Origin of the sequence: Allosphingosinicella sp. (assembly GCF_036387615.1) — a bacterium.
In the GTDB taxonomy this organism is placed as follows: Bacteria; Pseudomonadota; Alphaproteobacteria; order Sphingomonadales; family Sphingomonadaceae; genus Allosphingosinicella.
In genome coordinates this window covers 1-55,353 of the sequence record NZ_DASVTH010000009.1, presented here as the reverse complement: position 1 = coordinate 55,353, position 55,353 = coordinate 1, and the positions used below count along the sequence as shown (strand labels likewise).

Annotated in this window: 61 protein-coding genes and 2 tRNA genes (1 of these 63 only partly in view); 31 read left to right on the top strand and 32 right to left on the bottom strand. The window is 66.1% G+C overall.

Features of this window, described 5'->3' with window-relative positions; translation table 11 throughout:
• From VF631_RS01630 to VF631_RS01620, 3 genes are all read right to left on the bottom strand, one after another.
• Positions 1-3,009, bottom strand: partial view of a beta strand repeat-containing protein gene (locus tag VF631_RS01630; RefSeq protein WP_431848516.1) — the start only. Its footprint begins 7,692 nt before the window's first position; only the first 3,009 of its 10,701 coding nucleotides appear in the window; it begins with the start codon at positions 3,007-3,009; its stop codon lies off the left edge, out of view.
• Positions 3,010-3,011: 2 nt separating this feature from the next.
• Positions 3,012-4,772, bottom strand: a complete 1,761-nt coding sequence (locus VF631_RS01625) for a ShlB/FhaC/HecB family hemolysin secretion/activation protein (RefSeq protein ID WP_431848515.1) — start codon at positions 4,770-4,772, stop codon at positions 3,012-3,014.
• 234 nt (positions 4,773-5,006) lie between these two features.
• Entirely contained in the window at positions 5,007-5,867 is an 861-nt protein-coding gene (locus VF631_RS01620; protein ID WP_431848514.1) for a YciC family protein, read from the bottom strand.
• 49 nt (positions 5,868-5,916) lie between these two features.
• Here VF631_RS01620 and VF631_RS01615 point away from each other — a divergent pair, with 49 nt between their 5' ends.
• The 7 genes from VF631_RS01615 to VF631_RS01585 are packed head-to-tail and all read left to right on the top strand — an operon-like array spanning position 5,917 to position 11,995.
• Positions 5,917-6,555 (top strand): DUF4129 domain-containing protein, encoded by a 639-nt coding sequence (locus VF631_RS01615; RefSeq protein ID WP_431848513.1) that lies wholly within the window; start codon positions 5,917-5,919, stop codon positions 6,553-6,555.
• Complete coding sequence (locus tag VF631_RS01610) at positions 6,552-7,763, top strand: hypothetical protein (RefSeq protein WP_431848512.1); 1,212 nt, start codon at positions 6,552-6,554, stop codon at positions 7,761-7,763. Before VF631_RS01615 ends, VF631_RS01610 begins: the two co-directional genes overlap by 4 nt.
• On the top strand, positions 7,760-8,716 hold the full coding sequence (locus VF631_RS01605; RefSeq protein ID WP_431848511.1) for an AAA family ATPase: 957 nt from the start codon (positions 7,760-7,762) through the stop codon (positions 8,714-8,716). Before VF631_RS01610 ends, VF631_RS01605 begins: the two co-directional genes overlap by 4 nt.
• A complete protein-coding gene (locus VF631_RS01600; RefSeq protein ID WP_431848510.1) occupies positions 8,713-10,026 on the top strand; it encodes a DUF58 domain-containing protein in 1,314 nt (437 codons plus the stop codon). The genes VF631_RS01605 and VF631_RS01600 overlap by 4 nt, the downstream gene beginning before the upstream one ends.
• Positions 10,023-11,018 (top strand): stage II sporulation protein M, encoded by a 996-nt coding sequence (locus tag VF631_RS01595; RefSeq protein ID WP_431848509.1) that lies wholly within the window; start codon positions 10,023-10,025, stop codon positions 11,016-11,018. The genes VF631_RS01600 and VF631_RS01595 overlap by 4 nt, the downstream gene beginning before the upstream one ends.
• A complete protein-coding gene (locus tag VF631_RS01590) occupies positions 11,011-11,877 on the top strand; it encodes an RDD family protein (protein WP_431848508.1) in 867 nt (288 codons plus the stop codon). Before VF631_RS01595 ends, VF631_RS01590 begins: the two co-directional genes overlap by 8 nt.
• Entirely contained in the window at positions 11,867-11,995 is a 129-nt protein-coding gene (locus tag VF631_RS01585) for a hypothetical protein (protein WP_431848507.1), read from the top strand. The genes VF631_RS01590 and VF631_RS01585 overlap by 11 nt, the downstream gene beginning before the upstream one ends.
• A 76-nt stretch (positions 11,996-12,071) precedes the next feature.
• On the opposite strand, the gene VF631_RS01580 is transcribed toward VF631_RS01585, so the two are convergent.
• From VF631_RS01580 to VF631_RS01570, 3 genes are read right to left on the bottom strand one after another with little or no spacing between them, the layout of a single operon-like run.
• Entirely contained in the window at positions 12,072-13,394 is a 1,323-nt protein-coding gene (locus VF631_RS01580) for a tetratricopeptide repeat protein (RefSeq protein WP_431848506.1), read from the bottom strand.
• Positions 13,395-13,420: 26 nt separating this feature from the next.
• Positions 13,421-14,161, bottom strand: coding sequence for a DUF4331 family protein (locus tag VF631_RS01575; RefSeq protein ID WP_431848505.1), 741 nt, complete (start codon positions 14,159-14,161; stop codon positions 13,421-13,423).
• The gene (locus tag VF631_RS01570) at positions 14,161-14,811 is read right to left on the bottom strand and encodes a hypothetical protein (protein ID WP_431848504.1); all 651 of its coding nucleotides are present in this window, start codon (positions 14,809-14,811) and stop codon (positions 14,161-14,163) included. The genes VF631_RS01575 and VF631_RS01570 overlap by 1 nt, the downstream gene beginning before the upstream one ends.
• Positions 14,812-15,258: 447 nt before the next feature.
• Here VF631_RS01570 and VF631_RS01565 point away from each other — a divergent pair, with 447 nt between their 5' ends.
• From VF631_RS01565 to VF631_RS01555, 3 genes are all read left to right on the top strand, one after another.
• Positions 15,259-15,390, top strand: a complete 132-nt coding sequence (locus VF631_RS01565; RefSeq protein ID WP_431848503.1) for a hypothetical protein — start codon at positions 15,259-15,261, stop codon at positions 15,388-15,390.
• 380 nt (positions 15,391-15,770) lie between these two features.
• Positions 15,771-16,004: a hypothetical protein gene (locus VF631_RS01560; RefSeq protein ID WP_431848502.1), complete on the top strand. Its 234-nt coding sequence runs from the start codon at positions 15,771-15,773 to the stop codon at positions 16,002-16,004.
• Positions 16,005-16,440: 436 nt separating this feature from the next.
• Entirely contained in the window at positions 16,441-16,683 is a 243-nt protein-coding gene (locus tag VF631_RS01555; RefSeq protein WP_431848501.1) for a hypothetical protein, read from the top strand.
• A 31-nt stretch (positions 16,684-16,714) separates the two neighbouring features.
• Here the strand turns inward: VF631_RS01555 and VF631_RS01550 are convergent, their stop codons facing one another.
• On the bottom strand, positions 16,715-16,861 hold the full coding sequence (locus tag VF631_RS01550; protein ID WP_431848500.1) for a hypothetical protein: 147 nt from the start codon (positions 16,859-16,861) through the stop codon (positions 16,715-16,717).
• A 907-nt stretch (positions 16,862-17,768) separates the two neighbouring features.
• Between VF631_RS01550 and VF631_RS01545 the strand changes: the two genes are divergently transcribed.
• A complete protein-coding gene (locus VF631_RS01545) occupies positions 17,769-18,206 on the top strand; it encodes an FKBP-type peptidyl-prolyl cis-trans isomerase (RefSeq protein WP_431848499.1) in 438 nt (145 codons plus the stop codon).
• Between the two features lie 268 nt (positions 18,207-18,474).
• Here the strand turns inward: VF631_RS01545 and VF631_RS01540 are convergent, their stop codons facing one another.
• From VF631_RS01540 to VF631_RS01520, 5 genes are all read right to left on the bottom strand, one after another.
• Positions 18,475-19,203 (bottom strand): autoinducer binding domain-containing protein, encoded by a 729-nt coding sequence (locus VF631_RS01540; protein ID WP_431848522.1) that lies wholly within the window; start codon positions 19,201-19,203, stop codon positions 18,475-18,477.
• Positions 19,204-19,291: 88 nt separating this feature from the next.
• A complete protein-coding gene (locus tag VF631_RS01535; RefSeq protein WP_431848498.1) occupies positions 19,292-19,546 on the bottom strand; it encodes a hypothetical protein in 255 nt (84 codons plus the stop codon).
• Between the two features lie 52 nt (positions 19,547-19,598).
• Positions 19,599-20,486, bottom strand: a complete 888-nt coding sequence (locus VF631_RS01530) for a tyrosine-type recombinase/integrase (protein WP_431848521.1) — start codon at positions 20,484-20,486, stop codon at positions 19,599-19,601.
• A complete protein-coding gene (locus VF631_RS01525; RefSeq protein ID WP_431848520.1) occupies positions 20,420-20,692 on the bottom strand; it encodes a hypothetical protein in 273 nt (90 codons plus the stop codon). Before VF631_RS01525 ends, VF631_RS01530 begins: the two co-directional genes overlap by 67 nt.
• A gap of 237 nt (positions 20,693-20,929) precedes the next feature.
• Positions 20,930-21,016 (bottom strand) — tRNA-Leu (locus tag VF631_RS01520).
• 108 nt (positions 21,017-21,124) lie between these two features.
• Between VF631_RS01520 and VF631_RS01515 the strand changes: the two genes are divergently transcribed.
• The 3 genes from VF631_RS01515 to VF631_RS01505 all read left to right on the top strand — a co-directional run bounded on the left by VF631_RS01515 (position 21,125) and on the right by VF631_RS01505 (position 23,574).
• Positions 21,125-22,072, top strand: coding sequence for a complex I NDUFA9 subunit family protein (locus tag VF631_RS01515; RefSeq protein WP_431848497.1), 948 nt, complete (start codon positions 21,125-21,127; stop codon positions 22,070-22,072).
• Between the two features lie 143 nt (positions 22,073-22,215).
• Complete coding sequence (locus VF631_RS01510) at positions 22,216-23,022, top strand: undecaprenyl-diphosphate phosphatase (protein ID WP_431848496.1); 807 nt, start codon at positions 22,216-22,218, stop codon at positions 23,020-23,022.
• A 99-nt stretch (positions 23,023-23,121) separates the two neighbouring features.
• Positions 23,122-23,574 carry a hypothetical protein gene (locus tag VF631_RS01505; protein WP_431848495.1) on the top strand — a complete coding sequence of 151 codons (453 nt, stop codon included), beginning with the start codon at positions 23,122-23,124 and terminating at the stop codon, positions 23,572-23,574.
• 57 nt (positions 23,575-23,631) lie between these two features.
• Here the strand turns inward: VF631_RS01505 and VF631_RS01500 are convergent, their stop codons facing one another.
• On the bottom strand, positions 23,632-23,796 hold the full coding sequence (locus VF631_RS01500) for a hypothetical protein (RefSeq protein ID WP_431848494.1): 165 nt from the start codon (positions 23,794-23,796) through the stop codon (positions 23,632-23,634).
• Positions 23,797-23,884: 88 nt separating this feature from the next.
• On the opposite strand from VF631_RS01500, the gene VF631_RS01495 reads away from it, so the two are divergent.
• Positions 23,885-24,760 (top strand): alpha/beta hydrolase, encoded by an 876-nt coding sequence (locus VF631_RS01495; RefSeq protein WP_431848493.1) that lies wholly within the window; start codon positions 23,885-23,887, stop codon positions 24,758-24,760.
• 237 nt (positions 24,761-24,997) lie between these two features.
• Positions 24,998-25,312: a UrcA family protein gene (locus VF631_RS01490; protein ID WP_431848492.1), complete on the top strand. Its 315-nt coding sequence runs from the start codon at positions 24,998-25,000 to the stop codon at positions 25,310-25,312.
• Positions 25,313-25,391: 79 nt separating this feature from the next.
• On the opposite strand, the gene rplQ is transcribed toward VF631_RS01490, so the two are convergent.
• Positions 25,392-25,814 (bottom strand): 50S ribosomal protein L17, encoded by a 423-nt coding sequence (rplQ, locus tag VF631_RS01485; protein WP_431848491.1) that lies wholly within the window; start codon positions 25,812-25,814, stop codon positions 25,392-25,394.
• Positions 25,815-26,012: 198 nt separating this feature from the next.
• Complete coding sequence (locus tag VF631_RS01480) at positions 26,013-26,273, bottom strand: hypothetical protein (RefSeq protein WP_431848490.1); 261 nt, start codon at positions 26,271-26,273, stop codon at positions 26,013-26,015.
• Positions 26,274-26,520: 247 nt separating this feature from the next.
• Between VF631_RS01480 and VF631_RS01475 the strand changes: the two genes are divergently transcribed.
• Positions 26,521-27,315, top strand: coding sequence for a DUF1206 domain-containing protein (locus VF631_RS01475; RefSeq protein ID WP_431848489.1), 795 nt, complete (start codon positions 26,521-26,523; stop codon positions 27,313-27,315).
• A gap of 214 nt (positions 27,316-27,529) precedes the next feature.
• Here the strand turns inward: VF631_RS01475 and VF631_RS01470 are convergent, their stop codons facing one another.
• The 3 genes from VF631_RS01470 to VF631_RS01460 all read right to left on the bottom strand — a co-directional run bounded on the left by VF631_RS01470 (position 27,530) and on the right by VF631_RS01460 (position 30,035).
• On the bottom strand, positions 27,530-29,131 hold the full coding sequence (locus VF631_RS01470) for a M10 family metallopeptidase C-terminal domain-containing protein (protein WP_431848488.1): 1,602 nt from the start codon (positions 29,129-29,131) through the stop codon (positions 27,530-27,532).
• A 136-nt stretch (positions 29,132-29,267) separates the two neighbouring features.
• A complete protein-coding gene (locus VF631_RS01465) occupies positions 29,268-29,738 on the bottom strand; it encodes a helix-turn-helix domain-containing protein (protein WP_431848487.1) in 471 nt (156 codons plus the stop codon).
• Between the two features lie 12 nt (positions 29,739-29,750).
• Positions 29,751-30,035, bottom strand: a complete 285-nt coding sequence (locus VF631_RS01460; RefSeq protein ID WP_431848486.1) for a helix-turn-helix domain-containing protein — start codon at positions 30,033-30,035, stop codon at positions 29,751-29,753.
• A gap of 220 nt (positions 30,036-30,255) precedes the next feature.
• Between VF631_RS01460 and VF631_RS01455 the strand changes: the two genes are divergently transcribed.
• The gene (locus tag VF631_RS01455; protein WP_431848485.1) at positions 30,256-30,525 is read left to right on the top strand and encodes a hypothetical protein; all 270 of its coding nucleotides are present in this window, start codon (positions 30,256-30,258) and stop codon (positions 30,523-30,525) included.
• A gap of 12 nt (positions 30,526-30,537) precedes the next feature.
• Here the strand turns inward: VF631_RS01455 and VF631_RS01450 are convergent, their stop codons facing one another.
• From VF631_RS01450 to tpiA, 3 genes are all read right to left on the bottom strand, one after another.
• On the bottom strand, positions 30,538-32,190 hold the full coding sequence (locus tag VF631_RS01450) for a CTP synthase (protein ID WP_431848484.1): 1,653 nt from the start codon (positions 32,188-32,190) through the stop codon (positions 30,538-30,540).
• Between the two features lie 177 nt (positions 32,191-32,367).
• Positions 32,368-32,820, bottom strand: coding sequence for a preprotein translocase subunit SecG (secG, locus tag VF631_RS01445; RefSeq protein ID WP_431848483.1), 453 nt, complete (start codon positions 32,818-32,820; stop codon positions 32,368-32,370).
• 89 nt (positions 32,821-32,909) lie between these two features.
• On the bottom strand, positions 32,910-33,662 hold the full coding sequence (gene tpiA / locus VF631_RS01440) for a triose-phosphate isomerase (RefSeq protein ID WP_431848482.1): 753 nt from the start codon (positions 33,660-33,662) through the stop codon (positions 32,910-32,912).
• A gap of 26 nt (positions 33,663-33,688) precedes the next feature.
• On the opposite strand from tpiA, the gene VF631_RS01435 reads away from it, so the two are divergent.
• From VF631_RS01435 to VF631_RS01425, 3 genes are read left to right on the top strand one after another with little or no spacing between them, the layout of a single operon-like run.
• Positions 33,689-35,746: a SurA N-terminal domain-containing protein gene (locus VF631_RS01435; RefSeq protein WP_431848481.1), complete on the top strand. Its 2,058-nt coding sequence runs from the start codon at positions 33,689-33,691 to the stop codon at positions 35,744-35,746.
• Positions 35,747-35,804: 58 nt separating this feature from the next.
• On the top strand, positions 35,805-36,473 hold the full coding sequence (locus VF631_RS01430) for an anthranilate synthase component II (protein WP_431848480.1): 669 nt from the start codon (positions 35,805-35,807) through the stop codon (positions 36,471-36,473).
• 3 nt (positions 36,474-36,476) lie between these two features.
• Positions 36,477-37,778: a cation:proton antiporter gene (locus tag VF631_RS01425; protein ID WP_431848479.1), complete on the top strand. Its 1,302-nt coding sequence runs from the start codon at positions 36,477-36,479 to the stop codon at positions 37,776-37,778.
• Between the two features lie 6 nt (positions 37,779-37,784).
• Here VF631_RS01425 and VF631_RS01420 read toward each other — a convergent pair whose 3' ends face one another.
• The 3 genes from VF631_RS01420 to VF631_RS01410 form a co-directional block, all read right to left on the bottom strand.
• Complete coding sequence (locus VF631_RS01420; RefSeq protein WP_431848478.1) at positions 37,785-38,567, bottom strand: ion transporter; 783 nt, start codon at positions 38,565-38,567, stop codon at positions 37,785-37,787.
• Between the two features lie 74 nt (positions 38,568-38,641).
• Entirely contained in the window at positions 38,642-38,860 is a 219-nt protein-coding gene (locus tag VF631_RS01415) for a hypothetical protein (RefSeq protein WP_431848477.1), read from the bottom strand.
• A gap of 62 nt (positions 38,861-38,922) precedes the next feature.
• Entirely contained in the window at positions 38,923-39,864 is a 942-nt protein-coding gene (locus VF631_RS01410; protein ID WP_431848476.1) for an aldo/keto reductase, read from the bottom strand.
• A gap of 75 nt (positions 39,865-39,939) precedes the next feature.
• Between VF631_RS01410 and VF631_RS01405 the strand changes: the two genes are divergently transcribed.
• The 3 genes from VF631_RS01405 (at position 39,940) to VF631_RS01395 (ending at position 42,764) form a co-directional block, all read left to right on the top strand.
• A complete protein-coding gene (locus tag VF631_RS01405) occupies positions 39,940-40,359 on the top strand; it encodes a secondary thiamine-phosphate synthase enzyme YjbQ (RefSeq protein ID WP_431848475.1) in 420 nt (139 codons plus the stop codon).
• A gap of 100 nt (positions 40,360-40,459) precedes the next feature.
• Positions 40,460-41,089: a YqiJ family protein gene (locus VF631_RS01400; RefSeq protein WP_431848474.1), complete on the top strand. Its 630-nt coding sequence runs from the start codon at positions 40,460-40,462 to the stop codon at positions 41,087-41,089.
• Between the two features lie 4 nt (positions 41,090-41,093).
• Complete coding sequence (locus VF631_RS01395; RefSeq protein WP_431848473.1) at positions 41,094-42,764, top strand: flotillin family protein; 1,671 nt, start codon at positions 41,094-41,096, stop codon at positions 42,762-42,764.
• 123 nt (positions 42,765-42,887) lie between these two features.
• Here the strand turns inward: VF631_RS01395 and VF631_RS01390 are convergent, their stop codons facing one another.
• Positions 42,888-43,796, bottom strand: coding sequence for an arginase family protein (locus VF631_RS01390; RefSeq protein ID WP_431848472.1), 909 nt, complete (start codon positions 43,794-43,796; stop codon positions 42,888-42,890).
• Positions 43,797-43,837: 41 nt separating this feature from the next.
• Between VF631_RS01390 and hutI the strand changes: the two genes are divergently transcribed.
• The 3 genes from hutI (at position 43,838) to hutH (ending at position 48,499) form a co-directional block, all read left to right on the top strand.
• On the top strand, positions 43,838-45,043 hold the full coding sequence (gene hutI, locus VF631_RS01385; RefSeq protein WP_431848471.1) for an imidazolonepropionase: 1,206 nt from the start codon (positions 43,838-43,840) through the stop codon (positions 45,041-45,043).
• 101 nt (positions 45,044-45,144) lie between these two features.
• Entirely contained in the window at positions 45,145-46,803 is a 1,659-nt protein-coding gene (gene hutU / locus VF631_RS01380; RefSeq protein ID WP_431848519.1) for a urocanate hydratase, read from the top strand.
• A gap of 181 nt (positions 46,804-46,984) precedes the next feature.
• Complete coding sequence (hutH, locus tag VF631_RS01375) at positions 46,985-48,499, top strand: histidine ammonia-lyase (protein WP_431848470.1); 1,515 nt, start codon at positions 46,985-46,987, stop codon at positions 48,497-48,499.
• A gap of 7 nt (positions 48,500-48,506) precedes the next feature.
• On the opposite strand, the gene VF631_RS01370 is transcribed toward hutH, so the two are convergent.
• The 4 genes from VF631_RS01370 to VF631_RS01355 all read right to left on the bottom strand — a co-directional run bounded on the left by VF631_RS01370 (position 48,507) and on the right by VF631_RS01355 (position 51,135).
• Positions 48,507-48,662: a hypothetical protein gene (locus VF631_RS01370; RefSeq protein WP_431848469.1), complete on the bottom strand. Its 156-nt coding sequence runs from the start codon at positions 48,660-48,662 to the stop codon at positions 48,507-48,509.
• Between the two features lie 95 nt (positions 48,663-48,757).
• The gene (locus tag VF631_RS01365; protein WP_431848468.1) at positions 48,758-49,942 is read right to left on the bottom strand and encodes a glutathionylspermidine synthase family protein; all 1,185 of its coding nucleotides are present in this window, start codon (positions 49,940-49,942) and stop codon (positions 48,758-48,760) included.
• 1 nt (position 49,943) lies between these two features.
• Entirely contained in the window at positions 49,944-50,675 is a 732-nt protein-coding gene (locus VF631_RS01360) for a PspA/IM30 family protein (RefSeq protein WP_431848467.1), read from the bottom strand.
• Between the two features lie 19 nt (positions 50,676-50,694).
• A complete protein-coding gene (locus tag VF631_RS01355) occupies positions 50,695-51,135 on the bottom strand; it encodes a YjfI family protein (RefSeq protein ID WP_431848466.1) in 441 nt (146 codons plus the stop codon).
• Between the two features lie 140 nt (positions 51,136-51,275).
• Between VF631_RS01355 and VF631_RS01350 the strand changes: the two genes are divergently transcribed.
• Genes VF631_RS01350 through VF631_RS01335 form a run of 4 tightly spaced genes read left to right on the top strand, consistent with a single transcriptional unit; the run spans position 51,276 to position 53,232 of the window.
• Entirely contained in the window at positions 51,276-51,914 is a 639-nt protein-coding gene (locus VF631_RS01350; protein WP_431848465.1) for a DUF2491 family protein, read from the top strand.
• A 21-nt stretch (positions 51,915-51,935) separates the two neighbouring features.
• Positions 51,936-52,349: a DUF350 domain-containing protein gene (locus VF631_RS01345; RefSeq protein WP_431848464.1), complete on the top strand. Its 414-nt coding sequence runs from the start codon at positions 51,936-51,938 to the stop codon at positions 52,347-52,349.
• 13 nt (positions 52,350-52,362) lie between these two features.
• Positions 52,363-53,016, top strand: a complete 654-nt coding sequence (locus tag VF631_RS01340) for a DUF1190 domain-containing protein (RefSeq protein ID WP_431848463.1) — start codon at positions 52,363-52,365, stop codon at positions 53,014-53,016.
• Between the two features lie 60 nt (positions 53,017-53,076).
• A complete protein-coding gene (locus VF631_RS01335) occupies positions 53,077-53,232 on the top strand; it encodes a hypothetical protein (RefSeq protein WP_431848462.1) in 156 nt (51 codons plus the stop codon).
• 47 nt (positions 53,233-53,279) lie between these two features.
• On the opposite strand, the gene VF631_RS01330 is transcribed toward VF631_RS01335, so the two are convergent.
• The 3 genes from VF631_RS01330 to VF631_RS01320 form a co-directional block, all read right to left on the bottom strand.
• Positions 53,280-53,846, bottom strand: a complete 567-nt coding sequence (locus tag VF631_RS01330) for an outer membrane protein (protein ID WP_431848461.1) — start codon at positions 53,844-53,846, stop codon at positions 53,280-53,282.
• Between the two features lie 411 nt (positions 53,847-54,257).
• The gene (locus VF631_RS01325; protein ID WP_431848460.1) at positions 54,258-54,998 is read right to left on the bottom strand and encodes a hypothetical protein; all 741 of its coding nucleotides are present in this window, start codon (positions 54,996-54,998) and stop codon (positions 54,258-54,260) included.
• A gap of 216 nt (positions 54,999-55,214) precedes the next feature.
• Positions 55,215-55,291: transfer RNA gene (locus tag VF631_RS01320), tRNA-Met, on the bottom strand.
• Positions 55,292-55,353: the final 62 nt, after the last annotated feature.

Below are 55,353 nucleotides of genomic sequence, written 5' to 3'. Positions count from 1 at the left end.
CGTAACCGTTGCGCCAGCAGTGGTCACGGCATTCGCGACCGTATCGAAGAAGGGAGTGAAGTAGGCGCCGACGGAGCCGCCCGCGCCGCGCCCACCGGCTGCGCGAACGTCGCCGCCAAGCCCTCCTGTGCCACCGTTGCCAAACGCAATCAGACTGGCTCCATTGCTGACCGTGAGCGTGGCGCCGCGCGCAAGCAAGGCGACCGCGCCGCCAATGGCGTTGCCGCCGAGTCCGCCCGCTCCCGCAGTGGTGCCGTTGCCGCCATCGCCGCCGGCGCCCCCTGATGCGTTGGCGGAGGCGCTTATACCTCCGAACCGCGCAGCGCCGGCCTTGGCCGCATTGGGCGTGTCCGTGGCGCCGCTGACCTGACCGACAGTGACGAAGCCGCCGACCGCAGCTCCCCCGGCACCGCCAGCCCCGCCCGGACCGCTCGTGCTGCTTGTTCCTGCCCCGCCCCGACCACCGAGTGCCCCGGCCGTGATGACGGCGCTTACTACATCAACGGTGCCGTTGATCGCTTGCGCGGTGATTCCCGCCTCGCCGCCGAACGCCGCGCCGCCGGCCTCACCGGGCGCGCCGTTGCCGCCATTGCCTTGCGCTCTGACCGTGACATTGTCGATGTCGACCAGGCTCGGCCCGTCCTGGGCGACATTGTCGCCCGGTACCGAACCGTTGAAAGCGGTCACGAACGCATCGCCGCCGCGGCCGATGCCGCCCGGCCCAGCTCCACCGGCGCCGCCGGTGCCGACCGCGGAGATGGTGAGGCCCGTCCCAACCACTTGACCCCGCCGCGCAGAAACGAACGCGCCCGTGGTCGAATTCGGAGTCGAGGGGGTGTCGAACCCGCCGCCGCGACCCTCACCGGCGATCACGCCGAAGCCGCCCGTGCCACTCGCAGTGATGGTGGCGTTCCCGAAGTTGACCCTGCCGTCGACCGCGAACATCTGCGCGAGCCCGCCCGTGCCGGCCCCACCAAAGCCGCCGTTGTCGAAAACGCCGCTGCCGCCGATGCCCGCCGCGGTGATGGACAGGTTCCCGGTCGATGTCACCGTCCCGTTCGACACCGCGAAGACCTGCGCCACGCCGCCCTGGCCGTCGCCGCCCGAAGTGCCTCCGCCCTGCGACATGGTGCCGCCGCTGCCGCTGGCGCCGACCGAGGAGCCTGTGCCGACATTCACCGCGCCGCTGCTGGAAGCAGCGATCGTCGCGGTGCCGCCGACGCCGCGCCCGCCATTGCCGGGCGTGAAGGAAGGGCCGCCGCGGCCTTCGGCCTCGACATTGGCCGCGCCGGCGATCGTGACCGCGCTGCCGCTGTTGAATGCCTCGACCACGGCAGTGCCGCCTGTCCCCGTACCGCTGGCGTTGTCGGATCCGCCCTGGCGCACTCCGCCGAGCCCGTTCGAACTGACGTTGGCGGTGCTGCCGAGCGCGATGGTACCGCCTCCGCTCGCCTGCACAGCGGCGCGGCCGCCGGTTCCGTCCGGCCCGTCCTGTCCCTGGAACGTCGCCCCGGCGAACCCGCCCGCGTTGATGCTGACGGCGCCATCGACCTCGACCCGGCCTGTTACGGCGAAGATCTCCGCCCGCCCGCCGGTCGCATTGGCGGAGTTGGTGCCTCGTGTGCTGGCGTCGATGGTTGCACTGCCGCGAATATCGACGAGAGAGTTGGCGCCGGTCGCCTGGATCGTCGATTCGTGGCCGAAATTGGCAACGCTGCCGCTACCCTGAGTCGAACCGGGCGCATCGCCGCGCAGGTTGGACACAAGCGCATTGCCGAACACGTTGATCGTGCGTCCGCTTTCCGCCGCGATGAAGGCACGCTGGCTGCCGAACAGCGAAACGTCCTGGACGAACGTGGTGTCGTTGCCGAGGGTGGTGCGGACCGCGGCATCACCGGTGGCGCGGGCGCGCAGGTCCGACGAGTAGGTGCCGCCATTGACGACGGCGTTGGCGAGTATCCGCTGGCCGGTGGTCGGATCGGTGACGTTGACGGGATTGGTCGCGATCGTGCGGCCGCTGACATTGTGGCCGGCGGACAGGATGATCTCGCCATTCTCGACGGTGACGCTGGTCGCCGGGTCGAATCCGGCCGAGCCCTGCAGCGTCAGGGTGATCGCCTGGTTCTTCGGAACCGCGACCATGTAGATGATCTGGTTGTCGCCCGCGCCCGTGGAGGCCGGCCCGCCGGTGCTGCCGATATGCTGGACGGCATTGGCGACTGGCGTGCCGGTCAGGACGTTAATGTCGAACAGGCCGTTGTTGACGACGACGTCCACCGACTCCGCGGCGATGTACGCGGCCGATCCGTTCACCCGCACCGCGCCTTGGTGAATTACCTGCGCGGCAACCATCGCGACCGTGCTGCCCTCGGCAACCGCGTTGATCTGGGATCCCGGCGCCGTGATCACCGCGGCCGTGCTCCCCGCCGCGCCCCGTAGCGAGAGGTTGCCGGTCTGCGGGTTGACGAAGTTGCCGCTGCCATCCGTGAGCGGATCGAGCGTGGTCAAGAGCAGGCTGCCCACGTCGAACGTCGCCGTCGGTCCAACGAAGATGCCGCCCGGACTGTAGAAGGCGACACTGCCGCCGGAGCGGAAACTGCCGGTCGAGTCCTGAAGACGGCTGACGACGGCGCCGTTGAACTGGATCGGGCTGTTTGCGTTGGTCGGAACAATCCTGTTCAGGACCACGAAGTTCGGCAGGTTCGGATCGTTCTGGAAGAACGCCCTTGCGCCCTGCGGCAGGAAGTTCAGATCGTCGACCGTCCAGTTGATCGTGGTGCTCGGCACCTTTACCGTGATCGAGTCCGTGTTCGTACTGCGCACGATATCGACCTTGGTCGGATCGAAGCTCGGCGTTCCCCGGAACGCGCCAGCGCCATTCTGCGCGTGCGCCTCATCGGTCGCCGGCATCAGGGCCAGCGCCATCCCGACCGCGGCCGAGACCAGCAGCGTCTCACGGCGATTGCGGAACCCCGTGCGACGGACGGCGATGTGTGCGAGCTCGGTCATGGTCAGAAGCTCCAGGGGAAGAGACGAGTGGAGATGGAGATGAGCAGGCGCGGATCGGGCTTTTCCTCCATGAGGACGCCCGCGCGCTTGAGCGGAACGGCAAGGGCGACGTCGATCGTCGCGCCGCGGTAAATGCCGCGCAGCCCAGCGCCGGCCGAATAGAGCTTGTTGTTCTCGTCAGAGGTCAGGCGGTCCTTGTTGGTGACCCGCGCCGCATCGAAGAACAGGTAGGGCTGGACCGACGGACGATCGAGCGCGGTCGGCAGGATGCTGCCGAAGCGCACTTCCGTTTGCACGCCGACGCCGCTGTCGCCGAGCAGGCTGCCCGGATCGTAGCCGCGTCCCACCGTATAATTGCCGGCCGAGAATTCCTCGAAGCTCAGGAGCGGATCGGCGCCATATTGACCGCGTACGCCGAGTGCGAACGTGACGCGCGGCGCGGGCCGATACTCGCTGAACACCTCGCCCCGGAACACCGTGGCGGTGGGATCGCCTTCCAGCCGGCTGAGCGGAACCGCGCCGACCGCGCTGCACCGCGCGAAGTTGACGCCGCAATCCTCGCTAGCGCCGAAGATGTCGACTCCGCGCCGCGCCTGGAACGAGCCTGCCGCCCGCCAGCGCGGCTCGGCGGCCGAATAGCCGCCAAAGCCGTTGAGGCTGCCCTGGTCCACCGTCTCCATGTCGACTCGGGCGAAGGCGACGCGCAGGCGATCGCGCGTGATCGGCAGGCCGTTCAGGCTGACGCGCTGATTGACGAGGTCCAGCCCCAGCGCGCCCCGGATCGTCTCCTTCTGGCTGCGCAGGAACGGATAGCTCGCCTCGGCCGTCGCGAGCAGCGTCCGGGCGCGGACGCGCAGATTGGGATCGTCCAGGTCGGGCTCGGCCCAGGCGTAGGTGAACTGGCCGGACAGCGTCAGCCCCTCGCCGCCGACCCGGAAATCGTGGCCGAGTTGAACCGTCTGCTGCTCCTGGAAGTCCGCGGTCGAGAAGAGCGCGATGCTGGTGCGGTCGCCGAGCCCGGTCAGTCCGTAGAACTGCCCGCGGACGAGCCCGCCGAAGCGGCCCAGGTCCCTGGAACCGAAATTCTGGATGTTGGCATCGACCTCGGCGGGGATGCGCAGCACCGCCACTTCGCCGATCACCTCGCCGCGACCCGCCTGCGCGGAACGCAGCGACAGGCGAACGTCATAGCCCGGAATGTCGCCGGCGAGCAGCAGGTAGCGCTCGGCCTCGAAGCGGTTGAAAACGGGCTGCTCCGTCAGCCGTTGCAGGTAGCCGGCGATGGTCTGCTCGGCCCGGCCGGCATCGCCGCGCACACGCAGGCCGACCAGCTTGGCCATTAGCACCTGGAAGCGGACGTTGCCCTCGGCGATGCGCTGCTCGGGCACTTCGACCGCCGCAAGGTAGCCGGCGTTGCGCAATATGGTCGCCGCGCGATCGCGGATCTCGCAGATCACCGAAACCGGCTGCTCCGTGCCGACGAACTGCGCATAGGCCGGACTGAGGTCGGCCGCGGCAAGCCCCCGCAGATCGTCGAAAGCGACGGAGCGGACAGTGAAGCGGATATTCTGATATTGCGGGTCGGCGAGAGCGCACGGCGCCCGCTCGATGCCGCCTTCGACGGTCAGCCGCGGCGCTCGTGGCGTGGTTTCCCGCACCGGAGCGCGCTGGATTTCTTCACGGGTCGGAGGCTGTGGGATGTTGGGTTGAGTCTGCGCCTGGATGGCGCCTGCCGGAAACACGCCGGCGGCCGCAAAAGCCAAAACAGTCCAAGAGCTCTTCTCGAGCATTCACTTACCCCCCGGTTCTTTTCTTCTTTCAGACCAGAGCATTAGCCCGGTCTGCCCCAATCAGCCGCCTAACCGCGGCTTCAAAGTCCCCTTTGTCCAAGTCGAGCCCCGACTCGAAATGAACGTAACCCTACCGAAAATTTTGTTCGCGTAGAAGGATATACGTCAAAGTTGAGAAGACTACCCCCATTTTGGCTTTTTCACCGATCAGGCGAAGACATCGGCAAGACCTTGAACTGTCGCACCTTCCTTGACCGACCTGAGCTCGAAGTACAGTGAGGCGGCCATGGCTGAGCCCAACACAGTCATCAATGCCGCCGAGGCGCCCTGAAGCAGCGATTGGGCCGCTGCGCTGTCGTCCACCCCAAAGGCCGTGCTGATCGCCGAAGTCACGGTCCAGGCGATGAGATAAGCGACGAGGAACAGAAGAAGCATCAGGAATATGCGGCGGCGCGACCCACGGGTGAGCTCCCGGCTGCGCCGCATGCTATGGAACACGCCCCCTTCCTCGACCAGCACGGGCACGCTCACGATAAATGCTATGTAGATGATGATGCCGGGGACGATCAGCAGCATCATCCCGATCCCGACCAGAAACCAGCTGCAGATGGCAAGGCCGATCATCGGCAGAAGGAGGCGGAAAGCGTTGATGAGGCTGCCCGCGATGTCGACTGGAGCGCCGCCGAGCTGCAGGATCGAGGAGCGGACGATGACGGCCTGCAGCAGATAGCCGCCGACGATCGCGAAGAGCCAGGCCGACCAGAATACGGGCGATGAGTAGGCGAACGAAGCCTCGCCGCCCTCCACCGCTTGCAGCGTCGACCAGTTCATGTAGCCGTTCGGGATTCCGCTCAGCAGCAGGCTGAGCAACAGATAAGGGCCGATTTGCCGGGTGAGCACCTCGAACCCGTTTTGCACCACGCGGCCGACTTCGATCTTCGGAACATCTCCCGCCAACGTCGCCACCATGATCTCCCAATCGGTCCGGCCCCAATCCTTTCCAACGCAGAGCGCCCTGTCCAGCCGCCTTTTGTGCCCGATTACCGGAGGTTGTGCTTGCCTGCGCATCGCAGGCCCGCTTACACAAGCGCGGCGCCAGCGGCGCCAAGGGGGATGAGTGGCGTCGGTGCCCGTGGCAGGATCGGCTGAGGAGGGAGCGCCCCGCTCGTTCGACGAGGCGCATCGCCAGCTGCTGGCCGACAAGGATATCCAGTTCACCATGGAGCCTTTCCGGCCGGAGCCGCCGCCCGCCTGGCTTAAGTCGCTGATCGAGACGATCGTCGAAATCTGGCCGGTGCTGCGCGTCCTGTTCTGGATCGGCCTCGTCGCCCTGGTTCTGTATCTCCTTTATCAGTTGGCGAAGCGCCTGGCGGGCGAGCGCTGGCCTTGGCGAAGAAGTGGCACCCTGGCGGGCACGAGTGAATGGCGGCCGCAGGAAGGCCCCGCCCGCGCCCTGCTCGCCGAGGCCGACAGGCTCGCGGCGGACGGGCGCTTCGACGAGGCCGCGCATCTGCTGCTGTTCCGCAGCATCGAGGATATCGACGCGCGCCGCCCGCAACTGGTGCAGCCGGCGCTGACCAGCCGCGATATCGCCTCCGCGCCCGATCTTCCGGACGAGCCCCGGCGGGCTTTCCAGTCGATCGTTCTGCTGGTGGAGCGCAGCCTGTTCGGCGGGAGGCGCCTCGCCCGGCCGGACTGGGAACAATGCCGCGCGAATTATGAAGCGTTCGCCTTTGCCGGAGCCTGGGCCCGGTGAAAGGGAGCACGTCCAACCAGCCGTTCAACCCGCGCCTGATTGCGGGGCTGGTCTGCGGCGGCCTGCTCGCCTTTATCGGCTTTCTCGTGCTCACGGCTTACGCCGGCAATTTCCGCTCGGGCCGGGACGGTCTGGCCCACGCGCTCTCGGTCTCCGCGGTCGGCTACAAGGGCCTGGCCGATCTGATCGAACTGAGCGGAGGCGACACGTTCCTCGCTCGCGATCAGGAGGCAGGCGAAAGCGAGGATCTGCTGATCGTCACCATCAATGAGCGCACGGAACAATCGGGGCTCACCGAACTGCTCGAACGTCGCAGCGCCAAGGCCACTTTGCTGGTGCTCCCGAAATGGCAGGTCCAGGCGCAGCCGCTGCGGCGATCCTGGGTGACGAAGCTGGGGCCAGCTCCCGCTTCCTCGGTCGGCAACGCTCTTCCTGACTGGCTGGAGCTCAGGATCGAGCAATCCCCAGCCTCGCGCAGCCCGCTGGCCGGACAGAGCTTCATGGAAGGGTTCCAGGTGGCGGCACCCAGCGAGATCGTGCAGACCGTCGCCGGCGAAGGCTTGGAACCGCTGCTCGCCGGCCCCCGCGGTGCGGCAGTGCTGGCCCGCCTCTCGGACCGAAATCAGCTCTACATCCTCGCCGATCCCGACCTCCTCAACAACCAGGGGCTTCGCGAGCGCGAGCGGGCCGCTGCGGCGCTCGCCCTGATCGATCAGCTCAACGTCAACTACGCCGAATCCGTGATCTTCGACCTCACCCTGAGCGGGTTCGGGGAGCAACAAAGCATGCTGAGGCTCGCCTTCGAGCCGCCCTTCCTGGCGCTCACGGCAGCCTTGCTGATCGCCGGCTTGCTGGCGGCCCTGCATGGCGTCGCCTCGTTCGGACCGAGGGCCCACGAGAAGCGTGCAATCGCCCTTGGCAAAGCGGCGCTCGTGGACAACAGCGCCGGCCTTGTCCGCCTCGCTCGGCGCGAGCACCGCGTCGGGAGCCATTATGCCGATGTGGTCCGCGACGCGGCGGTGCGCGATGCAGGCGCTCCAGCCAATCTGAATGGCGCGGAGCTGGAAACCTATCTGGACCGGATCGGGCCGCCCGCCGCGCCTCGCTTCAGCGAATTGGCCTCAGCCGTCCGCGCCGCCGGCGATCCGGAGACTCTGCTCGGGGCCGCGCGCGCCCTGTTCCAATGGAAAAAGGATATGGCCCGTTGACGATCGATGACGTGAAAGCACTGGCCGAACGCATTCGCACGGAGGTCGGACGAGCGATCGTCGGGCAGGACGAGGCGATCGAGCTGATGCTCGTGGCTTTGTTCGCCTCCGGCCACGTTCTCCTGGAAGGTCCGCCGGGAACGGCCAAGACCTTCCTGGTCCAGTGCTTCTCCCGCGTGCTCGGCCTCGGCTTCGGGCGCATCCAGTTCACGCCCGATCTGATGCCGGGCGACATTGTCGGGTCCAACCTGTTCAACTTCCAGACGAGCGCGTTCACGCTGACCCGCGGCCCGATCTTCTGCGAGATCCTCCTGGCCGACGAGATCAATCGTACGCCGCCCAAGACACAGGCGGCCTTGCTGGAAGCCATGCAGGAGCGCGCCGTCACCATCGACGGCCAGACCCTGCCCTTGTCCGATCGCTTCATGGTGATCGCGACCCAGAACCCGATCGAGCAGCAGGGCGTCTACCCGCTCCCCGAAGCGCAGCTCGATCGCTTCCTGTTCAAGCACAAGATGGCCTATCCGAGCGAGGCGGAGGAGCGCCGCATCGTCCAGGAGCATGGCGCACGTTTCGGGGCGCCGCGTCCGGAAGCATGGCACCTGGAGACGCTGGTCGACCGCGACACCCTGGTTCGAGCCGGCCAGGTCGTGGCGGCCGTGCCGATGGTGGAGGATGTGGTAAACTATGTCGTCCGGCTGGTCCGGCAGACCCGCGACGCGGCGGACCTTCAAGGCGGCGCTTCTCCCCGCGCCGCCGCCATGCTGGCCGGAGCAGCCCGGGCGCGGGCAGCGCTCGATGGGCGCAATTATGTGATCCCGGACGATGTGAAGGCGCTCGCCGCGCCGGTCCTGCGCCACCGGGTCATCCTGTCTCCTGCCGCGGAGATCGAGGGCAGACCGGTGGAAGGCGTGATCGCGCGGCTGATCGAGCAGGTCGAGGCGCCGCGTTGATCTACCCGGCTCGGCGCTCGATCCTGATCGCGGCGGCGCTCGCGCCGATCTCGCTCGCGATCGGTGTCGCCGTTCCGCAATACTGGTTCGCCGGGCTGGCCTTGCTCCTGCTCCTGTTGCTGCTCTGCGGTGTCGACGCGCTTGCCGCGGCTACGGCGGATGCGGTGGGCGCCCAATGGTCGGGTCCCCGTGCAATCGGTGTCGGCGAGCCATTCGCCATCGCCGTCGAGGTGCGGGCGCCGGTTACCGGGCCCCCCTCGATCGAGGTCGCGATCGACAACAGCCCCCTGCTCGCCGGCACGGACGGCCACCGCCGCTCCGTCACCATGATCGAAGGAATCGGCGACGCGTCGTTCGAGTTCGTCCCTGAACGTCGCGGCCAGGCCGAACTGAGCCAGCTCTGGATGCGCTGGCGCGGTCCCCTCGGGCTCGTCTGGCGACAGAAAGAGGCCCTGCTCGCGGCTCACATCCTGATCACACCTGACATTCGTCCGGTGCGCCAGAAGAGCGCCCAGCTCCTTCACCGCGATGCGATGCACGGCATGGCGGCGCAGTTGCAGGTCGGCGAAGGCTCGGAATTCGAGGCGCTGACGGAATACAAGCCCGGCATGGACCGGCGCTCGATCGACTGGAAGCAGTCCGCCCGCCACACCAATCTGATGGCGAAGGAATATCGCACGGAGCGCAACAACAACATCGTTCTGGCGATCGATGCCGGCCGCGCGATGGGGGATCCGATCGCAGGTGTGCCGCGCGTCGACCGGGCGATCTCGGCAGGGCTCCTGACCGCCTTTGTGGCGCTCAAGGAAGGCGACCGCGTTTCCTTTTTCGGCTTCGATTCCCGCCCGCGCGTCGCGACCAACCCGGTCGCCGGCGGCCGCTCCTTCGCCCTGCTGCAGCAGGTCGCGGCGCGGATCGACTATTCGTCCAACGAGACCAACTATACGCTCGCTCTGTCGACCCTCGCCGCCCGGCTGCAGCGCCGGTCCTTGATCATCATCTTCACCGATTTCCCGGATACGATCAGCGCCGAGTTGATGCTGGCCGCACTGAAGCCGTTGCTCAGCCGCCACCTCGTCCTTTTCGTCTCGATGCACGATGAGGAGTTGGAGGCGCTGGCCTCCGCCGAGCCGACGCAACCGCAGGACGTGGTCCGGTCCGTCACCGCCGCCGGCCTGCTTCGCCAGCGCATGCTGGTCCTGACGAGGCTTCGCCGGCTGGGCGCCCATGTGATCGAGACGCAGCACGACACTGCAGGGTCCGCAGTGATGGAAAACTACCTTCGCTTGAAAAGGCGGGGCTCGCTATGACGGCCTCCGCCGCAGCCCGGCGGTTCCGGGCGGACCGCGAGGAGGAATGGCGGCGGCTCGAGGCCCTGCTCACCACCGTCGAGAAGAAGTCGGCGCGCGCGCTCAGCGATCACGATCTGCTGGAACTGCCGCTGCTTTACCGCTCGGCCCTGTCCTCCCTATCGGTCGCGCGCGAGACTTCGCTGGACCTCGAACTCGTCACCTATCTCGAGGGCCTTTGCGCCCGCGCCTACTTCTTCGTCTACGGGGTCAGAAGTTCGGCCTGGACCCGGCTCAAGCGTTTCTTTCGGGACGACTGGCCGCTCGCGGTCCGCAGCATCTGGCGTGAGACGCTGGTCGCATGCCTGCTGCTCCTGTTCGGCGCGGTGGTCGGCTTCCTGCTGGTCCAGAACGATCCGGCCTGGTTCGGTTCGTTCGTGCCCGCAGAGCTGGCCGGGGGCCGCGATTTCACCTCCTCCGCCGCTTCGCTTCGTTCGACACTCTATGATGGCGGCGGCAAGAACCAGATGCTGGAGGCGTTCGCCGCCTTTCTGTTCAGCCATAACAGCCGCGTGGCGATCTTCTGTTTCGCGCTGGGCTTCGCCTTCGGGCTGCCGACCGCGATGCTGCTCGTCTACAACGGCCTGACCCTCGGCGCATTTGTGGCCCTGTTCAGCTCCCGCGGCCTCGGGCTCGAGCTTGGCGGCTGGCTCTTCATTCACGGCACGACCGAGCTTTTCGCCATCATCCTGGCCGGCGCCGCGGGGCTCAGAATCGGATGGGCGGTGGTGTTCCCGGGCGAGCGGGCCCGGCTTCAGGCAGCCAGCCATGCCGGTCGGACTTCCGCCGTCGCGATGTCGGGCGTTGTGCTGATGCTCCTTGCCGCAGGATTGCTGGAAGGCGTCGGCCGGCAGGAGATCACGAGCGACCTTGCCCGCTATGGGATCGGCTCGGCCGCCCTGATCATCTGGCTCCTCTATTACTACGCGCCCCGGTCACCGCTTCATGGCTGAGGCGGCCCTCGGCTCCGTGCCGACCAAGACCGCCAGGACCCTGGTCACACCGGAAGGCGTCGCGCTGAACCTTCAACTGGCCCGTGCCGGCGAGCGCGTATCGGCCTTTTTGCTGGACCTGTTGTTCATGGTCGGATCGCTGCTGATCCTGACGGTGAGCATCCTGCTCGGCGCCTTCAGCATAGGCATCCAGACAGCCGGCAACATCGCCCTCGCGCTCTGGCTGCTCGGCTTCTTCTTCATCCGCAACGGCTATTTCATCCTGGCGGAGATGAGCCCCCGTGCAGCAACCTTCGGCAAGCGCATCGTCGGCCTGCGGGTCGTCGCCCGCAATGGCGGCCAGCTCACCGCCGACGCTGTGATCGCCCGGAATCTGATGCGTGAACTCGAATTCTTCCTGCCGATCTCGTTCCTCGCCTCCGAGGCGGCGGAAAGCGGGGTGGAAAGCGCCGCCTGGCTGCTTGGCCTTATCTGGACCGGCATTTTCCTGTTCTTCCCCTTCTTCAATCGCGATCGGCTCCGCATCGGTGACTTGCTGGCCGGCACCTGGGTGATCCACGCGCCCAAGCGCAAGCTGGGCCTTGACCTTCTGTCCGAGCCCGAGCAGCCGCCCGCGCGCTTCTCCGAAGCCCAACTCGCGGCCTACGGTATTTACGAGCTGCAAACGCTGGAAGGCGTCCTTCGCGCGCGCAACCCGCAAGGCATGGCCACCGTAGCGGCCGCCATCCGGGCGAAGACAGGAATCAGCGCCGACCAGGAGGACGAAGCCTTTCTCCGCGATTATTACGCAGCCCTCCGGCTGCGGCTCGAACGCGGCCTCCTGCTTGGCCGTCGAAAGGCCAACAAGCATGAGACATGACGACGACGAACGGCCTACTCTGGGCGAAAGGCTCGGCAGCTACCTGTGGCTCGCCGGCATCATCGTGCTGATCGCCTGGTTCGCGCTGCTCTGGTCCATGTTCGGCGACGTGCTCTGATCCGGGCAGCTGCCCGTTGATCAGCGACCACTAGACGAAAGATGCGTAGCAGGCAGCGGTCACATCGGGGCTGAATTCAAATTGCGAGCGCGCGGGCCAGCCGGTTTTGTTCGGCAGCAGGGCCCGCGAGGCCGAGCGCGGAATAGATTTCCGAAGCGGTAAGGTGAAGGTCGACGGTGCGCCACGTCGTGGCCAAGACCGCGTCGATCACGGCGCGTGCCTCGGCAGTCCGCTTGCTGCCGAGAAGTGCCTTGGCCAGGGCGATCTTCGCGGCGCCATAGGGACGGGCCTGGTGATTGCGCCGGGCGAGCGAGAGGGCGCACGGCCAGTCGCCCTTGGCGATACAATGGTCGATGGCATGGCCGTAGGAAGCCTCTGGGAAGGCTTGCAAGCGTTGGGTCCACGCAGCTTCGGCCCTGCTGAACCAGTGTTCGGCGGCCTTGCGGTCGCCCTGCGCCGCTGCGACCTCGGCCAGCGCGTCCATGAACTCCGGGTGGCCGGTCCGGCGCACAATGTCCCGATACATCGTCTGCGCCGCGCCCGGGTCTCCCTTGAGCGCGGTCACCTCGGCGATATGCTCCTCGATCAGCCAGAAGCCCGGAAAGATCTCGTTCGCGCGGCGGAAATGGGCGAGCGCGTCGTCCAGACGGCCACGGTCCAGATCAAGAATCCCGCGCTGCAACTCCAGTGTGCCGCGGGCGTGGCGTGTGGGATTCTGGAGCGCTCGCTCGGCCTTGTTGAAATAGTCTTCGGCAAGGACCGGCCGACCGGTGAAGCTGAGGTAAATGGCCCGCCGGAAGTCCGACGTGCCGGGAGCCAATCGATCGGCGGCATCATATTGGGCGAGCGCGCCCCCGTAGTCCCCGCGATAGAGTGCGATGTCGCCGCGAATTGCAGTGACCTCCGCCTGCTCTTCGCGATCCGGCGGGACGGCATAGCGGCCGATCGCGTCCAGGTAGCGCTCGGCTTCGGGCAGCCGATGCATAGAGAAAGCAAGCACCGCGCCGGTGAGATGCGGCCCCGTTCCGGGCGATGCGACGGCGAATGCCTGCTCGAGCGACCGCTTCGCCGCCGCATGGTCCTCGTAGGAGCCGGTCAGACGTGCGCGGGTCAGCCAAGCGCGGGCCGAGATATTGTGCATCAGCCAATCGCCGGACATCGTACGGGTGCGGTCGTTGACGCTGGCCAGGTGGTAGTCGGCCTGAGCAAGGGCGCGGGGATAATCCTGGGCGATGCCGGTCAGCGCAAGATCGGTATAGCCGCCGCCCCGTTTCAGGCCGAGCCATTCAGGTGCGCCGAAGCTGCGCTCGATCGCCAGCAAGAACAGCGCCGCCGCCACGAACACCGCTGACCAGCGGGCCAGCGGTAAGGAAAGCAGATGACCTTGCATGCTCTCCATGCGGTCCGACCTTGCGCCCGCTCCGCTCAGCCCGGAGTGGCGCAGGGTGTCAGGCCCGCGGCCCTCAGATCGTCATCGAGCTGTGTCGCCAGGGTCGCCAGAGTGGCGGACATGTCTGGAACGAAGCGGCCGGTGACGTCGTCAGGCGGGCTGGCGTCGTTGAACGGAAGCTTCTGCGCGTTCGAAATGAGCGCGGTTGAAGTCGCCGGGAAGCCGGTGCGATCGACCCGCACGTAGGCGCTGGCCGGATCGGTCCGGAACTGGAAGTTGCTGCCGGCGCCCGACGCGATGGGCGGGTTGCCCTGGGGCGGCGCAATGAAGGGAAACTCCGCGCGGAACGGCCGGTCGTTCGCGGGCGGATTGAGCGGAAGTCCGACAAAGGTCCCGGCCGAGTGCCGGGTCAGATCGAGCAACAGCGCGGCCAAGGTGATGTCCACCACCGAATCCTGAAGTCGCCGCCCGTTGGGAAAGCCGGCGGGCGCGTTCAGGTTCAACTGCAAAGTGTCGGGCACGACGAGGCTGGCGACGCTGCGGCCCGGCGCAACCTCCTGGGTAAGGCATCTTGTGACACTCAGGGTCGTGATGCCGGGCGTTGGGGTAGGCGTTGGCGTGGGGGCCGGGGTTGGCGCCGGAGTTGGCGCCGGACCGGAAATGGGCGGCGTCGGCGTCGGCGAGCTTGTGTCGTTGTTGCCGCCGCTGCACCCGGCAAGCGCGAAGCTGAGGGCGAAGGTGGCCGCCAGGGGCACGAGATGAAGCTGCTTGCGCATCAGAGCTGCCCCCCGAACCGTCCGGCCTCGGACCAGACGTCGATTTGGTTATTGCCGTTCTCGATCCGGATCCGCGGTATCTGGATCACCACGCCCGTAATGTTGGCGTTGGCGAAGGAACTTCGCATGTTGTTGAACCGCAGTGCCCCGGTAGATCGGGTTTCGCGCAGGCCCTGAAGGTCGAAAAAGAAGGGATCGTCGAACAGTCCGGCCCGGATGAGGTAGCCGCCTTGGCCGAATGTAGTCTCAACAGGGCCTTGGATCACGGGAATATCCGGCAGGCCTTTGATCTGCACGCCCGGATTGGTGCCGTCGAAGCCGAACCGGATGTCGATCGGAATCTCGGTAGTGGCCCGGTTGCCGTCTGTGGACAGGTGGATCCGGTAGAGCACGTTGGGGTCATAGACAGCCGGAAGATTGATGGCTGCGGGCCCTGCAAAGGTGATCGCCAGGACCAGATTGTTCGCGTCGTGAAACGCATAGACATCGGCAAGATCCGCGGCGCGGTCCGGCGTCGGATCAACTCCGACCTCGGTGCGGGAAGCTGGCTCGTTATGGTCCGCTGCAGTGGTCGCGCGATGGCCCACGAATGCAAGGGCGCAAATAGCGGCGATGGAAGGCACCGCGACTCGCAAGGTCCTCTTCAGCATGAACATCTCCCCCTAGCATCCGGAAAACAGGCGTTTTGCCAAGCGGCACACGGCCGACCAGATAACTGATTACAGGAGCGTGCACCGCATTCCTTACCGATGCAAGGCCATAGGTACGAGTGAACGGAGCTCAACAGCAGCTACGCCTCCGATTTGCACAGGATTACGCCAAACGCCGAATGAAGATCGAACTCTACTGCTCTATGTTAAGCCTGTGCTCTTCAGCACTGGGGAAGTAGCTTGTTGTTGCTGCTGCCAAGCTGCGTCGCCAGCCCAGACTACTAAGCGCCTCCCCTGACCGCCAACAAACCGTATCAATTTGTTCGGTCGTCCTTAGGGCAAACATAGTGGCAGACCATGAATGAACGTTGCCTTGGAGGAAGCGCGGGGCCCCGCCTGGAACCCCGAGATGAGCGCAATGCCGCCCTCGCCCGGCTGTCCGACTGCATGAAGATTGAAGAATTGAGCGATGGTCGTTTTGCTGTAACGAGCACGGCGTTGTGCCAGCTTAGTGGTGAGGATGCGGACCCTGTGTCGCTCGTCGAGACCGACTATCTTGACGAAATGTCGGAGGCTTAGGAGCCGGCATCGTGTGGGCTAATGCGCGAAACCAGAAATGCGAATTGCATGCTGATCGAGCCGCTTGCCCCGACGCGATGATCGCTGAACTAAGGGGCGGCCTCGCCTTTTCGTCCGCGACGGCGAGGACGGCTGCGGGGCGAGCATCATAGAGATAGGATACTGCCCTTGGTGCGGCTTCAAGCTAAGTCGAAACGCTGATCTGGACCTCTCCGATCGTGGCGATGAGGAAAGCGGCTAAGCGCCCAAACCAGGCGTCCGTTGAACGTCCGCTTAGGGTGGAAAGCGGACATTTCCCGCGGCCGTGCGCAAAGGAGCAAAGGAGAAGCGCCCCAGCTTTCAAGCAAGGCGTCTGCAGACGAATTGCCGCGTCTTGTCGAATGGAGTTGGAAGCCTTTTGCAAAGCCTCGGACGAATGGATCCGGCTGGCTTATCAGGGTGTTTCCATGTCGCGGGTTCGAATCTCGTCCATTCCAGACGACATCAAGATCATCGCTCAGTTTCTGGCTAACTATTCAACGCCTCGTCGCGAGTGGCAGGACCTCACACGTGATGCCTTCAAGCTGCGACAGGAGCTGAAAAGGCGAGGTGAGTTCAAGCCGATCTCTGGTTAGCCGGCCCTTCCGAGTGTGGGGGGCGACTAGCGGAGACGCTTTCTGCACGAAATTCGTGAGCAGGTACGGGGCCGAGAAGAGAAGGCGCCCGAGCCGCTAAGACGGGATATGTTGAGCCGGACGAGCGATGGCGGCTCATAGCTTATTCACACGGTTGGGCATGCGCGACCTACTGAACTGATCGTAGCGTGCCCATATGCGTAGGCCAGCTTCTTCCGGGGCTTCTGCTAAAGGGTACGCACATGTTCGATCGATCCAAGCTGGAGCTGACGTGTGGGAACGGTCATAAGTCGGAGCACCTGATTGATCGGGTGCTCCGTCATAACGATGCCTGGTGCCCTAAGTGCGGTGCAGACATCCCTCACACTCCCGATGACGACGCCACCGCGTTGCAAAAAGCTGCCTGAGTGTTTGCGATCCCACAGAAGGCAGGCGGGTGAGCCGGTCTGAGCGCAATCAGAATGCTCGCACCGAGCCCTTTTCGCTGACGGTAGATCAATACGGACGCCTATGGCTCCACGCCAAGCTGGAGGGGCTGGAAGTAGCGGTTGACCTCGCGGAGAAGGACGAAGCGTTCCAGATCATGGCTACCACAATGGCCGAGCAGAAGTTCGAATACCGTCCAATTTCCCCGGCCCATGACGGGCTGGCAGATAACGATGACGAGATGCGCCGCTAGCCAATGCAGCACAGGCGCGTCACAGTGGCTTTCACTCGGAGGTGAAGCGCTTAACCTTGACAGGCAGCTTCTTACCTCTGGTGCGGCGGGACGGTATCTGGATCGGGTGCTTCTTCTTCCATTCGGCCCAGGTCATCGGGCCATCCGGCGTATCGATAATCGAGTCGTCAATCGACATCCAAGCACTCCGGACTACATTGGCTTCCACGTAGAACGCCTGTCGCCACCTTTCGGGGTACGAGCCGCTCATGGCGTTAGCTCAGAAGATGTGTCAACGTCGGCGATCTTCTCGAGGAGAGCCAACATGCGGAGTTGCGCAACCTTATTAGTGTTCGCCCTCTTTCCGCTCACCTCGTGCGGCAGTGGGGACGGTGTAGTGCCTGCAAGCAACAGCGACGATGATTTGCGCGGCGCTGATTCCCCTGCCCAGGCGAATGCTAGCGCAGAAACGGGCAGCGTCACCCCAAATGCCGCAGCCGCCCCACAGAGCGCCTCATCAGCCGGTCAAGAACCCGCTGCTGGCGATCCAATCGCCGCCGCAAAGACAAAGCTGGACCAATCGTCCGGCACCAAGGTGAGTCCGTGCATGACCCAGGACGGCAAAGCGCTGGGCGGCGCGCGGCTGAGGGCTGCTGGCACCGAGCCTTTCTGGAGCGCGAGCATCGAAGGCCGTTGCGTCACCTATGCGCACCCGGATGACCAAGACGGTACACGGGTATGGACGCGAGCTAGCGTCGCGCGAGGGGGCGGTAGCTGGTCCGGCACGCTTGAGGGGCGTCGCTTCGAGCTTCGGGTTACGCCGGAGCCGGGCTGCTCTGACGGAATGTCAGATAAAAAATATTCGCTTGCAGCCGAACTGACGCTCGGTAGCGAGCGACGCGTCGGGTGTGCAGAACCGCTCTGATCACCCAAGTGTTCTCGATCGTTGCTGAACGTGGCAGGCAGACGCCGGTTTCCTCAGGATCCCCACGCAATAGGTAACGCGGTTACAGCGTTTCCATCTCCCGGCTCTCTGCTATCCAGATGCCATGACCCAACCAATCCTCGCCGTTCTCCTTGTATTGCTAACCAGTGCATGCGCCGCCGTGCCTGACATTCCGACGCCGCCGACGACAGCACCGGGTCCTGACTTTCTCGTTCGTAACGCGGCCGCAGAAAATGTGGTGACGACACCGAGCGGGCTTCAGTATTTCGTCGTTCGCTCTGGCGCGGCAGCGGGGCGGCACCCGACCGGACGCGACGTCGTGAGCTTCGACTACGAAGGAAAGCTGGTAACGGGCGAGACTTTCGACAGCAGCTTTGCGCGCGGAACGCCGATAACCGGGGCAGTGGACGGCTTCGTTCCTGGGTTCACCGAGGCATTGAAGCTTATGCGCCCGGGAGATGAATGGATTGTCTGGATACCACCTGCTCTGGGGTATGGAGATCGCGCCAGCGGACCGATCCCGGCCAACAGCGTCCTTCGCTTCCGCCTAGCCCTACACAGCATCACGCCTGCTGGGGAAGGCGCGCCGACACCCTGATCGATCTATGCGGCCCAGCGCCGCTGCCGCCATCACATTAGCCACAACGCTGGTTGCCGCTCATGTGACGGCTTCGGGAATGTTCGGTATCGGTGCCACGCGGAGCGGCCCCAACAGCCCCCACTCGCCGGTCTCGGCTCCGACGGCTCGGACAGCCCGGGCATCAAGCCGTGCATGAATGGCTATGTCTTCGAGCTGTAACGTCGGTCAGCAACGCGGCTCCGACCCGTCTCGTGCGGATCACGGACACCTGTGCAGGGCGCGCCCGTTAATCGATCAGCCCCAGCATGCAGGCTTCGACCGCTGCCTGTACGCGCGTCCTGACGCCGAGCTTGGCGCAGGCGGCGGCGATATGCTCTTCCACGGTGTCGGAGGACAATCCAAGGATGTCGGCGATCACGCCAGAGCTCTTTCCCTGACGAACCCAAGCCAAGCACTCGCGCTGACGGGCGCTCAGCGCGATCCGGGCGCTGGCGGCCGGAGAGATCAATCGGCGCAGCTCCGACCCGTAATAGGCAGACAGGATCTCGGCCGAAGTGCGGATCAGGCCGTCTTCCAGGTCGCAATCTGCGCCGGCCAGAACTACCGCGCTATAGCTCCCGTCATGCCAGCCGACCGGAGTGAACAAGCCGGTTCGCAGACCGCATTCGCCAGCTTCATTTCGAATTTGCACCTGGGCCGCGTCAACCGGGCGTCGGCGCATCACCTCGTCCCAAGAATAGGCACGCGAGGTAAGCAGCATCTCGCGCGCGATGGAGGAGGAGCTGACGTAGCGCCGCTCGATGTATCGCTTCGACCAGGACGCGTTGAAGTCGCCGCTGATCACGGCCGCATCGGGTTGGCGGTCGCGTGCGAAGAAGCGGGTTAGCGCAAAGGAAGGCAGGCCTATCTCCCCGAACAGCCGGCCCGCGGTAGCCGAAAGCGCCCCGACGTCAGGCGCAACCTTCATCGCCGCGATCCCGTCAAAGGCGCGGCGGGCAAGGTCGGCGGAAGGCATCGCCACGTCGCGCAAAAGCTTGATCCCGGAGCATTATTTTTGAATGTCCTAACCTCGGCAGCCCTCCCGCGCAATTGCCGCGCGACTTTCACGCGTGGAAGATCAACTCGGAGACGACGCCGCCGTCCAGCCGGTAGAAGGTAGGAAACCCTTCGTATCCGAACCCGCTGTCCAGCAAGAACCAGCCTTCCTCTGGGCCGCTCGCGACTCCTTGCCCCAGGGCAGTCGGCCCTTCTGGATCAGCACCGCCGCAGAAAAGCGGTGCCATGCCGCTGCCCAGCGCGCAGGCGCCGAACAGCGCACAATAGGACGCAATCCCGGTCACCTTCGATATTTTGCGCATCACCGATCCCCTTTGCGGGCAGCAAAGCCGGCCCGTGCACCCCAAGCACCCTTCATCCGCCCTTGGTCCGTGCAGGCTTCCCAGCTCCCAGAGCCGGCTCGCAATAGGGGCGTCCGGGGGATGAACCGGACGCCCCACAGACCAAAGCCTGCTTGGGTGCGACTACTCTAGCGCCCGATGTCCCTCTATCCCCCTTCCTTGGGGGGGGGGCGTACACTTCGGCTTCAAGCGTGCTTGCCATTGCGCGAAAGCCCTGCGCGGTCTTCTCATCTGCACCGAAGCTCATCCGACGGAGCGCCGCCGTCGCCGTGTTTCCAGACATCGGCCGGTCCCGCTTGCCCATAGCCGGAAAAACGAGCCGGCCGTGGCCAGACAGCCCTCGCAACTCGGCTAGGATTGCGAGTGCCTGGCGAGACAGCGGAACAACGTGCTCCCGGCGCTTCTTCATGCGGGAGGCCGGAATGCGCCAGACGTTCGCATCTAGATCGAACTCGCTCCACTCGGCCTGCCTCAGCTCGCCGGGCCGAACGAACACGTGCGGCGACAGGGCGAGCGCCAGCCGAGTGATCGGCGTTCCGCTATAGCCATCGATGGCCCGCAACAGCTCGCCCACCCTCTTTGGTTCCACAATAGCCGACAGGTTCTTCGGTTGCGGCGAAGCGATCGCGCCGAGCAAAAGCCCCGCCGGATCCGCTTTGGCGCCCGCCGTGGCGACAGCATAGCGAGGCCTCGGCTGGCGAACGCCCGCGTCGGCCGCTGTCTCCAGATTCCCCTGCCGCTCTTGTCGCTGTAACACGGCGAGCAACTCATGTGGCTCAATCTGATCAATCGACCGGTGTCCGATGGCGGGTTGGAGCGAATTGCGTGCCCAGTTCAGCTTAAACATTGTTGCGGGCGCGCGGCCCTCGCGTTCCGCCTTGCCGATGTATTCGACCGCGATCGCACCGAATGTCGTCCCCGCCGCCAGCTTCGCAGCAACTCGATCGCACCCCTTTTTAGCCGCAGGGTGCTCCCCCGCCGCCGCTTTCGCGCGAGCCTTGCCGGTAGCCCCGAGTGTGACAGACGGTACTTTCCCAACGAAAGCTTCCGCTCCGAGCCGTGCGCCCGATACTTGAGACGCCAGAGCTTCCCGCCCGTCGCTGTCACCAGCAGGTACAGCGGCCGGCATCGGCGGGCTTGTAATCCCGATCCTTGGGCTTCGCCGCTCTGATGGCCGCGTCCGTAAGCGCCATTTCCGTCCCTCTGAAAAAGGCCCCCAAAAGCGCCCCCATTTCGGTGCGGCCGTGGGCGAACAAGGGCGAGCACCCGCAACCGCGTCGCAGGAGAAAATGGTAGAAGACCTTAGTTTTGTAGAGCTTTGACGGACGCTCGCGAACGTTGAAATGGTGCCCAGGAGAGGACTCGAACCTCCACGCCCTTGCGAGCGCCAGCACCTGAAGCTGGTGCGTCTACCAATTCCGCCACCTGGGCACAGAGCGCAAACTTGCGGTAGGGGGCGGCGCTTAGACGGGGCCGGCGCTGCTTGTCAACGCGGGGCGGAGCGGGCAAGAGGCCGCCGATCCTCAGCCGGGCATATCGATGTTTTCAGAGAATTTCCGAGTGGTGACCTTGTTCGGCGGCGGCGGCTTTGTCGGCCGTTATGTCGCGCAGGCGCTCTACCGCACAGGGGCTCGCGTGCGGATCGCGCAATTCGATGCACGCAAGGCTTTTTTCCTGAAGCCGCTCGGCGCGCTCGGGCAGACTCAATTCGTTGCAGCCGATATCCGTAACCCCGAGCAGGTGCGCGCGGCGATCAAGGGCAGCGACGCCGTCGTGAACCTGGTCGGCATTCTCAGGGGCGATTTCGAGGGGTTGCATGTCGACGGGGCCCGCAACGTGGCGGAAGCCTGCGCCGAGCAGGGCGTCGGCTCCCTTGTCCACATTTCCGCGATCGGTGCGGACCCCGCCAGCGAGAGCCGCTACGGCCGTACCAAAGGGGAAGGCGAGCGCGTTACCCAGGGCGTATTCCCGTCGGCCGCGATCATCCGCCCCTCGATCGTGTTCGGGCGCGAGGACAATTTCATCAACCGCTTCGCGGGCATGATGCGGATGATGCCGGTGCTGCCGGTGGTGAGCGGCCGCACCCGCTTTCAGCCGGTCTACGCGGCCGATGTCGGCAAGGCAGTGACACAAGCGGCGCTTCACCCGGCTGACCATGGCGGCAAGACGTACGAGCTGGGCGGGCCTCAAGTGATGAGCATGCGCGAGCTGATCGAGTTCATTCGGGAGGCCACAGGGCATCGCCGGGCCCTGGTCGACGTCCCGGATCCGATCGCGAAGATGATTGCGCTCGGGCTCGGCTGGATGCCTGGAGCTCCGATCACTCATGAACAGTGGTTGATGCTGCAGCGGGACAGCGTCGTCTCGCCCGGCGCGCTGGCCCTGGACGCTTTCGGCGTCCGCCCGACCCCGCTCGCAGCCGTGTCCGAAGGATGGCTGACCAGCTACCGGAACCACGGCCGCTTCGCCGCCAAGCAGCCTTATTGAGCCAATCTGCAAACACCGCTCATCCTGAGGAGCCGCTGAGCGCAGTCGAAGCGGCGTCTCGAAGGACGCACCCGCTCCTTCGAGACGGGCCTTCGACTTCGCTCAGTTCCTCCTCAAAATGAGCGGTCAAGGTAATATGTCACATGACCGCTTCTATAGTCCTCACCATCATCCTGCTCGGCATCGTCGAAGGGCTGACCGAATATCTCCCGGTCTCCTCGACCGGGCACCTGATCCTCGCCACAGAGCTGCTCGGCTTCGAAGCGCAGCGCTGGGCGCTGTTCAACATCGCGATCCAGCCGGGCGCGATCCTGGCCATCCTGGTTCTCTACTGGCGCACGTTCCGCGATGTCCTGATCGGCCTGTTCCGGCGCGAGCCTTCGTCGATCGCGTTCGTCCGCAATCTCCTCGTCGCGTTCTTCCCGGCGGTCGTGATCGGCCTGATCTTCAACGATCCGATCGAGGCGTTGCTCGAGAATGCGATCGTCGTCGCCTGGGCGCTGATCATCGGCGGGATCGCGATCCTGGTGGTCGAGCGTTTCGCTCGGCCGGTCGACGCGGGAGGCGTTTCGGGCGTCAGCCTGCGTCAGTCGATCGGCGTCGGCCTGGTCCAGTGCCTCGCGATGATCCCGGGGGTCAGCCGCTCGGGCGCGACCATCCTCGGCGCGATGAGCTTGGGCGTCGACCGCAAGACCGCCGCAGAGTTCAGCTTCTTCCTGGCCGTCCCGACGCTGACCGGAGCGACCGTCCTGCAGCTCGCCAAGCATCGCGACGAGATCACGACGGACCTCGTCGGCCAGATCGGTCTCGGCGCGCTCGTGTCGTTCATCGTCGCCCTGGTGGTGGTGAAGGCGTTCGTCGGCATCGTCACCCGCTACGGCTTCGCCCCTTTCGCCTGGTACCGGATCGTCGCCGGCGCGGCCGCCCTGGTGTGGCTCACGGTCCGCTGAAGGCCGTTCAGACAAGGCTCATGGCCATAAAGGCATAAGGCGAACGATTTGCTATAAGGCGCGTTGTTGAGTCGCGCCCGTTTCGCCAAGGAGGCCTTTATGCGTCAACTCGTCCTCGCCGCTGCGATCGCCTGTGCGTTGCCGGCTGCCGCCTCGGCCCAGTCGTCCGCCACCTTCCCGGAGGAGATGGACGAGGAGATCGTCCGCAGCCTGCCGCATCCTTATGATGTGGAAGAAGCCGGCGACCGCCTCGGGAGCGCCGTCGGCGCGATCCTGAACGTGCCGATCGGCGGCGTCATTCAGGCGATCGACCCGGCCGCGCGGGCGCACCGCAACGACACGGTGGCGGACGTCGCCGGGCGCGACGATCCGTTTTTCGAAGAGCGGGTGGAAGACGATGTGCGCGGTCTTACCTTGAAGACGGCCGATTTGATGCGGCAGCTCACGGTGGTCGCCCCGGTCCTCCGTCGCTCGCTGGCCGATCTCGAGCGCAACCTCGAAGGCGCGATCCGCCAGCGTCCCGACCGGGATTACGACGATTATCGCCGCTAGGTAGCGGCTTGCGGTTGGGGGCGGGCGGTCTCGGTCTGGGAGTGCCCGCCCACCTTCCTAGTTTGAGCCTTCGCGCGATTCGGTCCGCTGCCGGTTCGATCCCTTGGACTTCTTCTCGCCCTGGATCGCCTCTCCGCTGACGCCCTTTGCGCGCTCATGCTCCTTGAGCGTGGGGTTGCCGGCATTGTTGCTGCCCTTTCCGTTCCCGCTATTGTCGCGCATCTTCGATCTCCTTCGGGCGGGCTAACGAAGCGGGCGCACAAGCGTTGCGCCTCTCGCCCAGCCGGTCTGCACACCTTATCTGGCCATCATGTTCCGCTTTCTCCTGATGCCGCTGGTCGCTCTTCTCGCAAGCTGCTCCCCCCTCAACACCTTCAACGCCATCGTCCCGAAAGACCGGGATGTCGCCCAGGTGGCTCGCGACCAGATCTTCCGAGATGGGCCGCGGGGCCGGCTCGATCTCTACGCGCCGCTCAACAGGGCGGCCGACGCGCGGCTCCCCGTCATCGTCTTCTTCTATGGCGGGTCGTGGGCATCGGGCGCCAAGGACGGCTATGCGTTCGTCGGCCGCGCCCTTGCCGCGCAGGGGTTCCTGGTCGCGATCCCTGACTACCGGCTGGTTCCCGACGTCCGCTATCCGCAGTTCCTGGAGGACGGCGCCGAGGCGGTGCGCTGGGTGCGCGGCAACGCGGCCCGTTTTGGCGGGGACGGCGAACGCATCGTTCTCGCCGGCCATTCGGCGGGCGCGTACAATGCCGCGATGTTGGCCTTCGACCAACGGTGGCTGGGTCAGGACACCAAGGCGGTGCGCGGCTTTGCCGGCCTCGCCGGACCCTATTCCTTTCTGCCGTTGGACAATCCCGCCACGCGAGCCGCTTTCGGCCGAGAGCGCGACTTGGCCGCGACGCAGCCCGTCAGTCATGCCGGGCCGGGCGATCCGCCCGCGCTGTTGCTGGTCGCCGGCAAGGACAATCTGGTCTACCCGCATAATGCCGAGCGGCTCGCCGCGGCACTGGGGCGAGGCGGCGTCGCCGTCGACGTCCGAACCTATGCCGGGGTCGGCCATGTGGGCATCGTCATCGCGATCGCCCGCCCGTTTCGGCGCAAGGCCCCGGTCCTGCGCGACCTTGCCGACTTTGCCCGGCGAGCGACCGCTCCGACCCCCAGGACGCCCGCGACGCGCTGATTCGCTGGCCGTCAGGGCCCTGCAAATTGCGTCGGCCGCCCGCCTGTCGATGCGGAGCGGCGGTTTGTCGAGGCGCCGGGCGCTTTGCAGAAGCACGCCGCCGCGTGGTCGAACCAGGCGCGCGGAGCGCCTACCCCTCGCTTATCCCGGGATCAGCGGCGCAGGACCAAGGATCGTCCTCATCCCTCGATCGGAGGTTCTGCGTCGCACCCCTTACAAAAGACAGGATCAGGGAAAATGTTCGCTCGCACTCTCACCGCTCTCGCTGGCGCCGCTCTGCTGGCCGCCACTCCGGCCGTTGCTCAGAATACGGCCAGCCTGTCGGTCGATACCGCCGACCTCAACCTGGCGACGGAAGCAGGCCGCGCCAAGCTTGACCGGCGGCTTCGCAAGGCGGCGAACCAAGTCTGCGACATGGGGACCACGGGCCTGCCGATGCAGATCGCGTTCCAGGTCTGCCGCGATGACGTGCTCGCCTCGGCCGGCCAGCAGGTCCAGCAGCTCGCTGCAAACAAGACCGGCCGGATCCAACTCGCGCGCAACGCGCGCTGACCCGACCTTCACGAGCGAAAAAGAGGCGCGGACCGGGAAGGGTCCGCGCCTCTTTTCGTGCGCCTTTCCGAACGGCCGATCAGGCCGCTTCGTCGAACTCGTCGGCGGTCTGGACCGGGCCGGAATCCTGGCCCTTGGCGGAAACGTCGCGATCGACCAGCTCGATGATCGCGATCGGCGCCGCGTCCGAGGCGCGGATGCCGGCCTTGATGACCCGCGTATAACCGCCCTCGCGGCCCGCGTAGCGCGGCGCCAGCACATCGAACAGCTTGACGAGCTGCGTGTCGTCGAGGAGGCGCGCATGGGCGAGCCGGCGGTTGGACAAGCCGCCGCGCTTGGCGAGCGTGATCAGCTTCTCGAGATAGGGCCGCAGCTCCTTGGCCTTGGCGGTGGTGGTGGTGATCTGCTCATGCTTGATGAGCGCAGCCGCCATGTTGCGGAACAGGGCCGCCCGGTGGCTGGAGGTGCGCTGGAGCTTACGCCCGCCGACGCGATGACGCATGATGTCTGTCCTTCGTTCGTCCCGGAACCGTGCCGGACCCCATCGAAGTAGCACTTCGACGGGAACCCCGATCAGGCATTCCGGGCCAGGCGATCGAAAAAGGGGACCGCCCATACCCAAGCGCGCGAGCGGGCGGATGCCCTTCGCGACCGCGCGCTCCTCGACGATCCCGGTCGGGATGTCAACAAGTGCCAGCGCCTATTGGGCGTTGCCGGGCGGCTCGGCCGTCGCGTTGGCGCCCTGATCGGCCGCGGCGTTGCCGCCAAATTGCTCGATGTCGGCGGCCTCCTCGGCGGCGGCTTCGTTGGCGAGGGCGGCGTCGGCGGCAAGATCGGCCTCGCTGGCCGGAGCGTCGGGCCCCGCCGCTTGCGGCGCCGCCGCCTCCTCACTCCCCCCTGCCCCGCCGCCGCCGCCGCACGCGGCGAGGAGAAACAAGGCGGGCAGGATCGATCGGGTCACGTGCATTCTCCTGAAGCGACCCTGCCATAGCGTCGGCGCGACCGCTTGCAAAAGCGCGACTGCACGCGGCGGATGTTGCTGAAGTTGCCGCGCAGGCATTCCGGCGTTGAGCGGCGGCAGGGGTGAGTAAGACATTGGCGGGGTATGAGCGAGCGGGGCGGCTGTAGGACAGCCCCTCTTCGCCCGCTCGTGACGCTCACGGAACGACCGCCCTGCCCCCGTCGTTCAAAGGGAAAGGAGCCCGCGTATGCCGAGCCTGCCCAGCCTTGAGATGCTCACCCGGGTCGGCTTTGCCGCGCGCGGGCTGATGTATGTAGTGATCGGCTACCTCGCCTTGCGCTTCGGCCAGACGGAGAGCGGCGAAGGCGCGCTGGGCTATCTGGCCGAGGGCAGCGGCAAGCTGCTGCTCGGCGTCATGGCGCTCGGCTTCGTCGCCTATGGCGTGTGGCGGGTGTCGGAAGCTTTGCTCGATACCGAAGGCCACGGCACGGACGCCAAGGGAATGGCGGCGCGGATCGGCGGGGCGCTCAGCGGAATCATCCACATCGGGCTGGCGATCGTCGCCGCCAATCTCGCGTTCGGGCGGGGCGGGTCAGGCGGCGGACAGAGCGGCGCCGAACAGGGCGCGGCCACCGTCCTCGCCTTGCCCGGCGGCCCGCTGCTGCTGCTCGTCGCCGGCGCGGTGCTGATCGGGGCTGGCCTGTGGCAGCTCGTCAAGGCGGCCAAGGCCGACTTCCTCCGCCACCTCGACGGGCGCGTGGCGCGCCAGGCGTGGGTGATGTGGCTGGGCCGCGCCGGCTATGCGGCGCGAGGCCTCGTGTTCGCCATCATCGGCTGGTCGCTGCTCCAGGCGGGCCTGGCCGACAGCGCGGCCCCCGTCGGCGGCATGGAGCAGGCGCTCGGCTCGCTCTCCGGCACCTTGCTGGCGGGGGTCGCGCTGGGCCTGCTGCTGTTCGGCTTGTTCAGCTTCGTCGAAGCCCGCTACCGCCGGATCAATGATCCGAACGTGGCGGCGCGATTGAAGGGCGCGGTGCGGGCTTGAGCCATCCTGCGCGTATTCGGGACGGCGCGCCCTCACCCGCCGACAGCCTTTTCTTGTGCGCTTGCGCTACGGATGCCACCGTAGGCCGGCTTAGCAATGACGAAGTTCGCACCGCCTAATCGGTCCTCCTCCCGAGCCCGAGGTAATCACTTCGCGGAATGACAAGACCGGGATGAAAAGCCGATGGGGTTCAAGAACCCCCACCGGCCTCTGTTCACAGGATAAAGTCTGCCGACGTGAGCGCAGCGTGATTGGCGATCGACACCGCAAAGTCGGCCACGCCGTCGCCATTCACGTCGCCCGTCAGAGTCGAGCCGTCGTACCGAAGTTCACCGGCCTTCTTCGTGAATGCCGCATTCCCGATGAAGGTGAACGCCTGATCCCTCACGGCCTTGCTGTTGGCGTCGAGCTGGCTGAGGTCGATCTTGTCCCCCCTCGCGAAGTCCAGGATCGTGTCGCCACGCTCAAGCGTGCTGAATACGAACGTATCCGCCCCTTGGCCGCCAACCAAGGTGTCCGAACCGGCAAAGCCGTTCAGGACGTCGTTGCCGCCCCGCCCTTCAAGCCTGTTCGCGACATCGTTGCCCCAGATCACGTCTCTGGCGGAACCCCCGATCGCATTCTCGATCACGGTGCCGTAGGCGATGCTGAGATTCATATATTCGGTGGCGGCGACGCCCGACACGCCCGTATCCGCGGCAATCGCCTTGGTGATCCCAGGCAAACCGTCACGTACCGCAGCGTCCAGGTCCCGCTGCGTCCAGACCCGCAGGGAGACACCGAGCTGTTCGCCCAATGCTGCGCGAGCGGCATTCACTTCCGACAAGGTGGGGATCGACTGACCGACGGAGCTGAACGCGCCATCATGGAGGTCGATGAAATTGCCTGCCTTGAAGCCCGACAGGTCCAGAGTGTCGACACCTCCGGCATCATAGATCGTGACGTTTGGATATGGATTCTTGCCGAAGTCGTAGACGTAGCGATCCGCGTTCGAGTTGAAGCCGTACGTCGTGTCGCCGGTCCGCGTCGTCAAATCGGCTCCGTAGACGGACTGAACTGCAAGAACGTCGTGCAGCATCGGTGTTTGCGAATAGGCAGTCTGCTGCGTGAGCCAATTTCGCGTGAACTGCCCCGTGATGTTGCCATCCCAGTAGGACATGATGCTGTACTGCGTGGTATCCTGGGCGTACTCGGCAAGTCCGTTATAGTCTTGCGTCACGTTCGGATCGTAATTGTACTGACCGGGATGGGACAATCCGATCGCGTGACCGATTTCGTGGACGAGTGTCGTCGAACCGTACCCACCACCGCCGAACCAAAGGTTGGTCACGTTGTCGACGTAAGGATCGTTGACGAAAACGTCGCTCTGGAACTTCCAGCCTTCCTTAGTCGGATAATAAGCATAGGCCTGAGCCGGATCGAGGGAGTTCGAGAACTGGATGTCTCCGCCGGTACCGTTCGTTTCCTCAAAGGAGAGCGGGACCAAGTCATCCCAAAGCTGGATCGAGAGCCGGGCCTCGGCCTTTTGCACCTCGCTGAACGGCGAAAGGCCGGCGGCAGCGGAAAAGCCGATGGTCGGATTGTTGTAGAGGCCGGTAAGATGATCCTTCGTCAGGAAGGTGTAGGTGATGACGCCGTTGCCGTCGGTTAGCGGGGCGCCGGCATCAATCTGACCGACGACCTGATCAAGAGTGTAGATCTCCTTGCCCTGGAAAGTGCCGCCGGCGAGGGGATCAAGGCTTGCGTCATGAGCGCTGGACCTGATAACTCTGTCATCCGCCGTGAACCGATCAGACGAAGTTTTTCTGACGCTCATCCTATTTCCCCCTCTGGACCACGGCCGCTGCCGCTGCCGACAAGACAGGCTGACCAGAGTCAGCCCGCGAGTCAATCACCGTCTGTGATACGGCCGAATTTCCAAAGCTTTAGCAGAAAGCGCGCAGGCTTGAATGTCATCTTTGTGGTGTCCGCACAGCGTTGCGACGCAGGTGCCGAGAACGCGACGCTGTCGGGCGTCGAACCGCGCGTACCGTCGACCATTCAGACCGCCTTCGCTCCCTGAAGCGGGTAGGGGCGCCCCAGCGCGTCTGCTGGCAGGCCGAGTCCGACATGGAGCCGTCGTATGGTTGCAAGGGTGAGCGGCCGATTGCGCGCCAGCACTTCGGACCCCCGACCGCGACCGCCCAGGAAAAGGCTGCAACGCCAACCGCCAGGCCGCGCTGCTCCATTACAACCTCGATCAGCGCGATCGGGTCGGGCGCGGCGATCCGGTGGGTCTCGGCTTCATAGGCTTGGATCAAGGTCGTGAGACTGTCGAGCCGGTCGCCTTCCGCCGTTCCGGCGCGCGCCGTCAGAAGTGTCTCGATTTCCGCGAGCGCGGCGTCATAGTCCCGCTCGCTGCGGAGAGGCTTCGCCGGCACCATTCACCACCTGCCTTATACGAGTTGAAGTTCGACACGCCTACCAACGACGGCGGCAGCGCGTTGCAAGGTCTCAATCGTCACGTTCCCATCATTCGGGTCGAGGACCCGGGCGACCTGGGTGCGGCTGGTGCGCATGAGTTTGGCGAGTGCGTTCTGGCTGAGGTTGCGGTCGCGCATCGCCTTGGCGAGCTGCCAGGCGATGACTTCCTTGATCGCCCTGGCCTGAAATCTCGGCAGCACGCCTTCTTCTTCGAGGAAGCTGTCGAGCGTCGTGCCGCGATGTTTGTTGTTAGCCATGGTTCACCTTTTTCGCGGTCCTGAACCAACCCCCTATCGTCTGCAACGATGTATCAACGGCTTGTAGTGCAAGAAAAGGGAGCAGGCAAAAGCCGTCGGAGAAGACTAGATGAGATTTGGGATCCCTTCCGCGCTCGCGGTTGTAGCGCTCATGACTGCCGGATGCGGTTCCGCGCAGGCTTCGAACTTGGACCCAGCAAACGATGGACACTGCACGGCAGTGACATACGTCTTCCAGAAAGATGCAGCGTCGAACCCGAAAGCCACAGCCGAACAGAAGCGAGCGTTGTCGATGACCTTCGAATGGTATGCGGCGCGTGCACGAGCAAATGCCGCCGAGCGGGACGATGTTATTGGGGTGATGCGCGAGATGAAGCCCGTCTTAGTAGCCGTTGCCGCCGAGCCGGAAGCAGCAAGAGACGAGTTAGTCGCATGTGCCAAGCGGGCGGCAGATGATCCGAGCTTTGCAGCGGCTCTGCGCAAACGCTAAACGGTGCCCTGACTAAACCAACCGGCTCTGCTTCACCGCCGCCTCGATGAAGCTCGCAAACAGCGGATGCGGCTCGAACGGTTTGCTCTTCAGTTCCGGGTGGAATTGCACCCCGACGAACCAGGGATGATCCGGCCGCTCGACGATCTCCGGCAGCGCGCCGTCGGGGCTCATGCCGCTGAAGACGAGGCCGCCGCGCTCCAGGGCGTCGCGATAGTGGACGTTGACTTCGTAGCGGTGGCGGTGGCGTTCGCTGATCTCCGCTTCGCCGTAGATGGAACGGACGACGCTGTTGCCGTCCAGCTTCGCGCGGTAGGCGCCGAGGCGCATGGTGCCGCCGAGGTCGCCCGCGGCGTGCCTTCTTTGCGCCAGACCCGCCGGGTCCATCCATTCGGTGATGAGGCCGACGACGGGCTCTTCCGTCTCGCCGAACTCGGTGGTGCTGGCGGCCGATATGCCGGCGAGATTGCGGGCCCCTTCGATGCAGGCCATCTGCATGCCGAGGCAGATGCCGAAGAAGGGGACGCCGCGCTCGCGGGCGAAGCAGACGCTGGCGATCTTGCCCTCGCTGCCGCGCTCGCCGAAGCCGCCGGGGACGAGGATGGCGTGGCAGGGCTCGAGATCGGGGGCGATCTCGGCGGCTTCATGCTCGAACAGTTCGGCGTCGAGCCAGCGTATGTTGACCTTGACGCGGTTGGCGATGCCGCCGTGGACGAGCGCCTCGGTGAGGCTTTTGTAGGCGTCCTGGAGGCCGACATATTTGCCGACCACGCCGATCGTGACCTCGCCCTCCGGGTTGCCGAGCGCGTCCATCACGCCCTCCCAGCGGCCGAGGTCCGGCTCCGGGGCGTCGAGGATGCCGAATGCGCGCAGGGTCTCGGCGTCGAGGCCTTCGCGGTGATATTGGAGCGGGACGGCGTAGATGCTCTTGGCATCCAGCGCGGGGATGACCGCCTCGACGCGGACGTTGCAGAATTGCGCGATCTTGGCGCGCTCGCTGGTCGGGAGCGGGCGATCGACGCGGCACAGGAGGAGGTCGGGCTGGATGCCGAGGCTGGTGAGATCGCGGACGCTGTGCTGGGTGGGCTTGGTCTTCAGCTCACCGGCGGCGGCGATGTAGGGGACGAGCGTGGTGTGGATGAAGACCGCGTTCTTGCGGCCCGTCTCGTCGGTGCCGAGATCGTTGCGCAGCTGGCGGATCGCTTCGATGAAGGGCAGCGATTCGATGTCGCCGACGGTGCCGCCGATCTCGCAAATGATGAAGTCGTGGCCGTCGGTCTCGGCGCGGGCGAAGGCCTTGATCTCGTTGGTGACGTGCGGGATGACCTGGACGGTGGCGCCGAGATAGTCGCCGCGGCGCTCCTTGGCGATGATGTCGCGGTAGATGCGGCCGGTGGTGATGTTGTCGCTCTGGCGGGCGGCGACGCCGGTGAAGCGCTCATAATGACCGAGGTCGAGATCGGTCTCGGCGCCGTCATCGGTGACGTAGACCTCGCCATGTTGATAGGGCGACATCGTGCCCGGATCGACGTTCAGATAGGGGTCGAATTTGCGGATGCGGACGGTGTAGCCGCGCGCCTGCAGGAGGGCGGCGAGCGAGGCGGCCATCAGGCCTTTACCCAATGAGGAGACCACGCCGCCGGTGATGAAAATGAACCGGGCCATGGGAGTCGAGGGTTAGCGGCGGGCGGGCGGATTGGGCAAGGGTAAAAGGGGCGGTGCGTCCTTCGAGACGCCGCTTCGACTTCGCTCATCGGCTCCTCAGGATTAGCGGCTCCAGCTTCCCAAACCGCTCGTCCTGAGGAGCCGCTGAGCTTGTCGAAGCGGCGTCTCGAAGGAGGATTACTGCTTCGGGGCGGCCTCGTTCGCCGGAACCGGGACCGGGCGGATCTGGTCGCGCGCGGAGCTGGTGTTGGCGGCCGGGACCGCGGCGGCGGCGCCGGCGAGCGGGTCGTCGGCGAGCGGGACCTGCCCTGAGTTGACGGCGCCCGGGACCGGCGCGGGCTGGCCGACCGGGGTAGTCGAGGCCGGGCGGCGGGACAGCGACGGATCGATCGTGGTCGGCGCGCGCTGCACGGCGGCGAGGCCGGCGAGGACGATCGAGAGGACCACGAATAGCCCGGCGAGGATGGCGGTGGCGCGGGTCAGGAAATCGGCGGCGCCGCGCGCGGTCATGAGGCCGGAGGAGGAGCCGCCGACGCCGAGGCCGCCGCCTTCCGAGCGCTGCATCAGGATCACGGCGACAAGCGCGGCCGCGACGATGGTCTGGACGATGAGAATGAAGGTGAAGAGCATGTCGCTATCCCATCGAAGTGGTACTTCGATGAGGTCCCTGGTTGGAGGAGGTTGGGGAGCGACTTAGGGGATGGGGCTCCCCCGATCAACTAGCGGCCGGCTCCCGCCGCGGCTTCGATGATGGGGACGAAGTCCTTGGCGGTGAGGCTGGCCCCGCCGACCAGTGCGCCGTCGACGTCCGGGACGGCGAACAGTTCGGCGGCATTGTCGGGCTTGACCGAGCCGCCGTAGAGGATCCGGACGGAGCCGCCGCGGCCGCCGAGCGCGCGGCCGAGCTCGGCGCGGATCGCGGCGTGCATCTCGGCGACGTCCTGCGGGGTGGCGGTGTTGCCGGTGCCGATCGCCCAGATCGGCTCATAGGCGACGACGATCTCGCCCTCACCTTCCCCGATCTGCGGAAGCGAGCCGGCGAGCTGACCGGAGACGATCTCGACCGCCCTCCCCGCGCGGCGCTCCTCGTCGCTTTCGCCGACGCAGACGATCGCCTGCAGGCCCTGGCGGAGCGCGGCCTCGGCCTTGCTCCTGACCGCTGCGTCGGATTCGCGGTGCTCGGCGCGGCGCTCCGAATGGCCAACGATGATGAGCCGGGCGCCCGCTTCTTTGAGCATGGCGGCCGAGACGCTGCCGGTAAAGGCGCCGCTGTCCTTGCCATGGCAGTCCTGCGCGCCGACGGCCAAGCCGGCGGAGCGGGCGCGGGCCGGCGCGATCAGGGTGAAGGGCGGGCAGACGGCGACGTCGACGCCGGGCGAATTGCGGGCGGCGCTCGCGATCGCGCCAAGCTCCTTCAGCTGGGCAAGGCTGCCGTTCATCTTCCAGTTGCCGACCACCAGCTTTCGACGCACGCCCGTTTCCCTCTTGTCCCGATCGGTTGCGGGCGCGCCTAGCAAGGCGGGGGGCGCGCGCCAAGCTTGCCGCCGTCCAGCGCCCTTCCTATGACGCGCCGGACCTTCCCTTCCCCGCCGGACCCTTCATGCTCAATTTCTTTCGCAAAGGCATCACTTCCAAGCTCATGCTGGTCGTCCTCGGGATCGGTCTGTTCGCGATCGTCGCGACCGGGTTCGGAACCGACGGCATGGGCGGGCTCGGCGGCGGCGGCACCACCGCCACCACCGGCGACACCCTGGTCGAGGTCGGGGACCAGACGGTAACCTCGACCGAGATCAGCGACCAGGTGAACCGTCAGATCGACCGGCTTCGCCAGCAGAATCCGGAGCTCGACCTCGCCACCTTCTTCCGCGGGGGCGGCTATGAGGAAATCCTGAACCAGCTGGTCACGGCCAAGGCGATGCTGGGCTTTGGCCGCGAGCAGGGCTTTGCCGCCTCCAAGCGGATGGTGGATGGCGAGATCGCCAGCGTGCCGGCCTTCCAGAATCTGGCCGGCCAGTTCGATCCCGAGGCTTTCCAGCGCGCCTTGCGATCGGAGCGCATCTCCGAGCAGCAGCTGCGCGAGGATCTCGAAGGCAGTTTGATCCAGCGGCAGATCCTGGTCCCGGTCGGTGGGTCCCCGTTCGTGCCGCAGGGCCTTGCCCAGCAATATGCTTCGCTGCTGCTGGAGCAGAGGAGCGGCAGCGTCGGCCTGGTCACGTCCGAGGCGGTTGCGGCCGGGCTTGCACCTGGCGACGCTGAGATCGCCGCCTTTTTCCGGCAGAACCAGGCGCGCTACGCGGTGCCCGAGCGACGCGTCGTCCGCTTTGCCCCGATCGGCGCCGAACAGGTCGCGGCCGCCGCGCAGCCGACGGAAGCCGAGCTCCAGGCCGCTTATCGAGATGCCGGCGCCAAATATGCCGCGCGCGAGAGCCGCGACCTCAGCCAGGTCGTGCTGCCCGGCCAGGCGGCCGCCCGCGCATTCGCGGCCAAGCTGGCCGGCGGGACGAGCTTTGCGCAGGCCGCAAGCCAGGCCGGATTTAGCGTCGCCGACACTCGTCTTGGCGCTCAGGAGCGGCAGGCGTTCGAGCGGCTGACCAACGCGGCGGTGGCGAATGCCGCCTTTTCCGCGGCGCAGGGCGGGACCACGCAGCCGCTCCAGTCCGCGCTCGGCTGGCACATCGTTCGTGTCGAAGCGATCAACAACCGCCCGGCCGTTCCCTTCAACAATGTGCGCGCCGAGCTTGTCACCCAGGTGAGCGAGCGCAAGCGCCAGGAGGCGCTCGCCAATCTCGTCACCCGGATCGACGATGCACTTGGCGGCGGCGCGAGCATGGAAGAAGCGGCACAGGCCAACGGGCTTCGCATTCAGGAGACCCCTGCGCTCACCGCCACCGGCCAGAATCCGGCCGACCCGGCGTTTCGTGCCCCGCCCGAACTCCAGCCGATCCTGAAAGCCGGGTTCGACATGAGCGCCGATGAGGACCCAGTGGTGGAGACGATGGGGCCGGCCCAGTTCGCGATCGTCGCCGTCAGCCGGATCGTGCCGGCCGCCCCGCCCGCCCTTGCTCAAATCCGCGAGCAGGTTCGTGCGGACCTGATCCGCGATCGCGCCTCCGCCCGGGCGCGGACGCTGGCCCAGAGCCTTGCCGACAAGATCAATCGTGGCATGGCGCCCACCCAGGCGTTCGCAAGCGCGGGCGTCCGGCTGCAGCCCTTGCAGCGGATCAGCGCCCGGCGGATCGACATCGCCCGGTCCGGGCAGCAGGTGCCGGCCCCGCTGGTGATGCTGTTCAGCCTCCCCAAGGGACGCGCCAAGATCCTCGCCGCACCGGGCGGCGCGGGCTGGTTCGTCGTGCACACGGAGAATACTGTCCCCGGCAATTCCGCGAGCCAGCCCCAGCTCATCCAGGCGACCCGCACCCAGTTCGAGCGCATCCTTGGCGACGAATATAGCGCACAGTTCGCCCGCGCCGTGCAGAACCGGCTGGAGGTCGAGCGGAACGAGGGCCAGATCCGCTCGCTCAAGCAGCAGCTTCAGGGCGGCGGGCCGGTCCAGTAAGGCTCACGCGAGCAAACGCGCGACGCGCAGCTCGTCGTTCCTTTATCCATCGAAGCACATGATCCTTGTCATCGACAATTACGACAGCTTCACCTGGAATCTGGTCCACTATTTGCGCGAGCTTGGGGCGGACGTGCGGGTGGCCCGTAACGACGAGATCAGGGTCGAGCAGGCGATGGCGAGCGAGGCGGACGGAATCCTGATCTCGCCGGGTCCAGGGACACCGGACGAGGCCGGGATTTCGCTCAGGCTGGTCGAGGCTTGCGCTGAGGCATGGCGGCCCCTGCTGGGTGTGTGCCTCGGTCACCAGGCGATCGCGCAGGCGTTCGGAGGGGAGGTGACGCGGGCGGGCGCGCCGATGCACGGCAAGACGTGCCCGGTCGATCATGATGGGAGCGGAGTTTTCGCAGGCCTTCCCTCGCCTTTCACCGTGGCGCGCTATCACAGCCTCGCCGTCGCGCCGGACAGCGTTCCGCCCTGCCTGATGGTGAACGCGACCGCGCCGGACGCCACCGTGCAGGGACTGCGCCACCGCGAACTGCCGATCCATGGCTTGCAATTCCATCCCGAGAGCGTGGCCAGCGAAGAAGGCCATGCGCTGCTGGCGAATTTCCTGAGATTATGCAGTCCGACTATCCATTGTTCGTCGGAACCTGACCGGACTCGGGCGGTTAACGAGGCTGCCGTTGCCGTCGCTCGGCGGGGAGAGATGCCGCACGAAAGGTGACGAGTGTTCGGGTTCGAGGCCTATCACATCCTGCTCGCAGCGGTAGGCGCGGCTATCATCCTATCCTTCTGGCTGCCCCGCTTCCTGTCGGGGCGCGAGCCCGCGACCTCGGCGCTCCTGATCCTGGCGGGCTTTTCGGCTTTCTCGCTGATCCCGGGCATGCCGGCCGCGCTCAACCCAGTGGCGAACCCACGCCCTTGGGAGATCGTGAGCGAAATGTGCGTTGTCGTCGCCCTGTTCGGCACCGGGCTTCGCATCGACCGCATCCCCGGCCGGGGAAGATGGGTGCCCACGGTCAGACTGCTCGTAGTCGCGATGCCGATCTGCATCCTCCTCACCGCGATCGTCGGGTGGACCGTAGCCGGCATGACGCTGGCTGGCGGCCTGCTGGTCGGCGCAATCCTCGCGCCGACCGATCCGGTCCTCGCCAGCGACGTTCAGGTAGGTCCGCCTCATGAAGGCGGCGAACATCCGGTGCGGTATACGCTGACCACGGAAGCGGGGTTGAACGACGGCCTCGCCTTTCCTTTCGTACATCTCGGCATCGCGATTGCCGCCGCCGGAGGCCTGAGCTGGGCGTTGGCAGGCGAATGGATCGTGCGCGATATCGTTTATCGAGTTGCGGTGGGTGGCGCGGCCGGAGCGGCCGTCGGCTGGTTGCTCGGCAAAGTCATGTTCGAATGGCCGCGGGAGAATGCGCTTTCCAACACCGGTTCCGGCGTGATCGCATTGGCAGGCGTGCTGCTCGCCTATGGGTTCACCGAACTGGTGGAAGGCTACGGCTTCATTGCCGCTTTCATCTCCGGCTTCGCTTTGCGGCGATTGGAGACCGGTCATCACTTTCATCGCAAGCTCCACGATTTCTCGGAGGCGCTGGAGCATGCGCTGACCGCGATCCTGCTGGTCGCGCTCGGCGCTGCAATCCCGAGTCTCCTGCCCTATTTCGAGTGGAGCCACGCGGCGATCGGCGCTGCGCTCATCTTCCTGATCCGGCCGTTTGTCGGCTGGGTGTCGCTCATCGGGACGGCGATGCGCGGACGGGCGCGCCTGGTCGTTTCGTTCTACGGCGTTCGCGGGATCGGATCGATCTACTATCTCGCTTATGCCGGGCACCACGTGGAACTGCTCAACGAGCCGCAACTCTGGGCTACAATCGCCTTCACGATCCTGCTTTCAACGATCGTTCACGGCCTGACTGCCGGGATCGCGGTGGATCGGGTGACCGGCACGAGCGAAGACGGAGCAGACGCGGAGCGGGATAGACGTGATGGCGCTAGCGTTTCTGAGGCCGCAGCCAGAGCCTGACCAGCTTTACGGCGCCTTCTCGTCCACGCTGTCTCCCGTCCGGATCACCTGGCTCAGCGCGCCGGCCATGATGCCGGCGGGAAGCGCGATCAGACCGACGCCGACAATCGCCAGCGCTCCCGCCGCAACCTTGCCGCCCGGCGTGATGGGGAACACGTCGCCATAGCCGATCGTGGTCATAGTCACGACCGCCCACCACATCGAGCGCGGGACGGAGCCGAACTTGTCAGGCTGGATGTCGCCCTCGATCCAGTAAAGCGCAGTCGCGGCCGCGATCAGCACCGCCCCGGCGAGCGCGATCACCAGGATCAGCTCGTCCTTGCAGACGCGCACCGCGCGGGTGAGGTGGGTCATCGCGTCGCTCATCCGGCCGAGCTTGGCGAGCCGGACGATGCGGGCGAGCCGAGCCATCCGCAGGATCGAGGCATTGCCGACGATGAAGGGTAGCAGGCTGACGACGATTACAATGAGATCGAGGATCGACCAGGGCGAGAGCACGAAGCGGAGGCGGCACCGCCATGCCGGAGTGTCGCCGGGCTCTTCCGCGATCGTCCAGAAACGCGCCAGATATTCGGCGAGGAAGATGAGGGCGAGGATGAGCTCCGTCCCGACGAACGCCGCGCCGTAGCGATTCTCCAGCTCCGGCTCGGTCTGGAGCACGCCGACCACTGCGGCGAAGACGATCAGCCAGGCAAGGACGAGGTTGATGGGTGACAGGCCCCTGTGCCGCCATGCGCGCGGGTCCAGTTGCCGATACAATCGCGCCCGCAGCGTACCGCTTGCTTCCACCGGTCGTCTCCCCCGCCGCTTTGAGGCAGGTTAGACGAATGCGGCCGATTTAGGAAACGAACCCGGGCGGCCGCTCAAGCGAGCGCGTAGCTTTCGAGATATCCGCAGCGCTCGCACCTGAAAGTGGTGATCCCGAACTGGTCGTTCTTCGACATCTTCACGCCGCCATACCAGACGCTCCGGGGCTCGCCGTCCTGCCACTTGCTGGCTTCGGCGATGCCATAGCCCTGGTCGACGATGAAGCCGGCGGACAGGTTGCCGCCGCATTTCGCGCAGCTGCTCGGCGGTCGCATCAAATTCTCCCTCGTTCTCCGGTGAAGGCTGACAGCTCGCCCGACGAGCCGCAATCAGGTATTCAGTCGGGAGATGAAGCTTTGTCGAGCCGGGCAGTCTGGTCGGCCGGGAGCCGCAGCTCCAGGCTTCCAAGCAACTCCTCGAGCTGCTCGACGCTGGTCGCGCTGGCGAGGGGCGCGGTGACGCCGGGCTGGGCCGCGGCCCAGGCGAGAGCGACCTGGGCGGGCGTGGCGCCGAGCTGCGCGGCGACAGCGTCGATGGCGGCGAGGACGCGCGGGCCTTTGCCCTCCAGATAAGGTGCCACGCGGTCGCCGCGCACGCTCTTGGCGAGGTCGGCGGAAGAGCGGTACTTGCCCGTGAGATAGCCGTTGGCGAGGCTGTAGAAGGTGGCGACGCCGAGCCCGCGGCGCTGCGCGACCTGGTCAAGGGCGTCCTCGAAGCGGGGGCGCTCCAGGATCGAATACCAGGTCTGGAGGACGGAATAGCCGGTCCAGCCGTTAGTGGCGCTGATGTCGAGCGCGGCCTCGAGCCGCGGCGCTTCGATCTGGGAAGCGCCGAGCGCACGCACCTTGCCGGCGCGCACCAGCCGATCGAACGCGGCGAGCGTTTCCTCGAGCGGCGTCTCCGCGTCGTCCTTGTGGGCGTAATAGAGGTCGATATAGTCGGTTCGCAGCCGGCGCAGCGAGCCTTCCACCGCGCGCTCGATATTGGCGGCGTCGAGCCCGCCGATGAAGCCGACCTTGGTCGCTACAGCCACGTCGTCGCGGCGGCCGCGGCGGGCAAGCCAATTGCCGATCACCGTCTCCGATTCGCCGCCCTTCAACCCGGGCACCCAGGCGGCATAGACGTCGGCCGTGTCCACCATCGTGCCGCCGCCCGCAACGAAGGCGTCGAGGATGCGGAAGCTGGTCGGCTCGTCGGCGGTCCAGCCGAACACGTTGCCGCCGAGGATCAGGGGCGGGGTCCGGAGCCCACTGGCTCCCAGCGATCGTAGCTCGGGCATGGCTCTGCTCCCCCTTGGCTGGTCTGCCGGTCAAGTCTTGGCGGCATCGTGGCTTGGCGGCTAGAGGCGGACGTCATGCAGCAGGTCACCGGCATCGTCGAGATCGACACCGAGCGGCAGGGGCTGCTCGACATCACTTTCCGGATCACGCCTTGGGTGACGGGGCTCGGAATCCGGGACGGGCTGCTGACCCTGTTCTGCCGGCACACCTCGGCCTCGCTGCTGATTCAGGAGAATGCGGCGCCCGCCGCGCGAGCGGACCTCGAGCGCTACTTCGCGGCGATCGCGCCGGAGGACCCGGCCCGCTATGCCCATGGCGAGGAAGGCCCGGACGACATGCCCGCGCATCTAAGGACCGCGCTGACGCAGACGCAGCTGTCGATCCCGGTGGTGGGCGGGCACCTCGCACTCGGCACCTGGCAGGGCATCTACCTGTTCGAGCATCGCCGCAGCCCGCATCGAAGGACGATCGCGCTGCATCTGATCGGCGAGTGAAGCCATAGAGGGACAGCTCGTCCAGCAGCAGCAACTCTCGAATCCGATTGGAGAAAACCCCGATTCGCGGTAGCGACGACTCGGGAGGGGATTGGGGGGAATGTTCGACTTTCTGGTCGCGCCGGAAAACTTGCCGTTCGCGATCGCGCTCGCGCTGATGCTGATGATCGGAGCGGTCGAGGCGCTGGGCCTGGGCGCAAGCGCCGCGCATCTCGACGTACACGCCGATGCGGACGGCGGCGACCTGCTGGGCTGGCTCGGCGTCGGCGAGGTCCCCCTGCTGGTGACCTTGGTCGTCCTGCTCGCCCTGTTCGGTCTCATCGGCGTGGGCTTGCAGCAGTTCGCGGCGGCGCTGATCGGCGCTCCCCTGTCGCCCTGGCTTGCCGCGCCGGTCGCATTCGTCGCCGCGCTCCCGCTGCTCGGGCTTGCTTCGCGGGCGCTGGCGCGGATCATGCCCGGCGACGAGACGACGGCAGTCAGCCTGGACAGCCTGGTCGGCAAGCGCGCGCAGATCACGGTCGGCTCCGCCCGCCGCGGTTCGCCCGCACAGGCGCGCGTCCGGGACGTTCACGGCCAGAGCCACTATGTCATGGTCGAGCCGGTGACCGATGGCCAGTCGGTCGGCGCGGGCGAGACCGTGCTGCTGGTCGCACGCGAAGGCCAAGTTTTCATCGGGCTTGCGGAGGGGGACGCGCTCGTGCCCCGCCTCGACGAGCCAATCAGGAGCTGATGCAATGGGAGGGAATGCAATGGTCCAGACGGGCATTTACGCGGGGATCATCCTTGCCGCCCTGATCATCGTCGGGCTGATCGTGACGCGGCTCTACAAGCGCGCCACCAAGGAAATCGGCTTCGTCCGCACCGGCTTCGGCGGGGAAAAGGTAGTGATCAACGGCGGCGCGATGGTGCTGCCGGTGCTGCACGAGACCATGCCGGTGAACCTCAATACGGTCCGGCTCGCAGTTGAGCGCAAGAATAACGACGCGCTGATCACGCTCGATCGCCTTCGCATCGACGTCAAAGCCGAGTTCTATGTCCGCGTTCGCCCGGATCGCGAAAGCATTGCCATTGCCGCCCAGACGCTCGGCCTGCGCACCATGCAGCCGGAGCATTTGAAGGAGTTGATCGAAGGCAAGTTCGTCGATGCGCTCCGCTCGGTCGCTGCCGGGATGACGATGAACCAGCTGCACGAGCAGCGTTCCGAGTTCGTCCAGAAGGTGCAGCAGGTCTCCTCCGCCGACTTGGCGATGAACGGCCTGGAGCTCGAATCGGTATCGCTGACCGGGCTCGACCAGACCTCGATCGATCACTTCAACGCCAACAATGCCTTCGACGCGGAAGGCCTCACCAAGCTCACCGAGCAGATCGAGCTGCGCCGCAAGGCGCGCAACGACATCGAGCAGGAAACGCGGGTGCAGATCGAGGCCAAGAATCTCGACGCCGCCCGCCGCAGCTTCGAGATCTCGCGCGACACCGAATTCGCCAGGCTTGAGCAGGAGCGCGAGGTCGAGGTCCGCCGCGCCGCCCAGAATGCGGAAGTCGCGCAGGAGCAATCGCTTCGCCAGCGTGAGGCGGAGCAAGCGCGGATCGACGCCAAGCAGCAGATCGACAGCTCGCAGATCGAGGCCAATCGCCTGGTCGAGCAAGCCAAGATCGCGCAGGCGCAAGCGATCGAGATCGCCCGCCAGGAGCAGCAGATCGCCGTCCAGAACAAGAGCCGCGAGGAAAGCCAGGCCAAGGCCGAGGCCGACCGCGCCCGCGCCGCTGCGGTCGCCGCCGAGGAACAGGTCGGCACTGCGCGCGAGACCGAAGTCGCCGAGCGCGCGAAGCGGATCGAGCTGATCGACGCCTCCCGCGAGGCCGAGCGCGCCGCGATCGGAATCAAGGTCCAGGCCGACGCCGACAAGCAGGCCGCGGCCGATCGCGCAGAGGCGATCCGCTTTTCAGCCCAGGGCGAGGCGGACGCCGAGCGGCTTCGCGCCGAAGCCTCGCGCGTCCGTTTCGAAGTCGAAGCGGCCGGCCAGCGCGCGATCAACGAGGCGGCTAACCTGCTTTCCTCCGATCAGATCTCGCTGCAGACCAAGCTCGCTCTGCTCAAGGTGCTGCCGGAAGTGATCCGCGAGGCGGCCAAGCCGATGGAGGCGATCGATTCGATCAAGATCGTCCAGGTCGACGGCCTCACCGGGGCAAGCGGTGGTGGCGGCAACATCGCCGCCAACGATGGCGGCGGCGAGCGCAACCTTGCCGGAAGCGCGGTTGCCGCGGCGCTTCGCTACCGCGCCCAGGCCCCGATCGTCGACGGGCTGATGAAGGAACTCGGTTTCGACGGCAGCTCGCTCGACAGCCTCGTCGCCGCGGCGGCGAAGGATGACAAGCTGGGCGCGACCGATTTAGCCGCCGAATGACCGAGCGGCATAAAGCCTAAAGTTGTTCATAGATTCGTTGGCCCGGACTTGATCCGGGCCAGGGCTGATCTTCAAAGTACAACAAGAGAAGCCCGGCCCCGGATCAAGTCCGGGGCAACGAACTCAAGGGTGTGCGTCCGACTTCATCATGCTGGAGCGCGTAGCAAACCCCGCTAGCACCTCGCACGCCCAGCGGCCCGCCGTCAGTGCGGTGATGTCAGCCACGTCGAGGCTCGGGTCGAACTCGGTGAGATCGACCAGGCGGACCTTGGAGTTGGACGCAAGCATCCGGGCGGCCTCGAAAAACATGTCGACCGGCGTGCCGCCCGGCCGTGCCCCGGGTGCGCCGGGGCATTGTGCGCGATCGATCACGTCGATGTCGAAGTCGATCATGATCGCCTCGAGGTGGCTCAGACGCGCAAAGACGTCGCTGAAGATGTCGGACAGACCGCGCCGTTTCACCTCGGAGATCGTGAACACGCCGATGCCTTCTTCCTTCGCCGTGCGGTGCATGGCTGCGGTGTTGGCGTAGGGGGCAAGCCCGATCTGACAGATGTTGCGGCCCGGCAGACCGTCTTCGAGCAACGCGCGGATCGGATTGCCGTTTAGCAAGCCCGCATCCGTCTCGCGCAGGTCGAAGTGGGCATCTAGGGTGATCAGGCCGACTTGGTCGAGCGGCACGCCAAGGCCGTGGGCGGCCGGGCGGGTCGCACCGTTGTGGCCGCCGAGAAGGATCGTGAGATCGTGCTCCCCGGTCGCGGCCTGAACGGCGTCGCGAACGGGCTCGAACCCGTCCTCCAGGCTCAATGCCGCGACATCGACATCGCCGAAGTCGCGTATCCGCAGGCTCAACTCCTGGCCCGTTTCGACGTCGTAGGTGCTGAACCGGCCCAGTGTCTGGCGGATCACCGACGGGGCCTGATCGTAATGGCCGGACGTAACGGCACCGCGGTTCATGGGCGCGCCGAGCAGGGCAACATCTGCAGCGCCCTCGGTGACGAACAAATCAGTTATGCGGGGCCAGTTGGACATGGGCTGGTCCCCTACCGGCCTCTCGCTTATGAGGCGAGCCCATGTGGGATCGACTGCTGACCGGCTGCCACCTTGCCACCATGGATCCGGCGGTGGGCCGCCCGTTCGGCGCGATCGAGGACGCTGCGGTCGCGATCCAGGACGGGCGCATCGTCCGGGTCGGGCGGCGGGTCGAAATGGCCGGCATGCGCGCGCGCTCGATCGAGTCGCTCGGCGGCGCCTGGGTGACGCCGGGGCTGGTCGATTGTCACACGCACCTTGTGTTCGGCGGAAATCGGGCGGGGGAATGGGAGCAACGGCTCGGCGGCGCGGACTATGAGGAGATTGCGCGCGCCGGCGGCGGCATCATGTTCACGGTCCGGGCAACGCGCGGCTCGTCCTCGGGCGAACTGATCGCCTCCGCGCGCGAGCGGCTGCGCGCCCTGATGGGCAGCGGCGTCACCACGGTCGAGATCAAGTCCGGCTATGGTCTCGACACCGCGACCGAGCTGCGCATGCTGAACGCCGTCAAGGCGCTGGCGGGGAGCGAGCCGGTGCGGATCGTGCCGACTCTGCTCGCGCTGCACGCGCTTCCGCCCGAATACACGGACCGCCGGGCCGAGTACGTCCAGATGGTGATCGACGAGATGCTTCCGGCCGCGGTCGGATCGGTGCACGCCGTCGACGCCTTCTGCGAGACGATCGCGTTCACACGCGGGGAAGTCGAGACTTTGTTCAAGGCGGCAACCGTCCTGGGCCTGCCGGTGAAGCTCCACGCCGACCAACTCAGCAACAGTGGCGGCGCGGCGCTGGCGGCGCGCTATGGGGCGCTCTCGGCCGACCATCTCGAACACGCCGATGAAGAGGGCGTGGCCGGAATGGCGGAGGCGGGTACGGTCGCGGTGCTCCTCCCCGGCGCCTATCACGCGCTGTCCGAGACGCAGCGGCCGCCGGTGGACCTGCTCCGCAGCCACGGCGTGCCGATCGCGATCGGAAGCGACTGCAACCCGGGCACCTCGCCCGTCCTCTCCGCGCCGATGATGCTCAACATGGCTTGCACCCTGTTCCGGCTCACGCCCGAGGAAGCGCTGGCCGGCATGACCCGCGAAGGCGCCCGTGCGCTTGGGCTCCAGGACGAGATCGGCACGATCACCCCGGGCAAGTCCGCGGACCTGTGCGTGTGGCGGGTGAGCGGGCCGGCCGAGCTCGCTTACTGGATCGGCCTTCCGGGGCCGGAGAAGAGGATCGTCGCCGGACTGGATTGCTAGACAGTTCGTCACCCCGGGCTTGATCCGGGGTCCACCTTTCTCCACCAGCCCAGAGAAGAAGGTGGAGGCCGGATCAAGTCCGGCACGACGAAGGTGGGATGCTGAACAGACGGGACAACAGCCGCACGATCCGGGCGCGGACCGGGCCGGAGATCAAGGCCCGAAGCTGGGCGACGGAAGCGGCCGTCCGCATGCTCCAGAACAATCTCGACCCCGATGTTGCCGAGGCGCCGGAAGAGCTGGTCGTCTACGGCGGCATCGGCCGCGCCGCGCGCGACTGGGAGAGCTTCGACCGCATCGTCGAGACGCTCGAGCGGCTGGAGGAGGACCAGACGCTGCTGGTCCAGTCCGGAAAGCCCGTCGGCGTGTTCCGCACCCACCCCGATGCGCCGCGAGTGCTGCTCGCCAACTCGAACCTCGTACCCAAATGGGCGACCTGGGAGCATTTTCACGAGCTCGATCGCAAGGGCCTCATCATGTACGGCCAGATGACGGCCGGATCGTGGATCTACATCGGCACGCAAGGCATCGTGCAGGGCACCTACGAGACTTTCGCCGAGATGGGGCGCCAGCATTATGGCGGCGACCTGCGCGGCAAGTGGATACTGACGGCCGGCCTCGGCGGCATGGGTGGCGCCCAGCCGCTCGCGGCCGTTATGGCCGGCGCGCACTGCATCGCTGTCGAGTGCCAGGAAAGCCGGATCGAGAAGCGGCTGGAGACGCGCTATCTCGACAGACGCGCGACCAGCATTGACGAGGCGCTGGAGATTATCCGCACGGCAACGGCGCCGACTTCGGTCGGCCTGCTCGGCAACGCCGCGCAGCTGCTGCCGGAGATGGTGAGACGCGGCATCCGCCCTGACGCCGTCACCGATCAGACTTCGGCACACGATCCGGTCAACGGCTACCTGCCGCTGGGATGGTCCGTCGAGAAATGGACGGAGATGCGGGAGCGCGCGCCGGAGGCGGTCGAGGCGGCGGCGCGCCGGTCGATGGCGATCCACGTCGAGGCGATGCTCGCCTTCCGCGACATGGGCGTGCCGGTCTTCGACTATGGCAACAACATCCGCCAGGTCGCGAAGGACGCGGGCATCGTCCACGCCTTTGACTTTCCCGGCTTCGTGCCCGCTTACGTGCGCCCGCTCTTCTGCCGCGGCATCGGCCCGTTCCGCTGGGTGGCGCTGTCGGGCGATCCCGAAGACATCTACCGCACCGACGCCAAAGTGAAGGAGCTGATCCCGCACGACCCGCACCTCCACCGCTGGCTCGACATGGCAGCCGAGCGGATCGCCTTCCAGGGGCTGCCGGCGCGCATCTGCTGGGTTGGCCTCGGCCATCGCCACCGGCTCGGGCTGGCCTTCAACGAGATGGTCGCGAACGGCGAGCTCAGGGCGCCCGTCGTGATCGGTCGCGACCACCTCGACTCTGGCTCGGTCGCCTCCCCCAATCGCGAGACGGAAGCAATGCGTGACGGCTCGGACGCGATTTCGGACTGGCCGCTTCTCAATGCCCTCCTCAACACGGCGAGCGGCGCGACCTGGGTCTCGCTCCACCATGGCGGCGGCGTCGGCATGGGCTATTCGCAGCACGCCGGCATGGTGATCGTGGCCGACGGCACCGAAGCCGCCGCACGCCGGCTCGAGCGCGTGCTCTGGAACGATCCCGGCACCGGCGTGATGCGCCACGCCGATGCGGGCTACGAGGATGCGATTGCCTGCGCGGCGGAGCAGGGGCTGGACCTGCCGATGGTGAAGCGGTGAGCGGCGCACAGCATCGCCCCTCTCCCTTGACGGGAGAGGGATTACGCAGACTTGGCGCTTTAGCGCCTAGTCGGAGTTGGGAGAGGGTGGCGGGTGCTGCGCAGCAGCGCCCGGTCCGGCATCGAGCCGAACCAGCCGCTCCCCCTCTCCCCAACCCCTCTCCCACGGGGGGAGAGGGGCTATGATGCTTACCCCCAGCGCAGTCACCCTGGCGCAACTGCGGGCGGTCTGGTCCGGCGCCCGCTTCTCGCTCTCGGCACCCGCCTGGTCCGCGCTTGACGACGCCGCCGAGAGCATCGCCCGCATCACCGCGTCCGGCCGCACCGTCTACGGCGTCAACACAGGCTTCGGCCTGCTCGCCCAGACGCGCATCGCCGACGACCGTCTGCTCGATCTCCAGCGCAACCTCATTCTCTCCCACAGCTGCGGGCTGGGCGAGCCCCTCGACGCCCCCGTGGTGCGGCTCGCGATCATCCTGAAAGCGATCGGCCTCGCGCGCGGTCACAGCGGCGTCCGCCGGGTCGTGGTCGAGCGGTTGCTGGCGCTGGTCGAAGCCGACGCGCTGCCGGTCGTGCCGGCGCAGGGCTCGGTCGGGGCTTCGGGGGACCTCGCGCCACTCGCCCATATCGGCGCGGCGCTGATCGGCGAGGGGCGCATCGCGCTCGCCGGCGAGACGCTGCCGGCCGCCGACGCCCTCGCGCGACTCGGCATCGCACCGCTGGTGCTCGGGCCCAAGGAAGGGCTGGCTCTGATCAACGGAACGCAGGTCTCGACCGCGATCGCGCTCGACGCGCTGTTCATCGCGGAGCGGGTGTTCGCATCGGCCCTGATCGGCGGAGCCTTGTCGGTCGATGCGTTGAAGGGGAGCCTCGCCGCGTTCGATCCCCGGCTGCACGAGGCGCGCGGACAACCGGGCCAGATCGCCGTCGCGGCAACGCTTCGCCGCCTGCTTGAAGGAAGCGCGATCAATCAGAGCCACGCGAATTGCGAAAAGGTGCAGGACCCGTACAGCTTCCGCTGCCAGCCGCAGGTGATGGGCGCCAGCCTCGACCTCATCCGTCATGTCGCGCAGACGCTCGAGATCGAGGCGAATGCGGTCACCGACAACCCCGTTGTCTTCCCGGATGCCGATGAGGCGGTGTCGGGCGGCAATTTCCATGCCCAGCCGGTCGCCTTCGCGGCGGACATGCTTGCGATGGCGCTTTGTGAGATCGGGTCGATCTCAGAACGCCGCACCGCGGTGCTGGTCGATCCCAAGATGAGCGGGCTGCCCGCCTTCCTGGTCAAGGATAGCGGCGTGAACAGCGGCTTCATGATCGCGCAGGTGACCGCCGCGGCACTGGTCTCGGAGAATAAGAGCCTCGCCTTCCCAGCGAGCGTGGACAGCATCCCGACATCGGCCGGCCAGGAGGATCATGTCTCGATGGCGACGGCGGCCGCTCGCAAGGCGCGGACGATCGCGGACAATGCGGCGGGGGTGATCGGAATCGAATTGCTCGCCGCCACCCAGGGCATCGACTTTCACGCGCCGCTGCTGACCTCGCCAACTCTGGACGTGGTCGTGGCTGAGATCCGCCGGTCAGTCCCGCACTATGCGTCGGACCGCTTCCTCGCGGACGAGTTGAACTGGGCGAAGCAACGCGTGCTGCTTGGCGATCTGGCCGGGGACGTGTCGACGGAGCTGTTTCCCAGCTGAGGAAACGTCAGGCTTGAGCCTCGCCCTTCAAATCCTGGCGGTGCTGCTCAATCAGCTTCCGCGACCTGTCGATCAGCCGCTGGCTTTGTGCGATATTTTCCCGAAGCTCGGCCTGCGTCTTCTCGATCTCGCCTAGCCGCTCTTCCTGCTTCTTGGAACCCACTCTACCCGCCCTTGATCTGCAACCCGCTTATAACGCAGATCAAGTTATTCGGTTTCCGAGCGGGTGTTCAACTTGTCGTATTTGCCTGACCCGGCTCAGCTTAGCTCCCGGCCATCGTCGAGGATCATGTGCGGGATGAAGCGGGACAAGTTGCGGGTGACGCGGCTGCGATCCTCGCGGATCGACAGGCCGGCCGCCTCTGCGCCGACCACCCAGGAGCCGACGACCGGGTACTTGCCCTCGATCCGCGGCAACCGGGCGAGCGCCTGGACGATATAGCCCTCCTCGCCGTAGCCGCCTTCCCGCCCTTTGGTGCGGCGCCCGCCATCCACCAGCTCGATGTCCCAGCCCTCGCGCGAGAAGAGCGGCTTTCGCACATAGGAGCTGCCGAGATCGGCCTTGCCCGCGCTGTCGTCGTCAAAGAAGGCGGGGAGCAAATTGGGGTGGCCGGGATGGCGGTCCCACAGCAGGGGCAGCATGCCCTTGTTGGACAGGATCGCCTTCCAGGCGGGCTCCAGGAACATGGCCCCGCTGCCGGCGAGCTTGTCGGCATAAGGCTCGCGGAACATGTCCTCCCACGGGTAGAGCTTGAAGATCGCCTGCACGATCCAGCCCTCATCGTCGACGAACTTGCCCTCCGCGTCGAGGCCGATCCGATCGATCGAGACGAACTTCGGATCGAGCCCCGCCTGCGAGGCGAGATCCTCGAGGTAGCGGACCGTCTGCCGGTCCTCGACATGGTCCCGCACGCTGGCGAAGTGGAGGAAGCTTCCGGGCGCGAAAAGCTGGCCGAAACGCCCGATCAGCTTCTCGTGCAGCGAGTTGAACTGGTCGGCATCGTCGGGAGCGCGCCCGTCCGCGATCAGCGCCTCGAGCCAGGCCCATTGGAAGAAGCCGGTCTCGTAGATGCTGGTCGGGGTGTCGGCATTGTATTCGAGCAGCTTCGCCGGCCCCTGCCCGTCATAGGCGAAGTCGAACCGGCCGTAGAGTGACGGCGCGTTGGAGCGCCAGCTGTTCGCAACGAAGTCTCGCATCGGCTCGGGAATGGCGAGCCTCGCCATGAGCTCCTCGCGCCCGACCACGTCGGAGACAAGCTCCAGGCACATGGCGTGGAGCTCCTCGGTCGCCCCCTCGATGCCGCCTTCGATCTCCTCCATCGAGAAAAGGTAGGCCGCGCGCTCGTCCCAGTAACGCTCGCCGCCTTCATGGTGGAAGGTGAAGCCCTGCGCCTCGGCGGCCGCCTGCCAATCGGCGCGCTCGGCGATCCGGACCCGGCGCACTCTACTGCTTCGGCAGAGCCAGCGGATCTCCGCCTGGCGCCGGCAGCGCCTCGCCTTGCGGTGCGCTCAGCCGGGCGAGGATGTCGTCCGCGCTGCTGTGACCCGGCAGGATGCCGGCCGAAGCGAGCTTTTGGTCGAGGTCGCGGCCGGTGCGCATGTCCTCCAGCTCCTCGGAGGCGCGAAACTTCTCGTCCTGGATCGCCTGCCGCTCCTTGAGCCGCTTGAGGCTGTCCGCGGCAGACCCCAGGGAGGAAGTCGCGCCGCTTGCGCTGGACGCGATCGAGGCCTGCGCCTTTTGCACGCTCTCGTTGGCCCGGACGACTTCCACCTCACGTTTCAGCGTCTCGATCTTGGTGTCGGTCTGGGAGATGATGCCCCGGATCCGGTCCTCGGCATTGCGCATCTCGGCGATCTGCGGCTGCTTGGCGGTGACTTCAGCCTCGATCGTGGCGAGCCGCTGCGCGACCTCGCGGGCCAGGTCCATGTCGCCCTTGGCCATCGCCGCCCGCGCACTATTCTCATACTTGCTGCGCTGGGCGACGAGCCCCTCAAGCTCCTTTTCGATCATCCGCCGGCGCGCGACCAGGGCGGCCATGTCGTCGCGCGCTTTGGCCTGCGCATTGCCGGCGTCGCGGATCTGCTGGTCGAGGATGGTGAGCGCCTTGGCATCGATCACCGCCTGGCCGGCTTCGTAGGTGCTGCCCTTCACGAGGGCGACGAGAGACTTCCACATGGGTCTGGCTCCTTGAAACTTAGCCGGCCGCGAACGCTTCGCGCAGCTCGGAGGCGGCGGAGATGGCGTTCTCGGCGAGAACACGCAGCTCGAGCAGGATGGTGGCGATGTCGGAGTCCGACGAAAGCTCGCCGATCAGCTCGTAATATTCGCGGCCGTCCACATCGGCGATGGCAAAGTTGGAGAGCGGCACCACCTTCTGTGCCTTGAGGATGAAGCGGTTGAACTCGTCCGCATTCTCCTGCTCGTCGACCGGCCAGAGCAGCGTCGAGACGACGATCTGCTCCGGGCCGGCGCTGAGATAGATGGTGAGATCGCCGTAATCGCGCATGTTGGCGACGATCACGGGGTCGGCGCCGTCTGTTGCCGACACGCTGATCTGCTCGCCGCCGTCGCTGGAGCGGATCGCCTCCATGAGGCTGTCGGTGGTCCAGGTTGCAGGGCCTGCGTCGCTCAACATAACCTCCCCTTATCGGGCCGTCGGACCCACGCCTCCGACATAGCAGACGCGCTTGACCCGGCAAGGGTGCGCTCGCATGATGCAGGCCATAAGCGGGGAACCATGCGTCGGATCAGCAGCCAGCCAGGAAGACGCGCCCGATGATCTTCCGCAGCCTGTTTGGCACGGGAAGCGGCGAGAGCGCGGCGACCTTGCCTGTCGTCCGCAATATCACGATCGGCCGAACCGTGCGGCTCGACACGCTGGCCTGGCGACGTCTCGAAGGGCTGTCCTTCGACATTGGCCGGGACACGCTGGACATCACCGCACAGGGCAAGATCACGCTCGACGATGGCAGCTACGTCCACCGCTTCTACACCAACGACGATGTCATGCTGCAGGCGGTCTCGGAGCTGGCGGACGGATCGGACGCGGACGACTTCACTGTCTTTCACCCTTGGTCCAGCAGTTATCCGTCGGACGAACTCGACAAGGGGGCCTTCATTCGCCGGCTGTTCAAGGCTTATTGGAATGAGGACGGCATGCCGCGCTTCGAGCGCTTCTGGTATCCGGACGATCCCAGCGACCAGGAGCCGGTCGGCCTGTGGGAGGAGATTTACGAGGAGCGCACCGGTCCGCCGCTGCGCCGCATCTACCAGCGCTGCATGCTCTACAGCCGCCAGGTGCCGCCGGACGGCACCGAGCTTCTGCTCGCGCTCGCGATGAAGCCGGACGGCGGCGACTTGACGCACGAGATCATGATCGGCCTGCCGCTACTACCGGCTGAAATCACGGCCTGAACGACAACGAAGGAGGGGGACTTGTTCGACACGCAGGCTTTTTTGGACGGGGCGATCCACTTTCTGATCGCGATCGGCATCGCATCCGCCTTCCTGGTGCTGTTCCAGTATCTCTACCAGGCAATCACGCCGCAGGACGAGCGCAAGCTGATCCGTGAAGGCAATGTCGCGGCCGCCCTGCCCTTCGCCGGCGCGATCATCGGCTTCGCCCTTCCGGTGTCGTCCGCGCTCACCCAGACGGACTCGATGGTGGAATTCGCCGCCTGGGCCGCGCTCGCCGGCGTCATCCAGATCGTCGCTTTCCTTGTCGTTCGCGCGCTGGTCGTGAAGGATGTTCACGCCCGCATCGAACGCGGCGAAGTCGCCACCGGCATCTATCTTGCCGCCGTCGCCGTTGCCGTCGGCCTGATCAACGCCGCCAGCATGACCTATTGAGGGACTTTGCTCGATGGACACGCCCACTCCACCCCGCCCTCGCAAGCGCTCCCGCATCGTGGTGCTCACCACCCTGACGGCGCTGGGGGCAGCCTCGCTCTCCGGCTGTGAGGGCGACATCGATGAATCGAAACTCTCCGCGCAGCAATATGGCCCGGCGGTCGACGCCTTTCCCTATACCTCGGTTGGCGAGTGCAAGCTCGACGACAAGGTGCCCGACGATCAGTGCGAGCGGGCGCAGGCCGAAGCGCTCGCGCAGAACAATCTCGGTGCACCGCGCTTTGAATCGCTCGATCTGTGCGAAGACGAGTTCGGCAACGGCAATTGCGTCCAGCCCGCCGGCGGCGGCAACTTTTTCGCGCCGCTGCTGACCGGCTTCGTGATCGGGCAGATGCTCGACGGGCCGAGCCGCTATCGCTACTCGCCCATGTATCGGAGCAGGCGGCAGGACGTCTACTACACCGGCGGCGGCTATGGCGGCGGTTGGCTGTACCGCAGCGGGAGCGGCTACAAGGTCGGCTCACGCGCGCTTCAGCCGCCCGTCGCCACCCCTCGAATCCAGACCCGTTCTTCCGTTGTCTCTAGGGGCGGTTTCGGCGGGCGGGCGGCTATGGCCTCGGCTTCTTCATCCAGCCGGGGCGGTGGCTGGGGCGGCCGCGGGGGCTGAGGTCCGGACATTCTCGTCCGTCGCTGCGTTGCGGTGGTCAGCACATCAGAGGAGAGGGTGATGACCAAGGACAAGCCGCTCGGCAAAAGCATGGCGAAAGCAGCGGCGATCGGCGCCGTAATCGCACTACCGGTGCCGTTCATCGGCCCGGTCATCGGCGCCGCGGCGGGCGCTGGCTATGCCTATTTCAGGGCGAAGAAGCGCGGTCAGGTCTAGTTCCCAAGTGCGAAAGGGGCGACTGATCACAGCCGCCCCTTTCCCGGTCAGAACTCAATGCCCACGCCCACCAGGGCCTGGTGCCGCTCGACGCCCGCTTCATAGTTCGAATAGCGATATTCGACCTTGCCATAAGCGTTGCCGGCGAACTTGTGCTGGTAGCCCGCCCCGAGACGGAAGCCGTCGAGATTCTCTGCGTCACGCGAAGTGATCCCGGCCGGAGTCGTGTAGCTGCTCTTGAACCGCGCGTTGGTATAGGCGGCCAGCGCATAAAGCTTGCCCCGTTCGCCGATCGTCACGCCGCCGCGAATGCCCGCGGCAAGGTCGCGGCCGGCCCGCAGGCAAAGCTCGTCGTTGGTGACGATGGCGCTCGCTTCGCATTCCTTCTGGCTGCTTTCGTCGAAGCTGAAATCGGCCCCGACGAAAGCGCCGTTACCCACCGCCAAGTCATAGCCGAGGCCAACGCCATAGACGGCGCCGCTGTCGCCCCGGTCATTACCATTGACGCGATCGAAGCCGCCATGGATCTCGGCCCGGAAGCCCTGGGCAGAGCAGGGCGAAGCGATTGCCGTCACGGCGACGATTGCGGACAGGCCGACAAGATAAGCACGCATGTTCGTTCATTCCCCTTGATCACGGCCGCCCCCACGACGGCGCTTCGAGAACACCCCGAGCGGGTGACCAGCGCCCTATGCGTGGGTGTCGGCGCGCTGCCGAGCCTGCGTCGACGAGCGCGCCATGCCATGCTGCAGGTGCGAAGAGGATCCGACGAAGATCGTGCAACCAGCGACGAAGGTTGCTTTTCGTCGAGCGCCCTGCCGCTCGCTCGTGCGAACCCTTGCGAGGCTTCCTCATCCGGGTTGAGCCTGGCACCGGGCCGACCGCGCGGCGCGAGTTGGTCGACGTAGTGGAGCCTCCGTGGCAAGGTAACCAGCCGCTGGCGACGGCGTGCTGGCCGAATGTGATCCCCACCAGTTGACCAGCGCGTTCAGAAAGACGCGGATGGCAACGATAGCCTCAGGCCGCTAGTCTCCGAACAGCTGCGGATTTTTCTGGATGAATCGCCTTGCCCAGTTGTCGACATGGGGCTGCCGCGCGCGAGCCAGATAGCGCCAGCCGCCGATAGCGACGATCGCGGCACCCGCGGTGTCCACGATCAGATCGTGAATGGTGTCGGTGAGGCCCGACGGATCGCCGGGCGTTGCGGGCTGCATGTTCGTCCCGAACCATCTGTCCATGGCGAATTCGAAAATCTCCCAGATTGCCCCGAGGCCTACCGCGAAGAAGAAGGCGAACAGGGCCACGAAGGAGGGGCGCATATGGAGATCTACGTTGCGATCCTCGTTGAGGATGTAGACGCACATGAAGCCCAGCATCCCCAGGAGGAGGCCGGAGGTGGTGTGCAGCACCGCGTCCCACCACCAGAAACGTTCGTAATAGCCCCGAACCTCGCCCAGGAAGAGCGTAGCGAAGACAAAGAGCACGGCCACGATCTGGATCTCGGACGGGATTTCGACGGGCATTCGGAAGAGAACCGGCGCGACCGTCAGAAGCATGATGCCGGTGACGAAGAATGCCTGAGGCCATTCCTGCCGCATGAGCAGGAGGATCAGCTGGATCGCCATCACCAGTTGAAGGACTGCCAGTGTAGCCAGATGAGCGCGCCAGGCGGTCCGGCTGTCCGCCGCATCGTCCGTCTCAGGTCCCATGGCGGCCACGAGAAGCTTGCAGCTGGTGCCCCGCAGGAGCGAGCGGGTAACTGTCACGTTCCATTTTCTTCCTCGTTTTCGGGGCTTGGTGTAACCGGCGCGGCCGCCGTTGTGTAGTTTGCAAGCAGTCCGCTGCTCGCCCGATTTCGCTGGGATGGCCCGTGAACGCAAGAAAGCCGCCGAGCATTTCTGCTTGGCGGCTTTCAAGTTCGTTGTGGGCCCCGGATCCGGGGCAACGCGACATCCGGCGGCTTTGCCGCTAGGCTTTGTCGTTGGTTGCGGGAGTAGGATTTGAACCTACGACCTTCAGGTTATGAGCCTGACGAGCTACCGGGCTGCTCCATCCCGCGAAACTGGCCCATCAAAGTGGTACTTTGATGGGAACCCGACACTTCGGGTTTGGGCGACATGT

Coding starts and splice junctions, on each gene's coding strand:
- VF631_RS01620 (WP_431848514.1), bottom strand. CDS start 5,867: ATGCGCAGGCAAGCACAACCTCCGGTAATCGGGCACAAAAGGCGGCTG.
- VF631_RS01595 (WP_431848509.1), top strand. CDS start 10,023: ATGACGGCCTCCGCCGCAGCCCGGCGGTTCCGGGCGGACCGCGAGGAG.
- VF631_RS01590 (WP_431848508.1), top strand. CDS start 11,011: ATGGCTGAGGCGGCCCTCGGCTCCGTGCCGACCAAGACCGCCAGGACC.
- VF631_RS01585 (WP_431848507.1), top strand. CDS start 11,867: ATGAGACATGACGACGACGAACGGCCTACTCTGGGCGAAAGGCTCGGC.
- VF631_RS01580 (WP_431848506.1), bottom strand. CDS start 13,394: ATGGAGAGCATGCAAGGTCATCTGCTTTCCTTACCGCTGGCCCGCTGG.
- VF631_RS01575 (WP_431848505.1), bottom strand. CDS start 14,161: ATGCGCAAGCAGCTTCATCTCGTGCCCCTGGCGGCCACCTTCGCCCTC.
- VF631_RS01570 (WP_431848504.1), bottom strand. CDS start 14,811: ATGCTGAAGAGGACCTTGCGAGTCGCGGTGCCTTCCATCGCCGCTATT.
- VF631_RS01565 (WP_431848503.1), top strand. CDS start 15,259: ATGAAGATTGAAGAATTGAGCGATGGTCGTTTTGCTGTAACGAGCACG.
- VF631_RS01560 (WP_431848502.1), top strand. CDS start 15,771: ATGGAGTTGGAAGCCTTTTGCAAAGCCTCGGACGAATGGATCCGGCTG.
- VF631_RS01550 (WP_431848500.1), bottom strand. CDS start 16,861: ATGTCGATTGACGACTCGATTATCGATACGCCGGATGGCCCGATGACC.
- VF631_RS01540 (WP_431848522.1), bottom strand. CDS start 19,203: ATGCCTTCCGCCGACCTTGCCCGCCGCGCCTTTGACGGGATCGCGGCG.
- VF631_RS01535 (WP_431848498.1), bottom strand. CDS start 19,546: ATGCGCAAAATATCGAAGGTGACCGGGATTGCGTCCTATTGTGCGCTG.
- VF631_RS01515 (WP_431848497.1), top strand. CDS start 21,125: ATGTTTTCAGAGAATTTCCGAGTGGTGACCTTGTTCGGCGGCGGCGGC.
- VF631_RS01510 (WP_431848496.1), top strand. CDS start 22,216: ATGACCGCTTCTATAGTCCTCACCATCATCCTGCTCGGCATCGTCGAA.
- VF631_RS01505 (WP_431848495.1), top strand. CDS start 23,122: ATGCGTCAACTCGTCCTCGCCGCTGCGATCGCCTGTGCGTTGCCGGCT.
- VF631_RS01500 (WP_431848494.1), bottom strand. CDS start 23,796: ATGCGCGACAATAGCGGGAACGGAAAGGGCAGCAACAATGCCGGCAAC.
- VF631_RS01495 (WP_431848493.1), top strand. CDS start 23,885: ATGTTCCGCTTTCTCCTGATGCCGCTGGTCGCTCTTCTCGCAAGCTGC.
- VF631_RS01490 (WP_431848492.1), top strand. CDS start 24,998: ATGTTCGCTCGCACTCTCACCGCTCTCGCTGGCGCCGCTCTGCTGGCC.
- rplQ (WP_431848491.1), bottom strand. CDS start 25,814: ATGCGTCATCGCGTCGGCGGGCGTAAGCTCCAGCGCACCTCCAGCCAC.
- VF631_RS01475 (WP_431848489.1), top strand. CDS start 26,521: ATGCCGAGCCTGCCCAGCCTTGAGATGCTCACCCGGGTCGGCTTTGCC.
- VF631_RS01470 (WP_431848488.1), bottom strand. CDS start 29,131: ATGAGCGTCAGAAAAACTTCGTCTGATCGGTTCACGGCGGATGACAGA.
- VF631_RS01465 (WP_431848487.1), bottom strand. CDS start 29,738: ATGGTGCCGGCGAAGCCTCTCCGCAGCGAGCGGGACTATGACGCCGCG.
- VF631_RS01460 (WP_431848486.1), bottom strand. CDS start 30,035: ATGGCTAACAACAAACATCGCGGCACGACGCTCGACAGCTTCCTCGAA.
- VF631_RS01450 (WP_431848484.1), bottom strand. CDS start 32,190: ATGGCCCGGTTCATTTTCATCACCGGCGGCGTGGTCTCCTCATTGGGT.
- secG (WP_431848483.1), bottom strand. CDS start 32,820: ATGCTCTTCACCTTCATTCTCATCGTCCAGACCATCGTCGCGGCCGCG.
- VF631_RS01430 (WP_431848480.1), top strand. CDS start 35,805: ATGATCCTTGTCATCGACAATTACGACAGCTTCACCTGGAATCTGGTC.
- VF631_RS01415 (WP_431848477.1), bottom strand. CDS start 38,860: ATGCGACCGCCGAGCAGCTGCGCGAAATGCGGCGGCAACCTGTCCGCC.
- VF631_RS01410 (WP_431848476.1), bottom strand. CDS start 39,864: ATGCCCGAGCTACGATCGCTGGGAGCCAGTGGGCTCCGGACCCCGCCC.
- VF631_RS01405 (WP_431848475.1), top strand. CDS start 39,940: ATGCAGCAGGTCACCGGCATCGTCGAGATCGACACCGAGCGGCAGGGG.
- VF631_RS01400 (WP_431848474.1), top strand. CDS start 40,460: ATGTTCGACTTTCTGGTCGCGCCGGAAAACTTGCCGTTCGCGATCGCG.
- VF631_RS01395 (WP_431848473.1), top strand. CDS start 41,094: ATGGGAGGGAATGCAATGGTCCAGACGGGCATTTACGCGGGGATCATC.
- VF631_RS01390 (WP_431848472.1), bottom strand. CDS start 43,796: ATGTCCAACTGGCCCCGCATAACTGATTTGTTCGTCACCGAGGGCGCT.
- hutI (WP_431848471.1), top strand. CDS start 43,838: ATGTGGGATCGACTGCTGACCGGCTGCCACCTTGCCACCATGGATCCG.
- hutH (WP_431848470.1), top strand. CDS start 46,985: ATGATGCTTACCCCCAGCGCAGTCACCCTGGCGCAACTGCGGGCGGTC.
- VF631_RS01360 (WP_431848467.1), bottom strand. CDS start 50,675: ATGTGGAAGTCTCTCGTCGCCCTCGTGAAGGGCAGCACCTACGAAGCC.
- VF631_RS01355 (WP_431848466.1), bottom strand. CDS start 51,135: ATGTTGAGCGACGCAGGCCCTGCAACCTGGACCACCGACAGCCTCATG.
- VF631_RS01350 (WP_431848465.1), top strand. CDS start 51,276: ATGATCTTCCGCAGCCTGTTTGGCACGGGAAGCGGCGAGAGCGCGGCG.
- VF631_RS01340 (WP_431848463.1), top strand. CDS start 52,363: ATGGACACGCCCACTCCACCCCGCCCTCGCAAGCGCTCCCGCATCGTG.
- VF631_RS01335 (WP_431848462.1), top strand. CDS start 53,077: ATGACCAAGGACAAGCCGCTCGGCAAAAGCATGGCGAAAGCAGCGGCG.
- VF631_RS01330 (WP_431848461.1), bottom strand. CDS start 53,846: ATGCGTGCTTATCTTGTCGGCCTGTCCGCAATCGTCGCCGTGACGGCA.